Source organism: Arthrobacter sp. YD4 (assembly GCF_030410515.1).
Lineage (GTDB): Bacteria > Actinomycetota > Actinomycetes > Actinomycetales > Micrococcaceae > Arthrobacter.
The window spans coordinates 169,044-226,714 of sequence record NZ_JAUHHD010000005.1 but is presented as its reverse complement, the minus strand read 5'-3'; the positions used below and the strand labels follow the sequence as shown (position 1 = coordinate 226,714).

Sequence of the window (57,671 nt, the reverse complement as noted above, 5' to 3'; positions counted from 1 at the left end):
TGCCGTCGGCCGGTTGAATTACCCGTCGCGCGTGCTCGATGGTGCCGTGACGCCGGCGTCGACTTCTTTCGACGTCCTGCAGGATGCCGGCACCGTGTTCGTTGACGACGCTAACGGGGCGACGTTGAACCAGGTCTCGGCGGCGCAGATGCGCCTTGGCGGGGACCGGAAGCTGCCAGGCTCCGCGGAGGTCAGCTTCGGCTCGAGGGTCATCGCCGTGACCGACCCGGCGAAGGGGTCGGTCTGGGCGCTCTCGCCGTCTTCGCTGAACAGTTTTGATCCGGAGAACGTGGAACCGGTGCTTCAGGGCGGCCAGGGCGTGGTCTCCGTGGTCGGCTCCGACGACCGGATCTACAGCGTCGACCCGAAGTCCGGGAAGGTCACCGTCACGGGTGTCGACACGGCCGGGAAGCCCACGGCTGACTCGCAGTCCGCCACCTGGGACGGGCTGAAGGGTGCCGGCACGGTGCAGCTGACCGTGGTGGGGGACCAGCCCGTGGTGCTCGACGCCGGCCGGTCCAAGCTGTTCCTGCCCGGCGGCCGGGAACTGGCGCTGGCGGATGCGAAGGATGCCAAGTTGCAGCAGCCCGGTCCGGGCTCGGACGCGGTGGCCGTGGCCACGCCGAAGGCGTTGCTGGAGGTGCCGCTGGACGGTTCGACGGCGCGGACAGTGACGTTCGGCGGCCAGGGCGTGCCGGCGGCACCGGTGCAGCTGGGCGGTTGCGTGCACGCGGCCTGGTCCGGGGCAAACAAGTACGTCCGCGACTGCGTGAACAACGCCGACGACAAGACCTCCGACGTGCCCAAGGCCTCGGCGTCGCCGAGCTATGTTTTCCGGGTCAACCGGGACCTGGTGGTGCTCAACGACGTGAACTCCGGCAACGTCTGGCTGGTCAACCAGAACATGCAGCTGGTGAACAACTGGGACGACGTCATCCCGCCGAAGAACCAGTCCAACGACCAGGACCAGGAATCCGCGGACAACAACACCATCAACATCCTCCCGGACCGCACCAAGCCCAACCGGCCGCCGGAGACCAAGCCGGACACCGTGGGCGTGCGGCCCGGCCGCACCACCGTGCTCTCGGTCCTGGACAACGACTCCGACCCCGACGGCGACGTCCTCACCGCCTCCGTGGCCGGCGACGGCCCGAGATCCGGCAGCCTGGAGAGCATCTACGGCGGCACGGCCTTCCAGATCACCGTCCCGCCGGACGCGAAGCCCGGCACCGAGACCTTCGGCTACAACGCGGCGGACGGCCGCGGCCTCTCCGCCGCCGGCACCGTCACGCTCAGCGTGGTCGGCCCCGACGAGAACAAGCCCCCGCTATTCAAGCGCGGCGAGCCCACCACCATGCTGGTGGAGCAGGGCAAGTCCGTCAGCCAGAACATCCTCACCGACTGGATGGACCCCGACGGCGATGACCTGGTGCTGCTGGACGCGAAGGCGGACAACGAGCAGGACCAGGTCAAGGTCCGCCGCGACGGCCTCCTCAGCTACCAGGATTCCGGCGCCGCGCCTGGCAAGAAGACCGTCACCGTCAGCGTCTGGGACGGCCGCGCCACCACCACCGGCAAGGTGATCGTCAACGTCCAGCCGCCCGGCGCCCTGCAGCCGGTGGTCAACGCGGACCACGTCACCGCCGTCGTCGGCCAGGACCTGGTGATCGCGCCGCTGAAGAACGACGTCGACCCCAACGGCGGCGCCCTGCGCCTGGCCCAGGTGGAGGCCGCCGGCCCCGCCCAGCTGGGCCCCGTGACCGACGGCGGAACCTTCACCTTCCGCAGCGACACCGCCGGTCCCGTTTACCTCACCTACATCGCCAGCAACGGCCCGCAAAGTACCCAGGGCCTGATCCGGGTGGACGTCGAGTCCGGCAAGGACACGGGTAACCCGGTGGCCGTGCACGACGTCGCGCTCATGCCCACGGGCGGCAGCGTCCTGGTGGACCCGCTGGCCAACGACTCGGACCCGGCCGGCGGGGTCCTGGTGCTGCAGTCCGTGCAGGTGCCGGAGAACTCCACCGCCTCGGTCAGCGTGATCGACCACAGCGTCCTGCGCGTCACCGACATCGTCGGCACGCGGGAACCGTTCACCTTCCGCTACACCATGTCCAACGGCAGCAAGTCCGCCACCGGCAGCGTCTCCGTGGTCCCGGTGCCCGCCCCTGCCGTGCTCGAGGCCCCGCAGCCGAAGCCGGACGAGGTCAACGTGCGCGTCAACGACGTCGTCACGATTCCGGTGCTGGCCAACGACACCCACCCGCAGGGCCAGAAACTCACGGTGGACCCGGTGCTACCGCAGCCTGTCCCCGAGGCCGACGGCAAGAGCTTCGTCTCCGAGAACACCCTGCGCTTCATCGCCGGACCTGTTCCGAAGACCGTCCGCGCCATCTACAACGCCGTGGACCCGCAGGGGCAGAAGAGCGCCGCCGCGGTCACCATTCACATCCTGCCGCTGGAGGGGGCGCAGAACTCGCGCCCGCAGCCGAAGAACCTGACCGCCCGCGTGGTGGCCGCCGGCACCGTCCGGATCCCGGTGGAACTGGACGGCATCGACCCGGACGGCGACTCGGTCCAGTTGACCGGGATCGACAGCTCCCCGTCGATGGGCACGGCCACCGTGGGAAGCAATTTCATCGACTTCACCGCCGCCGGCGACGGCGCGGGCACCGACACCTTCCGCTATAAGGTGGTGGACCGGCAGGGTGCCTCGAACACCGGCACGGTCACCGTCGGCATCGCCCCGCGCGGGGACGTCAACCAGAAGCCCACCCCGGTGGATGACGAGGTCAAGGTCCGGCCCGGCCGGCAGATCGCCGTCGATGCCCTGGGCAACGACACCGATCCCGACGGCGACCCGATCAAGATCCTCGCGAACGAGATTGAGGCCCCGCAGGAGCTGCAGGCCACCGTCAGCAAGCAGAGCGGCCGGATCATCCTGCTGGCGCCGGGGGAGGAGGGCACCACCAACGTCCGCTACACCGTGGCGGACGACCGCGGAGCCACCGCCCAGGCTTCGATCGCCGTGAAGGTCATGAAGGACGTGCCGCTGCAGGCACCGATTGCCCGCGACGACCGGGTCACCTCCGCCCAGACGCTGGGCAAGACCGCGGTCGACGTGCCCGTGCTCAAAAACGACGAGGACCCCGACGGCGTCGGCGAGAACCTCAAGATCTCCACCGAGTCGCCCACAGCGCGGCCCGGCACCGACGGCAATGTGATCGTCGAGCTGACCGAAGGGCCGCAGCTGATTCCGTACACCGTGGAAGACGTGGACGGCCAGAAGTCCACCGCCATCATCTGGGTGCCGGGCATTGGCCAGCAGGTTCCCACGCTGGCCAAGAACGACGTCATTGAGGTGGTCGCCGGCCAGTCCGTCACGGTCGACCTCAAGGAGTGGGTCAAGGTCCGCGACGGCCGCTCGCCGCGGCTGACCCAGACGGACCGGATCAAGCTGATCGGCGCGGACGGCTCCGACCCGGTCGCGGGCGACGGCACCGCGCTGAAGTACACCGCCGGCCAGGACTACGTTGGCCCCGGATCACTGAGCTTTGAGGTCACCGACGGCTCCGGCCCGGACGACCCGGCCGGCCTGAAGTCCACCCTGAGCATCCGCACCAAGGTGCTCCCGGACCCCAACCGGAACAACCCGCCGGTGCTGCTGGGCAGCCAGGTGGACGTGCCCAAGGGCGACACCGCCAGCACCGACCTGGCCAAGCTCACCACCGACCCGGACGACGGTGACGTGGACGCCATGAAGTACGAACTCGCCGGCAACGCGCCCGCCGGGTTCGACGCCTCGATCGACGGCAAGACGCTCAAGGTCACGGTCAAGGACGGCACCGCCTCCGGCGCAACCGGCGCGGTCCAGGTGAAGGCCAAGGACCGCCGCGGCCTGGAATCGACGGCCACTTACCAGCTGACCGCGACGTCCTCCAACCGGCCCAAGCCGGTGGCCAACGACGACGTCGAGGAAAACGCCGCCGTCGGCAAGCCGGTGACGGTCAACGTGCTGGCCAACGACGCGAACCCGTTCCCGGAGACGCCGCTGAAGATCCTCGCCGCCACCGCGGAGACCGGCTCCGGCAACGTCTCCGTGGCCGGGGACAGCGTGCAGGTCACCCCGTCCGCGTCCGGCACCATGGTGGTGTCCTACACAGTAGGTGACAAGACCAACGACTCTGCCCGTTACTCGACGGCCCGGATCCGGCTCACAGTCAAGGACAAACCGCTGGCCCCCGGCACCCCGCAGGCCCAAAGCGTGGGGGACCGGACGGCGCTGCTGACCTGGACCCCGCCGGCCGACCGCGGCTCTCCGATCACCAAGTACACGGTGACAGGGGAGGGCGGCTTCCGCCAGGACTGCCCGGCCAATTCGTGCACCCTGAACGGGCTGACCAACAACACCAAGTACCATTTCACCGTCACGGCCACGAACGCCATCAACACCTCCGACCCGTCCCCGGCCTCCGCCGAGGTGCGACCGGACGTCAAGCCGGACACCCCGGCCGCGCCGACCCTGAAGTTCGGTGACAAGCAGCTGGCCGTGGCATGGACGGCGCCCGCCTCCAAGGGCTCGGCGATCAAGTCCTACGACCTGGAGATTTCGCCGGCCCCCGCGGGCCAGAATGCCCAGATCCAGAACCTGACCACCACCAGCTACGTCTGGAAAGGCCTGAAGAACGGCGTGGCCTATACGGTGCGGTTGCTGGCCCGGAACGACGCCAAGGATCCCTCGGAATGGAGCGCGTACTCGGCGGCGGAGACCCCCGCCGGAGTCCCCGTCACTCCGGTGGCGCCAAGCGCAAGCCAGGCCGGTTCGGTCGGTTCGCAGAGCCAGCTGAAAGTCACTTGGGCGGCGCCGAACAACAACGGTGACGCGATCTCGGCCTACACCCTCACGACCCTCCGGGGCGGTACGGCGGTGAATTCCCAGCAAGTCGCCGGCACCTCGCAGAACGTCACGGTGGACAATTCGGAGGCAAATTACACCTTCACGGTGGCGGCCACCAACAAGGCCGGCACCTCGGGCACCAGCCCGGGCTCGGCCCCGGTCCGCGCGGCCGGCAAGCCCGGCATGGTCAGCGGCGGCAGCGTGGCCGCGACCGGCAGCAGTGGGGACCTGAAGGTCACCTTCACCCCGCTGACGCAGGCTCAGCGCAATGGCTCCACCGCCTCGGAGATCGCCTACCGTTGGAGCACCGCCTACGGGTCCGGGCCGATCAACGCGCCCGGCGGCACCATCGGCGGCCAGCCGAACGGCAAGAACGTCACGGTGAACATCATTGCGGTGTCCACCAAGAACAACGTCTCCGGCGACGCCCAGGCCATCGGCTCGGCCGTTCCCTACGGGCCGCCGGGCGCGCCCAATGTCAACGGTGGAACATCGCAACCTGGCGACGGGCTGGTGCACTGGACCTGGAGCCAGCCCACCGATAACGGCCGCCCGATCGTCCGCTACGAGGTCAGCTACGACGGCGGCGGCTGGACCGGCATGGGGCTGAACCGCAGCTACGACCACAACGCCGGCGGCTGGAGCCAGCGGCACACGCTCGCTGTCCGGGCCTGCAACGACACCAGCTGCGGCGGCTCAGGCAGCGCCCCCTCCACCTCCGGAGCGGACCCCGCGCCCCCGCTTACAGAGGTCAGGGTCAAGGCTGCCGACAATAACAGTTGTCCTGGAAAGCCAGGCGTACCGGACCGCTTTTACCGGGATGCCAGCGGACCGCAGTGCGGAGGAAATGACGCCAACTGGGTTTCGACGTCTGACGGCTGGATCCCGACGCCATGCTGGAGCGACATCTATAACCACAACGAGAAGTGGTACAAGATGGATGGCGGCCCGCATCCTGGCTGGTACGTCAAATGGACGACGGTCGACGTCCGTGGCCCTGGCGTCGGTCAATGTTGAAGCTAACGAAACAGCCCGGCCGCCGCCGGGAAACCCTCCCGGCGGCCCGACCCATGAACCACCCGATCCAGAAGAGGACCACGCCATGACCATGACCACCGAACAGGCCGAGTGGTTTGCCGGAACCTTTGACAAGCTCGTCGCCAACGTCGGCCAGGCCGTCCTCGGCAAGGAACACGTCATCCGGCTGACCTTCACGGCCATGCTGGCCGAGGGGCACGTGCTCTTCGAGGACGCCCCCGGCACCGGCAAGACCTCCCTGGCCCGGGCCCTCGCCGCCACCGTTCAGGGCTCGAACAGCCGCATCCAGTTCACCCCGGACCTGCTGCCCTCCGACGTCACCGGCGTGACCATCTACGACCAGAAGACGCAGAAGTTCGAGTTCCACAAGGGCCCGATCTTCAGCAACATCGTCCTGGCCGACGAAATCAACCGCGCCTCGCCGAAGACCCAGTCGGCACTGCTGGAGGTTATGGAGGAGTCCCGCGTGACCGTGGATGGCACCACCTACGAGGCCGGCCGGCCGTTCATGGTGATGGCCACCCAGAACCCGATCGAGCAGGCCGGCACCTACCGGCTGCCGGAGGCGCAGCTGGACCGCTTCCTGATCAAGACCTCCATCGGCTACCCGGACCACGCCTCCACGGTGCAGCTGCTCGGCGGCGCCAACCTCAAGGACCGGTCCAAGGAGATCACCGCCGTGATCACCACCCAGGCCGTCGCGGACATGGCCGATCTGGCCGCCACCACGCACGTGGACACCGCGGTGCTCGAATACATTTCCCGGCTCTGCGAGGAGACCCGCAACGCGGCGGAGACCCGCCTGGGCGTCTCCGTCCGCGGCGCCCTCGCGATGGTCCGCGCCGCCAAGGTCTGGGCCGCCGCCCAGGGCCGCAACTTCGTCCTGCCCGACGACGTCAAGGACCTCGCCGCCGTCGTCTGGACCCACCGCCTGGTCATGGACCCGGAAGCGGAATTCTCCGGCGCCACCGCCGACGCCGTGCTCACCCGGGTGCTGGCCGACGTCGCCGCCCCGCAGCAGCGCGCCGCCGTCTAACGTCCCGCTTCACTCCGCACGTCCCGCACGAACGAAGGCCACCCCTATGTCCACCGGCACTCCGCTGACCCGGCTTGCTGACCGTCTGAAGCAGCCCTTTTCCCGGGCTGCCGTGCCCGCGCGGCTGCACCCCTCCGCCGTCTGGGCCGAGGCCCGCGGCACCGCCGCCATGGCGCTGGCCCCCGCCGCACGGCTGGTCCGCGACCGTTTCCGGCGGCACGTCCAGCCGGTCCTGGCCGTGGTCAGTGTCCTCGGCTGGGCCGTGCTGGCCGGCTCCGTGCTGCTCTGGATCCTGGGCCAGGCCTACGGCTGGCAGGAGGCGCAGGCGGCGGCGATCGCCGCGTTCGTGCTCTTCGTGCTGGCCGTCGGCTTCATCCTGGGCCGGTCCTCCTACGGCGTCCTGCTGGACCTCGCCCGGATGCGGGTGGCGGTGGGGGACAGCGCCGTCGGCAGCATCGCGGTGTCCAACACCTCGGCGCGGCCGCTGCTGCCCGCCGCCCTGGAACTGCCGGTGGGGTCCGCGACGGCGGTGTTCCACCTGCCGCGGATGAAGCCGGCGCAGGTTCACGAGGACCTCTTCACCATCCCCACCGCCCGCCGCGCCGTGATCGTGGTGGGCCCGGTCCGGTCCGTGCGCGCCGACCCGCTGCACCTGCTGCGCCGCCAGGTGCTCTGGACCGAACCGCGCGACCTGTTCGTGCACCCCCGCACCGTGGCCCTCGCCGGGTCCGCCGCGGGCTTTATCCGCGACCTCGAGGGCATGCCCACCACCGAACTCTCCAGCGCCGACGTGTCCTTCCACGCGCTGCGCGACTATGTGCCGGGGGATGACCGCCGGCATATCCACTGGAAGACTACGGCCCGGACCGGCAAGCTCATGGTCCGGCAGTTCGAGGAGACCCGACGCGCCCACCTGGCGATCTCGCTCTCGACCAACACGGACGAATACGGCTCCGAGGAGGAGTTCGAACTCGCCATCTCCGCCGCCGCATCCATCGGCCTGCAGGCCATCCGGGAACAGCGCAACCTCGACGTCCTCACCCAGCAGGGCCCGCTGCGCTGCGAGACCGGCCGCAACATGCTCGATGACATGACCCGGATCGTGGGCGCGTCGCAGCGGAAGACCGCCGTCGACCTCGCCCGGACGCTCGCCGATACCGTCCCGAACGCCTCGGTGGTGTTCTTCATCGTCGGCAGCAACGTCACCCCCACGCAGCTGCGCTCCGCGGCCGCGTCCGTGCCGCCGGGCGTCCGCAGCCTCGCCGTCCGGGTCCAGGCCGGCGCCGCCCCCTCCCGCGCCAACATCGCGGACCTGACCGTCCTCACCCTCGGCGACCTCGCCGAGCTCGCCATCGTGCTCCGAAAGGCGGCCGCATGAGTGCCACCCCGCTGCGCCGCGACCGCACCCCCGCAAGCCGCAAGCCCGCCACCCGTTCCGCCGCCACAATGTCGGGTTTCGGCGACGGGCAGCCGGCCTGGCACTACCTGCTCGACGCCGGCGTCCTCACCGTGCTGCTGGGCCTGGGCGTCCTGGGCTTCAGCCTCAGCTTCGGCGGCGACCCGTACTACCTCGTGGCCGGCCTCGGCGGCGTCCTGCTGGGCCTCGGCGTCGCCTCCGCCTCCGTGCACCTGCGCCTCGGCGGCCTCGCCACCGCCGCCCTGGCCCTCGCCGCCTACCTGGTCTTCGGCACGGCGCTGGCCGTCCCGGGCGCGGCCCTGGCCGCCGTGCTGCCCAGCCTGGAATCGCTCCGGACCCTGCTGATCGGCATCGTCTTCGCCTGGAAGGACATGCTCACCGTGGGCGTGCCGGTGGGGACCGCGGGTGGCACCCTGATCGTGCCGTTCCTTAGCTCGCTGCTCACCGCCCTAACCGCCGGGCTGTTGATCTGGCGGCTGAAGAACCCGTACTGGCCGCTGTTGCCGGTCCTGGTGCTGTTCATCACCGGGATCGCCTTCAGCACCAACGCCGCGTTCCTGACCGTGGAGCGCGGCACCGCCCTGACCGTGATCGCGATCGCCTGGGCCACCTTCCGCCGGGACGCCCTGCGCCGCAACAGCACCCGCACCGTCTCGGTGAACCGGCCGGACGCGGACCCGGCCGCGGCCCGTGCCGCCCGGCTTCGGCGCCTCGGCACCGCCGCCGGCGTGATCGCCGTCGCCATCGGCACCACCGCCGTGACCTCCCCGCTGCTCACCGGCGGGGACGATCGTCGGGTGCTGCGCAACGCCGTCGTCCCGCCGTTCGACCCGAAGGACTACGTCACGCCGCTGGCGAGCTTCAGGAACTTCGTCAAGGACAAAAAGGACGACAACCTCTTCCTGGTCAAGGGCCTGCCCAAGGACGGCCGGGTCCGCCTGGCCGCGCTTGATTCCTTCAACGGCACCAACTACTCCATGGATCCCAACGGCTCCGGCAGCTTCAGCAAGGTAGGCGACGCCAAGTCGCTGAACACCCTCGCGGACTCGTCCGGCGTCGTGCCTACCCGGGACTACACCCTCGACGTGACCATCGAGGACTACCAGGGCTACTTCCTCCCCGGCGGACGGAAGACCACCGGTATCAGCTTCACCAGCGACGGCTCCGGCGCCGCGTCCGGCCTGTACTTCAACTCGGGAACGGACACCGCCGTCACCACCCGCGGCCTGGCCAAGGGCGACTCCTACAGCGTCCAGGTGGCCGACCCGGTGATGCTCGAACACGGGCAGTTGACGCAGTACGACTTCGCCAAGGACTCCCTGCCGGACCCCGAGGAAGTCCCGCCCGTGGTGGGCTCCCAGGCGAACGACCTGGCCGCGGACGCGCCCACCGCGATCGATCGGGTGCGGCAGATCGAGGCCCACTTCCAGAAGAAGGGCGCCTTCAGCAACGGCCTGATCGACGACGGCCAGCTGCCCAGCGTCTCCGGCCACAGCTCCAACCGCATCCGCGCCCTGCTGACCGCCAAGCAGATGCTCGGCGACGACGAGCAGTACTCCGTGGCGATGTCCCTGATGCTGCGGCACCTGGGCATCCCATCCCGCGTGGTGATGGGCTTCTACCCGGACCCCAAGGGCCCGGAAAACGGCGCCGGCCAGGTGCAGATCACCGGCAAGGACGTCCACGCCTGGGTGGAGGTGGCCTTCGACCGCGTCGGCTGGGTGGCCTTCGACCCCACCCCGCCCAAGGACAACGTCCCGATCCCACCTGACCCGGAGAACAAGTCCAAGCCCAAGCCGCAGGTGCTGCAGCCGCCGCCCCCGCCGCAGGAGCCGGCCGAGCTGCCGCCGGACTCCTCCCCGGACGCCCTGGACGCGGATGAGAAGAAGAACAACCCCTGGCTGTTCTGGGGACCGCTGCTCTCCGCGATCGGCGTCGCCCTCATCCCGGTGGCCGTGATGGCGCTGCCGCTGCTGCTGATCGCCTTGCTGAAGTCCCGGCGCCGGAAGGCCCGCTTCACCACCGGCAACCCCTCCCAGCGTGTGGGCGGCGGCTGGAGCGAGGTGCTGAGCCTGGCCACCGACCTCGGTGCCGGCGTGGACGGCCGCGCCACCCGGCGGGAAACCTCCGTGGTGCTCGGCGAGGCGTTCCCCGCCAGCAAGGGCACGACGACGCTGCTGGCCCACCGCGCCGACGCCGCCATCTTCGGCGCGGGCGAACCCAGTGAGGACCAAGTGCGCCAGTACTGGGAGATCGTGGACGGGTCGCTCAAGGAAATGACCGGGACGATGGGCTTCTGGCGGCGCCAGCAGGCGAGGTTCTCGCCCCGCTCGCTGCTGGCCGAGGGCCGCGCCGCGCTTACGCTGCGCAGCCTCAGGCCGGTGCTGCCCGACAGGAAACGGCCCGGCCGGAAGCCAGCTAGTACAGTGGAGCCCGGTCCGCCCCAGGAACCATAGTGACGCTTCAGGAAGACCCGCACCGAGCCATGACCGACGCCAGCCGCTGCCCGCGCTGCCAGCAGCCGATCCGCCCGGGCGCCACATTTTGCCCCGCCTGCGGGACGCCGCTGGCCAACCGCGCCGCCCACGCCGTCCCCGCCGCCCCGCGGAGTGTCCCCGGACCCGGTACTATCCCGGTAGCGCCAAACAGTCCGGGCGGCGCGACATCACGGGACGCCCGGCCGGCCGGCGCGGACGTCCACGGACCAGGGGGAGGTACCGCGTTGCCGAACAAGCTTGAGCTGGTTCCAGCGACCGCGCAGCGGCGTCTGGGGGCCGCGGTGCTGGACTGGACGGGCCCGGTGGCGGTCCTGGCGATCCTCTTCGCCGTCGGGTTCTCGCAGGTCACCCGCACCCGCAGCAACGGAACCATCATCTACAACACCTCCTCGCTGGTGCTCTTCGGCGGCATCGGCCTCGGCATCGCCGCGGTGTACGTGATCGTCCAGGCGGTGCTCGAGTCCCGTTCCGGCGTCACCCTGGGCAACCGCGTGCTGGGCCTCCGGACCGCCGACGCCGACGGGTACGCCCCCGGCGGCGGCGCAGTGTTCCTGCGCGGGCTGATCACCGGAGCCGGCGTGCTGCTGGCCGCCGTGGCCGCGGTCCTGGTGGTGGTCTTCCAATGGTTCGGCGCCGCGCAGTGGATCCTCGGGGCCGCCGTCGTGATTGCCGCCGTATGGGCCGTCCTGGTGGTCATCTCCAACCGGTGGGACAAGAACAACGGGCTGCGCGGCTGGCACGACGCCGCCGCCAAGACACTGGTGTTCGACGTCGCCGCCGGACGCAACCCCATCGCCACCGGCGGGATCCAGGGCCCCTACAGCTTCGCCCCGCTCGACCTGCCGCCGGTCCAGCAGGTCGCCTCGCCCGTCGCGGGTGCCGCCCGGCTGGATGCCCGGCCCGCGGTGGCTGCACCTGCACCCGCCCCGGCCCCGGCGGCTGAACCCGGTGCCGCGGCGCCCGCGCCCGCCGTCGTCCCCGCTTCCGCCGGGTTCGCCCCGATCGAGGCCGTCCGCAGCACGCCGGCGAACAACCGCGCCTTCGGCGTCCACCCCGACGACGATCATGACCGCACCCAGGTCCGCGGCGACTCCTCCGCGCCGATCACCCTCGCCATGCTGCGGATCCGGATCGACGACGGCCGGGAAATCGAGCTCGACCGCGCCTCGCTGATCGGGCGCAACCCCGCCGGCCACCCCGGCGAGGATGCCGTGCAGCTGATCCCCGTGGCCGACCCGGGCCGCTCCATCTCCAAGACCCACCTGCACCTGCAGGCCGGCGACGGCGGTATCTGGGTGACCGACCGGAACTCCACCAACGGCAGCGCCGTCACCACCCCGGACGGCATCCGCACCGCGCTGGCCCCCGGAGAGCCCACCCACGTACGCCCCGGCTCCACCGTGCACTTCGGTGACCGCTCCTTCTACCTAGGACAGGCATGACAACACAGCCGTCTCCCGTTCCCCCCGCCGCAGCCACCGCGGGTGCCGCACGCAGCGCGGCCGGCAGCGCCCCCAGCGGTGTTCCCAGCGATGCGCCCAGCCTGCGGCTTAACTGCGGCTACGGCACGGACCGGGGCCTCCGCCGTGAGATGAACGAGGACTCCTACATCGCCGCGGACCCGGTCTTCGCCGTCGCCGACGGCATGGGCGGACACGAGGCCGGCGAGATCGCCAGCGGCATCTGCGTCCGAACCCTCGCCGGAATCCCGCAGCTGGCCACCGGGGAACGCGACGCCACCGCGGCGGGACTCCAGCAGTACCTGGTCCAGGCGGACGCGGACATCCGCGAGGCCACCGGCTCGCGGGCCGGCACCACCCTCACCGGCGTCGTGGTGGTGGAGCAGCGCGGTGTGCCGTACTGGCTGGTCATGAACATCGGCGACTCCCGAACCTACCGGCTCAGCCAGGGCAAGCTCAGCCAGGTCAGCGTGGACCACTCCGAGGTCCAGGAACTCGTCGACGCCGGCGAGATCACCAAGGCCGAGGCCGCCGTGCACCCCCGCCGCCACGTGGTCACCCGGGCGCTGGGCACCGGCGACGAGACCGAGGCGGACTACTGGCTGCTGCCCGTGGAGGAGGGCGACCGGATGCTGGTCTGCTCCGACGGGCTGAACGGCGAGCTCGACGACGAGCAGATCGCCGGCATCCTTGCCGGCGAGCCGGACCCGCAGGCAGCGGTGGACCAGCTCATCCAGGCGGCGCTGCGCAGCGGCGGCCGCGACAACGTCACCTGCATCGTGGTGGACGCCAGCAACGTGGCCGGCGACGGCGGCGCCCACACCGCCCCGCGCACGCCCGGCGAGGCCGAGGACGAGAACACGCTCCCGCGGCCGGAACTGGTCGACACCGACGTTCTCCCGGCCAGCATTCCTGAAACGCAGGACATCACCGCCGACTCCGCCGCGACCGAGGTCCTGGACGTGGCACCCGACGGCGCAGTGGCCGACACCACTGACCGGGACAGCAATGGCAAGCGCTGACGCCGCGGCAGCTGACGCTGCTGAGGAACGGGCACGGCTGAGCTACCTGCCGGGGGACTGGCTGGGGATCATCCGCGGCGGCACTATCGTGCTGCTGCCGCCGGATACCGGCCGGTCCCTGGTGGAGCCGCTGTGGGCGCTGCTCGGCCGGTCCCCGGAAATCCACGAGGTGCTCGACGCCGTCACCGCAGCCTCGGGCGGGTCGCTGTTCCGGCTGCCGTGGTTCGGCGTGGTGGGCCTGGCGGCGCCCCTGCGGGTGTTCCTCCGCGGCGAGATCGAGCTGACCGTCCGGCTCGACGGCGGCACCACCACCGAACTCAGCGGCCGCGACGTGACCACCTGGACCGAGCGCCGGCTGCCCGCCGCTGAGGGTTTCGAGGCCGTACTGCCCGCGGCCACGGGTGACTCGGCTGCGGCTGCGGCTGCGGCCGCGACTGCGACTGCGGCCGCGGACCGGCTGCCGCTGGCCGAGGGCGTCGTGATGCTCCGGGGGCTCGTCTGCACGCTCGACGGCGGGACGCCCGGGACGATGCAGACCCCGGCAGCGGTGGCACCTGCGGCTGCGGCGCCCCGCGACGAAGTGCTGCTCGCCGCCGCGGCGGCGGTTGTCGAGGCCGAGCTGGCCGATGAGGCCGCAGACGTTACCGACGACCGGATTGAGGCTGAATCCGGCGACGCCGGCAGCTCTGCCGACACCGTGCTGGAACTGCCGGAGGATCTGGCACCCGCGGAGTCTGAAGCGGCCGATGCCGCAGCCGCCGCTTCTGAACCTGCCGATGCCGCAGCCGCCGGCCAGGATGTGCCCGAGGCGCCAGAACCCGCCGAGGCCGAACCCACCAGCAGCTACGACCACCTCTGGGAACGGACGGTGCTGCGGACCATCGAGGACGCCGCCGTCCGCGAGGACCCGGATGCCGACGGTGAACCCGCGACGGCCGCGGCCGAACCCGCCGCGGAACCGGAGCCCGCCCCCGAACCGGAGCCGGTTTTCGCCCCGGAACCGGAGCCCGCGCCCGCCCCGGCCCCCGCGCCGCCCGCCGTGCCCGGGGGCCTGATCGATTCGGTGCCCTGGGCCACCGGCGGCGACCGCGCGGCCGCCGCCCCCGCGCCGGCTCCTGCTACTGCACCCACGCCGCGGGCCCAGCAGGGTCCGCCGTCGTTGATTCACGCCTTCGCCCGGCCGGACACGGCCCCGGAAAGCCCCGCGTCGGCGTCGCTGGCTCAGCCCGCCGCCGGCGATACCGACCACGACGGCCAGACCATCATGAAGAGCGCGCTGCCCGGCAGGGGAGCGGCCCCGCTGCAGTCGCCCCCGGAGCCGGCTCCCGGCACGGGCCCCATGGTCCTGGCCCGGGTCTGCCCCCAGGGCCACGCCAACCCGCCCACCAGCGCCGCCTGCGCCTACTGCGGCCAGGCCCTGCCCGGCGACGGCGTGCAGGTCCGGCGGCCGCGCCTCGGCCGGGTCCGGCTCTCCACCGGCGAACTGATCGACTTGGACCAGTCCCTGATCATCGGCCGCCAGCCCTCGGTCTCCCGGGTCCAGGGCGCGGTCATGCCCCGCCTGATCCAGGTGGCCAGCCCCGGCGGCGATATTTCCCGCTCGCACGTGGAGGTCCGGTTGGAGGGCTGGCACGTGATGCTCTGCGACCTCAAGGCCACCAATGGCACCGTGCTCCTGCGTGAGGGCCAGGCCCCGCGCCGGCTCGCCCAGGGCGAGATGGCGATCGTGTTCGACGGCGACATCGCCGAACTCGGTGACGGCATCCAGCTGCGCTTCGAGGAGCTGCTGTGAACGCCAAACGCCCCGCCGCGCCGCCGCCCACCATCCCCGGCTTCAGCTACGTCAGCCTGCTGGGCTCCGGCGGCTTCTCCGACGTCTACCTCTACGAACAAGACCGTCCGCGCCGCAAGGTGGCGGTCAAGGTGCTGCTCTCGGACCTGAAGACCGAGGGCGCCCGCCGCCGGTTCGAGTCCGAGGCCAACCTGATGGCCCAGCTCTCCTCGCACCCCTACATCGTGACGATCTTCGAGGCCGAGATCACCGACGCCGGCCACTCGTACCTGGCCATGGAGTACTGCTCCCGGCCAAGCCTGGACGTCCGCTACCGGCGCCAGCGCTTCAGCGTGGACGAGGTCTTGGCCGTCGGCATCCAGGTGGCCTCCGCCGTCGAGACCGCGCACCGGGCCGGGATCGCCCACCGGGACATCAAGCCCGCGAACATCCTGGTCACCGACTACAACCGGCCCGCGCTGACGGACTTCGGCATCTCCGGCACCCTCGCCGGGGACCAGGACGAGGACGCCGGCATGTCCATCCCGTGGTCCCCGCCGGAACAGTTCAGCGACCGCCAGGTCGACGGCGTCCTGGTGGACGTCTGGGCGCTCGGCGCCACCCTCTACACCCTGCTGGCCGGCCGGTCCCCGTTCGTCCTACCGGGCGCGGATAACTCCCAGCGCGAGCTGATTTCCCGGATCACCAGCATGCCCGTGCCCAAGCTGGGCCGCGCCGACGTGCCCGAGTCCCTGGAACTGGCCCTGGCAACCGCGATGGCCAAGGCCCCGGCGTCGCGGTACTCCTCGGCGCATGCCTTCGCCCTGGCGCTGCAGCGCATCCAGGCCGAACTGAATCTCTCGGTGACCCCCTTCGAGGTCCTCGAGGAACCCCGCGCCGACGAACCGCACCCGGACGACAGCTTCGAGGAGACCCGGGTCCGCAGCATCGCGGCGATCGACCCGGACGCCACCGGGCACGGCCCCACGTTCCCCACCCGGTTCGGCGGGGTAACAGCACCGAACACCGCCACAACGGCTCCCACGACGGCGCCACAGCAGGCCCCGCAGGGTGGGTCCGGCAGCGACACCGTCCGCCGCCCCGCCGGAGCGCCCGCCGCGCCGCAGGGGGCCGACACCGTCCGGAAGCCGGGTACGGTGCCCTCCTTCACGCCGGCCGCCCCCGCGGAGGACGACGACGTCGCGGCCACCGTCAGCCGTTCCAGCCGGCAGGCCTCGGGGGACACTGACGCGGCGGCAGCCGACGCCGTCGGAGACAGCGCCGCCGCCCCCGACCACAGCCGGCGCAACCTGGTGCTCGCCGTCGTCGCCGGCGCCGTCCTGGTGGTGGCCGCCGTCGTCGGCGTCGTGGCCGGAACCACCCGCCCGGCGCCCGCCGCCAAACCCGCCGAACAGGTCAGCCGGCCGCCCGCCGACGCCCTGGACAACGGCACGGTCCCGGACGTGGAGAACCTCACCGGAGCCGTGGACGCGGCCGGGAAGGTCACCTTCACCTGGAAGAACCCGCAGCCCAAGCCGGGGGACAAGTACAAATGGCGGACCTACTCCCTCCAAGGCACGGGGGAGTTCCAGGCGGCCGCCGAACCCAAGGTGCAGGTGGAACCGAATCCCTCGGGGGAGACCTGCATCCAGGTGATGATGGTCCGCGCCGACGGTGCCTCCTCACCGATGGAACAGCCCTCCATCGGCTGCGCCAAGAAACCGTGACTACCACCCGAGAAGGAGAAGCATCATGGGGGACCTAGCGATCGATTTCTGCGGCGAATGGCACGAACCATCCGACGAGGACATCTTCAGCATCGGCCGCGAGGGCGACCTGGAAGTCGATGACAACCCGTACCTGCACCGGCAGTTCCTGCAGATCGCCCGCTACGACGGCATCTGGTGGCTCAGCAACGTCGGCAGCATGCTCTGCGCCACCATCGCCGACGCCTCCGGCGGCATGCAGGCCTGGCTGGCCCCCGGCGCCCGGATCCCGCTGGTCTTCAGCCACACCAACGTCATCTTCACCGCCGGCCCCACCACGTACGAGTTCGCCGTGCACCTGCGCACCCCGTCCTTCCGGCAGGAATCCCGCGGCGAGGACAGCGGCGGCGACACCACCATCGGGCCAGTGGTCTTCACCGACTCGCAAAAGGCCCTGATCGTCGCCCTCGCCGAGCCCATGCTCCGCCGCGAAGGCACCGGCTTCAGCGCCATACCCTCCTCCGCCGAGGCGGCGAAGACCCTGGGCTGGACCCTGACCCGTTTCAACAGAAAGCTGGATAACGTGTGCGACAAACTTGACCGGGTGGGAGTCGCCGGACTGCGCGGCGGCGGCGGGAAGCTCGCCACCAACCGCCGGGCCCGGCTCGTCGAGCACGCCGTCACCTCGCACCTGGTCACCCCCGCGGACCTGGGGCTGCTGGAGACCCAGCGCGGGAGTGGGGACGCATGAGGATCCGGCTGACCCTGCGGCGCGACCCCGCCGAGGCCAAGGACCTGGCCGTCACCGTCGACGGCCTCGCCACCGTGGCGGACATCGCCACCGAACTCTGGGCCGCCGACCCGGCCCGCCGCGGCACCCCCGCGCCGGCGAACCTCTCGCTCCGGATCGAGGAGGCCTTCGCCGCCGGCGGCTCCACCGGCACTGTCCTGAACCGGGAAGACGGCCTGCTCGAATCCGGCCTCCGGCCGGGCTCGATCATCTCCCTCACCCAGGTCAGCGAGCAGTTCGCCGTCCCCGGGGCGAACCGGGGCCCCGCCGCGGCGACCCTGCGGATCCTCTCCGGGCCCGACGTCGGCCGCGAATTCCCGCTGCCCTCGGGCACCAGCTACGTGGGCCGGGACCGCGACGTCGACATCCGGCTGACCGACCCGCTGACGTCCAAGCGGCACGCCCGGATCACCGTGGGCGAGAGCATCGAGATCGTGGACACCAATTCCGCCAACGGCCTGCTGATGGACGGGCTGCCGGTTACCCGTGCCACCCTGACCTCCTCGGACACCGTGACCCTGGGCGACACCACGGTCTCGGTGGTCTCGCTCGGCGGCAGCCAGGGCGCCGCCCCGAGCTCCCCGCTGATCGACTTCAACCGCTCGCCCCGCGTGGTGCCCCGGTTCGAACCGCGCAAGCGCACCGTGCCGTCCGGGCCCACCCGCCAGGAACGCCAGCCCTTCCCGTACATCATGCTGATCGCCCCGCTGATGATGGGCGCCGTGGTCTTCGCGGTCACGCAGAACATGATGTCCGTGATCTTCATGCTGATGATGCCGCTGTTCGTCGTGGGCCACTACATGGACCAGAGGATGCAGTCCCGGCGCGAACGCAAGGAACAGCTCAAGTCCTTCCGCGCCGCCATGGCCGCGTTCCAGGCCGACATCACCGGGCTGCAAAAGGTGGAACGGGCCGTCCGGCTGCAGGAGGCCCCCTCCGTCAGCGACACCGTGGACTCGATCTACAAGCTGGGCCCGCTGCTGTGGACCCACCGCCCCGAACACACCGGCTTCCTGGGCCTGCGCTTCGGCCTGGGCACCGCCCCGTCCCGGATCCAGTTCGAGGAACCGCAGAACAACGAGACCGACCCCGAATTCATGGCTGAGATCCAGGACTGCCTGCACCGGTTCGCCGAGGTTGAGGGCGTGCCGATCGTCTCGCAGCTGCGCACCGCCGGCTCCTTCGGCCTGGCCGGCGCCCGCGGCCTGGTGGACGACGTCGCCCGCGGCATGGTGCTGCAGCTGGTGGGCCTGCACTCGCCGGCGGAGGTCGTCCTCACCGCGATCACCTCCGCCCAGTCCCGGGACCGCTGGGACTGGCTGCAATGGCTCCCGCACGCCGGCTCCGGCCACAGCCCGCTCGCCGGGGACCACCTGGCCGCCGGTCCGGCCGGCGGCACCGCCCTGCTGTCCCGCCTCGAGGACCTGATCGACCAGCGCGAGGCCGCCTCCCGCGAGCCCGCCCCGGCGCTGCGCCCCGGTTTCACCGACCGGCCCGGCGACACCGCCGCGGAGGTCCCCGCCCCGCAGCTGCCCACCGTGCTGCTGGTGGTCGAGGACGACGCCCCGGTGGACCGCGGCCGGCTCACCCGCGTCCTGGAGCGCGGCCCCGACGCCGGCGTCCACGTGATCTGGGTGGCCGCCTCGGTGGAACAGCTCCCCGCCGCCTGCCGGGACTTCATGGCCGTCGACGGCGAACACGGCACCACCACCGGCCAGGTCCGCCTGGGCCGGCACACCTTCCCGGTCTCCTGCGAGAGCCTCGACGCCGGCCTCGCCGCGCAGCTGGCCCGCATGCTGGCCCCCGTCGTCGACGTCGGCAAGCCGCTCGAGGACGACTCCGACCTGCCCCGCGCCGTCTCCTACGCCACCCTGATCGGCAAGGACCTCCTGGACAACCCGCAGGCCGTCGCTGACCGCTGGAGCGAGAACAACTCCGTGCACGCCTCCGCCTCGCCCAACCGCAAGGACAACGGCTCGCTCCGCGCCCTAGTGGGCTCCAAGGGCATCGAACCGCTCTACTTGGACCTGAAGAACGAGGGCCCGCACGCGCTGGTGGGCGGCACCACCGGCGCCGGCAAGTCCGAGTTCCTGCAGTCCTGGGTGATGGGCATGGCCGCCGCCTACAGCCCGGACCGGGTCAGCTTCCTGTTCGTGGACTACAAGGGCGGCGCCGCGTTCGCCGACTGCCTGCAGCTGCCGCACACCGTGGGCCTGGTCACCGACTTGTCCCCGCACCTGGTCCGCCGGGCCCTGACCTCGCTCCGGGCCGAGCTGCACCACCGCGAGAAGCTGCTGAACCGCAAGAAGGCCAAGGACCTGCTGGAACTCCAGCGCCGGGCCGACCCGGAGGCGCCGCCCTACCTGATCATCATCGTGGACGAATTCGCCGCCCTCGCCACCGAGGTGCCCGAGTTCGTCGACGGGGTCGTGGACGTCGCCGCCCGCGGCCGTTCCCTGGGGCTGCACCTGATCCTCGCCACCCAGCGCCCCGCCGGCGTGATCAAGGAGAGCCTGCGCGCCAACACCAACCTGCGTGTGGCGCTTCGGATGGCGGATGAGGACGACGCCGTCGACATCCTCGGCGTCCCCACCGCCGCCTACTTCGACCCGTCCATCCCGGGCCGCGGCGCCGTCAAGACCGGTCCCGGCCGGATCCAGGGCTTCCAGACCGGCTACGCCGGCGGCTGGACCACGGAGAAGCCGCAGCGGCCCCGGATCGACGTCGTGGAAATGGCGTTCGGCTCCGGCCCGGCCTGGGCCGCCCCGGCCGAGGCGGACCCGGCGGCCGAGCAGCCGGCCGGCCCGAACGACATCGCCCGGATGACGCAGAACATCCTGCGCGCCGCGGACGTGCTCGCCATCGAGCCTCCCCGCAAGCCGTGGTTGGACGAGCTGGCCACCACCTACGACTTCTCCCTGCTGCCGAACCCGCGGACGGACGTGCGGCTGCTCCTGGGCGTGGCGGACGACCCCGCGCACCAGGACCAGCCCACCGTGTTCTACGAACCGGACCGGGACGGGAACATGGCCATCTACGGCACCGGCGGCTCCGGCAAGTCCGCAGCGCTGCGCGGCATCGCGATCGCCGCGGCCGTCACCCCGCGCGGCGGCCCGGTGAACGTCTACGGCATCGACTGCGGCTCGGCCGGACTGCGGATGCTCGACGAACTGCCGCACGTGGGCGAGGTGATCGACGGCGACGACGTCGAACGCGTCGGCCGCCTGCTGCGCTGGCTCCGCGACCTCGCCGACGACCGGGCCGCCCGCTTCGCCGAGGTCCGCGCCAGCACGATCGTCGAATACCGCCGGCTCTCCGGGATGGCGGACGAGAAGCGCATCTTCATCCTGGTGGACGGCATCTCCGCCTTCCGGGAGACCTTCGAATACAGCAAGCTCTCCGGCCTCTGGGACATTTTCCTGCAGCTGGCCACCGACGGCCGGCCGCTGGGCATCCACCTGGTGGTCACCGGCGACCGGCCCAACGCCGTCCCGGCCTCCTTGCTGGCCTCCATCCAGCGCCGGCTGGTGCTGCGGCTGTCCTCCGAGGAGGACTACCTCTCCATGGACGTCCCGCGCGACGTCCTGGGCGCCGGCAGCCCGCCCGGCCGCGGCCTCCTCGGCGGCCTCGAGGTGCAGCTGGCCGTCCTGGGCGGCAACTCCAACCTCGCCGTCCAGGCCCGCGAGGTGCACAAACTGCGGGAGGCGATGCTGCGGCAGGGCGTCGAACGCGCCCCGCAGATCGAGCGCCTGCCCGACTCGGTGGATCTGGACCTGCTGCCCGCCGGCAGCCCGGACCTGCCCGTGATCGGCGTCGACGACGAGACGCTGCAGCCGGCCGAAATCCTGGCCAAGGGCCCGCTGCTCTTGGCCGGCCCTCCGGGTTCCGGCCGCACCGTGGCCCTGGTGACCCTGGCCCATGCCCTGCGCCGCTCCAACCCGGGCGTGGAGCTGATCTACCTGGGCTCCCGGCGCTCAGCCGCGGCGTCGTTGAAGCTCTGGGACCGCTCCGTGGTGGGCGCCGACGACGTCGACGAGGTGATCGACGAACTGGTCGACTACAGCACCGGCACCCCCGGCAAGCTGGCGATCTTCATCGAGGGCCTCACCGAGTTCACCGACACCCTGGCCGAATCCGGCCTGGCCCGGCTGGTGACCGCCTCGATCAAGGCCGAGCAGTGGGTGGTGGGCGAATCTGAGACCTCCACCTGGTCCTCCGCCTGGTCCCTGGCCCAGCCGTTCAAGTCCGGGCGCCGCGGGCTGCTGCTGAACCCCGGGGACATCGAGGGTGACAGCCTGCTCAACACCTCCCTGGGCCGGGTCAGCGGAGACTTCATCCCGGGCCGCGGCTACATCGTGGGCCGGGGCAAGGTCCGCAAGCTCCAGGTCGCCCTGCCGCCGGAAAACCGGGCCTAGGAGCCGACCCCTGCCGCCGGGGACGCAGTGGCGTCCCCGGCGGTAGGGTGTGGGCATGACCCGGGTAAGGAATCGGGCGGTGGCCGCGCGGAGGGTGGCCCCCGGCGGCGACACGGCACTGGATAACGCCCTCTTCGTCTTCAGCGGTGTGGCCGCCCTGTGGCTCGCAAGCATCCTGTTTGAGGCGAGCCTGGACTGGAGCCGGGCCTGGTTCGCCGTCGTCTTCTGGGCCGCGCTCGCGTACCTGGTGCTGCCCCGGCTGCACCGGATCCTCACCCGCATCTACCTGCCCGACTACTTCATCGGCCGGGCCCGGACCAGCGACGGCCTGCTGGGGGACCCGGTGAACGTGGCGCTGCTCGGCTCCCCGGCACAGGTCCACACAGCCATGCGCCGGGCCGGCTGGACCCTGGCCGACCCGGTTGACCTGGCCAGCAGCCGGCGCATCATCACCGCCACCCTCACCCGCCGCAGCTACGACGAGGCGCCGGTCAGCCCGCTGTTCCTCTTTGGCCGGCAGCAGGACTTCGCCTACCAGCAGGAGGTGGACGGCAACCCGGGCAAGCGGCACCACATCCGGTTTTGGCGCTGCCCGCCGGGCTGGGTGCTACCCGGCGGCGCAGCCGTGGACTGGGTGGCCGCCGGCACCTACGACCGCTCCGTGGGCCTGTCCCTCTTCACGCTGCAGGTCACCCACAAGATCGAGGAGGACATCGACCGGGAACGGGACTTCGTCCTGGCCAGCCTGCGCGCCGCCGACCCCGCCGTCGGGGTGCGGATCCTGCGTGACTTCTCCTCCGGCTACCACTCCCGCAACGGCGGGGGAGACACCATCTCCACCGACGGGCACCTTCCCGTCGTCGACCTCACCGGGGTCAGGGCCGACGCCGGGGCGGTGCCGCCGCCCGCCGTGACGGCCGTCCGGCCGCCCGCGCCCACCCTCTTCGGCGTCGGGCTCGCGGCCCTCCGCGGCCTCGCAGCCCTGGCTCTCGCGGCCCTGATGGCCGTCTCGGACCCGGGCTCGCTGCCGCTGGCGGACCGCGCCGGGGAACAGCTGCCGGTGGTCGTCGCGGTGATCGCCGTGTTCGGCCTGGCCGAGCTCGCGCTGGGCTGGTTCGTGCTCCGCGGCGGCAACCGCGCCCGCGTGGCCACCATGCTGCTGAGCGCCCTGGCCATCATCGCCCAGGCCGTCGACGTGCTCACCGGGGGACCCGCCGTGACCTTCCAGACCAACCTGGTGGGCCTGTCCCTGGACATCCTGCTGATCATCGCCCTCACCAGCCGGCGCTCCCTCAGCTACGCCCGCAAGGCCGATGGGCAGGGGTCCCCATCGACGCTGGCGGAGGCGGCAGGGTAGGTTCTTGGCATAGGAACTTCCGGATCAGCCGGGGGCCGCTGGGGACGCCGAGAGGTTCGGGTCCGACGATCTAAGGAGATTTTTCGCATGGCTATTTGGGGTGCAGATGTTGATCAGCTGAAGGCGCTGGGGTCCAAGCTGCAGGCCGGGTCGCAGGAAATCGATAACCAGAAGTCGATGCTGACCAAGGTCCTCGCGGGCACGCAGTGGATGGGTCCGGACGCGGAGAAGTTCCGCAGCGAGTGGAACGGCGAGCACGTCGCGGCCCTGACCCGGGTGTCCCAGGCGCTGCAGCAGGCCGGCCAGCAAGCGGTCCGCAACGCCACCGAACAGCAGAGCGCCTCCGCCCGCTAAGAGCTCCCGCGGGCACGGCCCGCGCAGGAAGTACCGTCAGGCCCGGACGCACCCGCGTCCGGGCCTGACGCATCCCTCGGCCGGACCGCTCTTCCGGAACCGGACAACTTTCCGTGCCGACACAATGTCGGTGTTCTAAGGCAGGATAGGTCTGTGAGCACAGCGAAGACCGCAGCAGACAGCGAATCCACGGCCACCGCCCCCAGCAGCGACGGCGGCGCCGTCCCGTCCGAGGCCATCCGCGAGGAGTACGAGCAGCTGGTCGAGGAGGTCCGCAAGCACCGCTTCGCGTACTACCAGGAGGACGCCCCGGTCATCTCCGACGCCGAATTCGACGAACTCTACCGGCGGCTGGAGACGCTCGAGGCAACCCACCCCGAGCTGGTCGCCAACGACTCACCCACCCAGGAGGTGGGCGGCGAGGTCTCCGCCGCGTTCACCGCCGTCGAGCACCTCACCCGCATGTACAGCCTCGAGGACGTCTTCTCGGTCGAGGAGGTGGAAGCCTGGATCGCCAAGGCCGAGGCCGGCATCGCCAAAATCGGCAGCGGCGGCACCCCGCCGCAGTGGCTTACCGAACTGAAAATCGACGGCCTGGCCGTGAACCTGCTCTACCGCGACGGCGTCCTGGTCCGTGCCGCCACCCGCGGCGACGGCACCACCGGTGAGGACATCACCCACAACGTCCTGACCATCAAGGAGATCCCGCAGCGGCTTACCGGCACGGACTTCCCCGCGGAGATGGAGATCCGCGGCGAGGTGTTCATCCCGTCCAAGGATTTCGCCGCCTTCAACGAGGCCCTGATCAACGAGGGCAAGGCCCCGCTGGCCAACCCGCGCAACGCCGCCGCCGGGTCGCTGCGGCAAAAGGACCCGGCCGAGACCGCCAAACGGCCGCTGAAAATGTACGTCCACGGCATCGGCGCCCGCGAGGGCCTGCAGACCCGGAGCCAGTCGGACACCTACCGCCAGCTCGCCGACTGGGGCCTGCCCACCAGCCCCTACTTCGAGGTGCTGCCCGGCCTGGCCGAGGTGCTGGACTTCATCAAACGCTACGGGGACAAGCGGCACAGCCTCAGCCACGAGATCGACGGCATCGTCGTCAAGGTCGACGACCTGGCCACCCAGCGGGCCCTCGGCTACACCAGCCGCGTGCCCCGCTGGGCGGTGGCGTACAAGTACCCGCCCGAAGAGGTCAACACCAAGCTGCTGGACATCGCCGTCAACGTCGGCCGCACCGGCCGGGTCACCCCGTTCGGCATCATGGAGCCGGTCAAGGTCGCCGGCTCCACCGTCAGCATGGCCACCCTGCACAACCAGGACGTCGTCAAGGCCAAGGGCGTCAAGATCGGTGACATCGTCATTCTGCGCAAAGCGGGCGATGTGATCCCGGAGATCGTCGGCCCGGTCCTGGCACTCCGGGACCAGCAGGACCCGCCGGTCCGGGACTTCGTCATGCCCACCGAATGCCCGTCCTGCGGCACCCCGCTGGCCCCCGGCAAGGAGGGCGACGTGGACATCCGCTGCCCCAACGCCAGGTCCTGCCCCTCGCAGCTGCGTGAACGTGTCTTCCACGTGGCCAGCCGCGGCGCCTTCGACATCGAGGCGCTCGGCTGGGAGGCCGCCGTCGCCCTCACCCAGCCCACCGAGCCCGAGACCCCGCCGCTGACCAGTGAGGCGGCCCTGTTCCGCCTCACCCCCGAGGACCTCGCGGACGTCCGGATCCGGCGCGAGAAGCGCAGCAAGGGCGTGGGCACCGGCGAGTACGAGCTGGTCCCGTACTTCTACACCAAGGGCACGGCCAAGAACCCGTCCAAGCCCACCGCCAGCACGGTCAAGCTCTTCGCCGAGCTGGAGAAGGCCAAATCCCAGCCGCTCTGGCGCGTGCTGGTGGCCCTCTCCATCCGGCACGTGGGGCCCCGCGCCTCCCGGGCGCTGGCCACCGCCTTCGGCAGCATGGACGCGATCCGGCAGGCCTCCGAGGAGGAGCTGGCCGGGGTGGACGGCGTGGGCCCGGTGATCGCCGTGGCGCTGAAGGAATGGTTCGCCGAGGACTGGCACCGCGAGATCGTGGACAGCTGGGCTGCCGACGGCGTGCGGATGGAGGATGAGGTTGACGACTCCACCCCGCGCACCCTGGAAGGCCTGACCGTGGTGGTCACCGGCAGCCTGGAGGGCTTCAGCCGGGACGAGGCGAAGGAGGCCATCCTGATCCGCGGAGGCAAGGCCGCCGGCTCGGTCTCGAAGAACACCGACTACGTGGTGGCCGGGGAGAACGCGGGCACCAAGCTGGACAAGGCCGAGCAGCTGGGCCTGCCGGTGCTGGACGAGGACGGCTTCCGGGCACTGCTGGCCGAGGGGCCGGCAGGCGTGGGCGGCGGGAACGCGGCCGATACCGATGCCGGGACTGCCGCCGACGCCGGGGCCGACGCCGAATGAGCGGGACGGACGCGGCCTTCCCCGCCCCGGAGGCGTTCCTCGCGCTGGCCCGGGAGGCGGCCGCCGCCGGCGCCGCCGTCCTGGCCGGGCGCAGCTCAGCGGACCTGGGCGTCAGCAACAAGGGCGACGCGGGGGACTGGGTCACCGACTTCGACCTCGCCGCCGAGGCCGCGGTCCGGGGCGTCATCACCGGCGCCCGGCCCACGGACACCATCACCGGCGAGGAGGGCGGCACCGTGCTGCCCGCCGACTCCAGCGGCTACCGCTGGTCCGTCGACCCGCTGGACGGCACCACGAACTTCATCCGCAACATCGTCTACTACGCCACCTCGGTGGCGGTCGCCGGGCCCGACGGCGCCTGGCTGGCCGGCGTCGTCCATGCCCCGGCACTGGGCCGGGTCTACTACGCCTCCCGCGGCCAGGGCGCCTGGCTCGAGGAGAACGGCCGCCGGACCGCGCTCAACGGACCCGCCCAGGGCAGGACCGGCCAGATCCTGGCCACCGGTTTCAGCTACGACCCGGCGGTCCGCGCCGAGCAGGCCGCGGGGCTGGCGCAGCTGATGGGCGGCTTCGCCGACGTTCGCCGGCTGGGCTCCGCCGCGCTGGACCTCTGCCTGGTGGCCGACGGCACCCACGACGCCTACGGCGAACGCGGCCTGAACGAACACGACTTCGCCGCCGGCGCCCTGATCGCCGAGGAGGCCGGTTGCTGGGTCCGCCGGCCGCGGCTGACCAGCGTGCTGAACGGCGGGCCCTCGGACGAGGAACGCCTGGGCGCCTGGACCTGCGCCGGGCCGCTGGAGCTCTCCGGCGCCTTCCCGCTCTGATACCTCAGTCACGGAAAGGGGCGTTTGGCCGGCCGGCCCGCACGGCTGCCCGTACCATTGATAGGTGCCTTCGCAGATCCTGATCCGGCCCGCCGTCCCGGCCGACTTCGACGCCGTCGCCCGCATCACCACCGACGCCTACCTCGCCGCCGGGTACTTCGACGACGCCGACCACCCTTACATGCGCCAGATCCGGAAGGTCGCCGAGCGCAACGACAACGCGGTCATTTGGGTGGCCGAACGCGCCGGCGAGGTCATCGGTTCCGTCACCCTGGCCGTCGCGGGGGAGCCGTACGCGGACATCGCCCTGCCCGACGAACTGGAATTCCGGATGCTCGTGGTGGACCCGGCCGTGCAGCGCAGCGGCGCCGGCAAGGCCATGGTCGAAGCCATCATCAACCACGCCCGGACCCTGCCCGGCGTCACCGGTGTGGCCCTCACCACCGGCCTGACCTGGGAAAGCGCCCACGGCCTGTACCAAAAGACCGGCTTCCAGCGGGTCCCGGAACGGGACTGGTTCGTCCCGGACACCCAGATCAAGCTGCTGGTCTACCGCCTCGACCTCTAGCGGCGGCCCTCTAGTACCGGTTCTCTGGCGCGCGCCCTCGGGTAGGGTGGCCAGCATGGCACCCCGCATCCCCGAGACCATCGACCGGAAGCTGCTCGGCATCTACCTCTCGGACCATCTCACTGGCTCGACGGCGGGCCTGGGCCGGGTGGAGCGGATGGCCAAGGACTTCACTGACACCCCGTTCCGGGTCGAGCTGGCCCGGCTGGTGGAGGAGCTCACCCGCGAGCGGGAGCTGCTCCGGAACCTCATCCACGAGCTCCGCGTACCCCAGCGCCCGCACCGGCAGGCGGCGGCCTGGCTGGCCGAACACGCCGGCCGGCTGAAACTCAACGGCCGGCTCGTGAGCCGCTCCCCGCTGACCCTGGTGCTCGAGTCCGAACTCATGCGCGCTGCCGTTCTGGGCAAGATCGGCGGCTGGCAGACCATCCTGGAACACGCCGCCGAGCTCGGCCTCGACCCGGCCACGTATGAGCGGCTGATCGAAGACGGCCACGCCCAAATAGAAATTCTCGGCCGGATCCACGAACACGCCCGCAGGAACGCCTTCCGCGCCGGCGGCAGCATCAGCGGCTGACGGCCACCCCGTACCGGTGCTCCGGGCGGCCCGTGCTGCCGTAGCGGAGCTGGATCTCGACGGCGCCGTCGTCCGCCAACGAGGACAGGTAGCGCTGCGCCGTGGCCCGGGAGACACCCACCCGGGTGGCCACCTCCGCCGCCGAATACTGCTCGCCGGGCTCCAGGGATTCCAGCACGGCGGCCTCCGTGGCGGACCGCGGCCGGGCCGAGGCGGTGACGTCCCCGGGCATGAGGGACCGCTTGGCCCGCTCCACGGTTTCCTGCGTCACGGCGCCCGGCTGGGTGAGGATCCGGCGGTACCGGGCGTAGGAGCGCAGCTGCTGCGAGAGTGACTCGGACGTGAACGGCTTAAGCAGGTAGCCCAGCGCCCCGCGCCGGAACGCCACCCGCAGGGAGGCGGTGTCCGCGGCGGCGGTCAGCATGATGGTGTCCACATCCAGCTGGTGCAGCAGGTCCAGGCCGGAGGCGTCCGGGAGATACACATCCAGCAGCACCAGGTCCGGGCGGAGGCTGTGGATGGCCTGCAGCGCCTGGGCCGCGGAACCGGCCGGCGGCAGGGCCAGGAAGCCGGCCACGGAGTCCACGTAGGCGGCGTGCAGTTTCGCGACGTGGAAGTCGTCGTCGACGATCAGGACGCGGAAGTCCTCAGGCATTGTCCCCTCCTTCGGGGTTCGGGGTCATGGCGGTGGTGCCGGGCAGGGTGGCGAGGAAGACGGCGCCCGGACCGCCCGGGCTGCCGCGGTCCAGCACGGTGACGTCCCCGCCGCGGCGGCGGGCCAGCTGCCGGGCCAGGGCGAGCCCCAGCCCCTGCCCGGCCCCGGCGCGTGCCGGGGTCCTGGCGGTGGTGAAACCCTCGGCGAAGACCCCGTCCGGGTCGGCGCCGGAGCCGTCGAAGGCAGGGAGTCCGTCGCCGGAGTCGCCCACGATGATGTGCAGGGTTCCGGCGGCGCCGTCCGCGCCGGGGGCGTCCAGCACCTCCACCTCCACCCAGCGGTCCGGGCCGGAGCTGGCGACGGCGGCGTTCACGGCGTTGTCGATCAGGTTCCCCAGTACCGTGGTGACGTCCTGCGGCTCCACCACCTGGCCGCGGACCAGGGTCTCGGGGCCGAGGCGCAGGCTGACCCCGCGCTCGTCCGCCTCCACGCCCTTGGCGCCCAGGAAGGCCTGCAGGTAGGGGTCCTGCAGCAGTTCGGCCTGGTCCACCGGGAACTTCAGCGGGCCGGTCGCCGCAAGTCTGGCCAGGTAGTCGCGGGCCTGCTGGTGCTGGCCGATGCTCATGAACCCGGCGATGGTGTGCAGCTGGTTGGCGAACTCGTGCCGCTGCGCCCGGAGTGCGGTGGAGAGGGTGCCGACGGCGTCCAGCTGCCGGGTCAGGTGCTGGAGCTCGGTGCGGTCCCGGAGCATGACCACCCAGCCCAGGTCCTCGCGCCCGTGCAGGGCCTTGCGGGCGCTGGCCACGAGGGCACGGCCCCCGGCCACCACCTCGACGGCGTCCGCCTCGGCCGCGTCCGCCCGGGTCAGGGCGTGCAGGGCACCGGGGACGGGGGCGTCCGCCCAGGCGGTCCCGGCCAGGTCCGGCTGGTCCAGCATCCGCCGGGCCGCCGCGTTGAACACGCTGATCCGGCCGTCGGCGGAGATGCCGATCACGCCGTCGTCCACGCCCTGCAGCACCGCCACTTGGTCATGGACCAGGGTACTGATTTCCTCCGGCTCCAGGCCCAGGGTCAGCCGGCGCAGCCGGTGCCGCAGCAGGAAGGAGGCCAGCACGCCGGCCAGCAGGGCGCCGGCGGCGGTGAGGAGGATCGGGGCGATGTCCCGCCCCAGGCTCTGGCCGATCGATTCGGTGGAGTAGCCCACGCTGACCTCGCCCACCACCTGGCCCGTCGGCGCCCCGGCGCCGGGGGCGTAGACGGGGACCTTGGCGCCGGCGGAGGGGCCCAGGGTACCGGTGTTACGGGTGGTGACCTCCTTGCCGGAGAGCGCCTCGGACGGGTCGGTGCTGACCCGCTCGCCCAGCCGGTCGGCGTCGGGGTGGGCTAGCCGGAGCCCGGTCTCGTCGGTGATGACAACGAACAGCGCCCCGGTCCGGGCGCGGGCGCCCTCCGCGGCGGCCATCAGTGGCCCGGTGAGCAGTTCGGCCGGCGGCGGGGTGCCGGCCTGGGCGCTGATCTGCTGCACCTCGGACCGGACTCCGGGGTCGGAGGCGACCGTGCGGGCCAGGGTCAGGGCCTGGTTCTCCGCCTCACGGCCCAGCCGGTCGTAGGTCAGCCAGGCGTGGACGGCGCCGCTGAGCAGTACCACCAGCGCCACGACGGCGAGCTGCAGCAGCAGCGTCTGGGTGCTGAAACGCAGGGGAGTGCGGCCCGTGAGGGGTCCCATGGCTGCCTCCTGGGGCGGTCCGGCGTCGTCGATCGGGTGGTGAGCAAAATGAGCACAATGCGTCCAACAAGCAGTATGCCAATCAAATGCGGCAAAGGCACCACCGTGACGCACGCCACCCTAACGTCTGTAGTGCGCATCACAGCGGAGTGGTGCGGACCACTGAAGAAGGAGCCGGCTGTGCTGGTAATACTCGGATTCGCCATGATCGCGGTGTTCATGGTGCTGATCATGACGAAGAAGCTGACGCCGGTGCTGGCGCTGATCATCGTCCCCACCGTTTTTGGACTCTTTGCCGGCGCGGGCCTGGGCATCGGCCCCATGGTGCTCGACTCGATGAAGTCGATGACCTCCACGGCCGCGCTGCTGATGTTCGCCATCATCTACTTCGGCCTGATGATCGACGTCGGGCTCTTCGACCCGCTGGTGCGGCTCATTCTGCGCAAGCTTGGCAACGACCCCGCCAAGGTGGTGCTGGGCACCGCGGTCCTCGCCGCGGCCGTCTCGCTCGATGGCGACGGTTCCACCACCTTCATCCTCACCACCGCGGCGATGCTGCCGGTGTACCTGCGGCTGAAGATGAGCCCGGTGGTCCTCACCTGCGTGGCCGGCCTGGCCAACGGCACCATGAACATCCTGCCCTGGGGCGGTCCCACCGCCCGCGCCGCCACCGCGCTGAAGCTCGACGTGAACGACGTGTTCGTCCCGATGATCCCCTCGCTGGTGGTCGGCCTGGCCGTGGTCATGGTCTTCGCCTGGCTGCTGGGCCTGCAGGAACGCAACCGCCTCCGCGCCACCGCCCCGGAGATCTGGGCCGAGGGCGTTGAGTTCGGCGGAACGGCCGACGGCGGCACGGGCACCGGTTCCGGCACCTCCAGCACCTCGGGCCGCCGCGCCGGCACCCCGGCCGGCGGCGCCCCCGCGGGTGGCTCCGGCGTCGCAGTCCTGGAACGCACCGAAAACCTCGTGGACGATCGCGACTCCGCCATGGCGGACACCGCCCTGGATCCGAACCGCGCGACCCTGCGGCCAAAGCTGTTCTGGTTCAACCTGGCCCTGACCGTGGCCGTCATGGTGACCCTCGTGGCCAACATCATGCCCCTGCCTTTCGTGTTCATGGTCGGCTCTGCCGTGGCCCTGCTGGTCAACTTCCCGAAGATCAAGGAGCAGAGCGCGCAGCTGATCGCCCACGCACCCTCGATCGTCGCCGTCGTCAGCATGGTCATGGCCGCCGCCGTCCTCACCGGCGTCCTCAACGGCACCGGCATGGTCAAGGCCATGTCCGAGTGGCTGGTGCAGATCATCCCGTCCGACATGGGTCCGCTCATGGCCGTCATCACCGGCATCCTGAGCATCCCGATGACGTTCTTCATGAGCAATGACGCCTTCTACTTCGGCGTCCTACCGGTCCTGAGCGAAACCGCCGCCCACTACGGCGTCGGCGCGGCGGACATGGCCCGCGCCTCCATCACCGGCCAGCCCTTCCACCTGCAGAGCCCGTTGGTCCCGGCCATCCTCCTGCTGGTCTCCCTGGCCAAGGTGGACCTGGGCGACCACCACAAGAAGGTCCTCTGGCGCACCGCCGTCATCTCCCTGGTCATGCTCGGAGTAGGCATGGCCACCGGAGCCATCGGCGTCGGCTGACAACGACGGAGAAAAACAAAAGGAGGAAGGGGCGGAAGTTTTCCGCCCCTTCCTCCTTTGCGTTGTCCGGGCCCCGAGCCCCGGACAGGGGCCGTGAGGTGAGGTAGGCACATCGGCGACGGGACGGACATCCGTCAGCGTGCGTCTAAGCGAGGGCCCCCGCCGTCAGGGTTCCCTGCCCGAGGGGCCACGCCGGCGCGGGACCCGGCCTGAGCTTGCGAAGGCTGGGAGCCGGTGGGGACTTGCGAGGGGAGGGGGACGGTTGGGGTGGACGAGCGAGCACGCGGAGGATCGTCCGGCCCGCCGCCGAAAGGCGGCAGGCCGTCCCATGGCGGCCACGCCGGGCGGTAAGCGTAGTTCAACCCACGTAGACTGGGACGGAAAATAATCCGAACCTTGCAGGGGAGATCCATGGCTGCGATCAACCGCGACGACGTCGCGCATCTCGCGCGTCTCGCGCACATCGAGATGAGTGCTGAAGAGCTGGACAGGATGGCCGGCGAGCTCGCCGTCATCGTCGAATCGGTCAAGTCCGTCAGTGAAGCCGCCGGGGACGACGTCCCCGCCACGTCCCACCCGATCCCGCTGACCAACGTGTTCCGCGAGGACGTCGTCGGCCACACGTTCACGGCCGAGCAGTCGCTCTCCGGCGCCCCCGACGCGTACGAGGGCCGCTTCAAGGTCCCGGCCATCCTGGATGAGGACTAAGACATGACTGACACCAACGAACTGATCCGCCTCTCCGCCGCCGCGCTCGCCGAGAAGCTGGCCGCCCGCGAGGTCACCGCCGTCGAGGTCACCCAGGCCTACCTGGACCGCATCGCCGCCGTCGACGGCCAGGTCAACGCCTTCCTGCACGTCAACGGCGAGGAAGCCCTCGCCGTCGCCGCCGACGTGGACGCCATCCGCGCCGCCGGCGGCGCCGAAGCCGAGGCCCTGCACGTCCTGGCCGGCGTCCCGATCGCCGTCAAGGACCTGATCGTCACCGTCGGCCAGCCCACCACGGCCGGCTCGAAGATCCTCGAGGGCTGGCACAGCCCCTACGACGCCACCGTGGTCGAGCGCCTGCGCGCGGCCAGGATGCCGATCCTGGGCAAGACCAACCTGGACGAATTCGCCATGGGCTCCTCCACCGAGCACTCCGCCTACGGCCCCACCCGCAACCCGTGGGACCTGGACCGCATCCCCGGCGGGTCCGGCGGCGGGTCCGCCGCGGCGGTGGCCGCGTTCGAGGCCCCGCTGGCCCTCGGCACGGACACCGGCGGCTCCATCCGCCAGCCCGGCGCCGTCACCGGCACCGTCGGCGTCAAGCCCACCTACGGCGGCGTCTCCCGCTACGGCGCGATCGCCATGGCCTCCTCGCTGGACCAGATCGGCCCGGTCTCCCGCACCGTGCTGGACTCCGCGCTGCTGCACCAGGTGATCGGCGGCCACGACCCGCGCGACTCCACCTCGTTGCCGGACCCGCTGGAGGACCTGGTGGCCGCCGCCCGCACCGGCAACGTCGAGGGCATGAAGATCGGCATCATCAAGGAACTCCACGGCGAGGGCTACCAGGCCGGCGTCGAGAACCGCTTCAACGAGGCACTCGAGCTGCTCAAGGGCGCCGGCGCCGAGATCGTCGAGGTCTCCTGCCCGAACTTCAAGTACGCCCTGGGCGCCTACTACCTGATCATGCCCTCGGAGGCCTCCTCCAACCTGGCAAAGTTCGACGGCGTCCGGTTCGGCCTGCGCGTGCTGCCCGAAGAGGGTCCGCTGACCATCGAACGCGTCATGGGCGCCACCCGCGCGGCCGGCTTCGGCGACGAGGTCAAGCGCCGCATCATCCTGGGCACCTACGCCCTGAGCGCCGGCTACTACGACGCCTACTACGGCTCGGCCCAGAAGGTGCGCACCCTGATCCAGCGCGACTTCGACGCCGCGTTCGCCCAGGCCGACGTCCTGATCTCCCCGACGGCGCCCACCACGGCGTTCAAGCTCGGCGAGAAGCTGGACGACCCGCTGGCGATGTACCTCAACGACGTCGCCACCATCCCAGCGAACATGGCCGGCGTCCCCGGCCTGTCCCTGCCCGGCGGCCTGGCGGACGAGGACGGCCTGCCCGTCGGCGTCCAGCTGCTGGCCCCGGCCCGGCAGGACGCCCGCCTCTACCGCGTCGGCGCCGTGCTCGAGTCGCTGCTCGAGGAACAGTGGGGCGGACCCCTGCTGGCGAAGGCCCCTTCACTCACTGATTCTTCTACGGCTGCGTCTTCTGCGGCTGCCGCCGCCCTGAGCCACGGAGGTTCACACTAATGACTGACGCAACCCTAAGCTTCGAAGAGGCGATGGAGAAGTACGACCCCGTCCTCGGCTTCGAGGTCCACGTCGAGCTGAACACCAAGACCAAGATGTTTTCCTCCGCGCCGAACGTCTTCGGCGACGAGCCGAACACCAACGTCAATGAGGTGGACCTGGGCCTCCCGGGCGTCCTGCCGGTGGTGAACAAGACCGCGATCGAGTCCTCGATCAAGATCGGCCTGGCGCTGAACTGCACGATCGCCGAGTCCTGCCGTTTCGCCCGGAAGAACTACTTCTACCCGGACACCCCGAAGAACTTCCAGACCTCGCAGTACGACGAACCCATCGCCTACGACGGGTACTTGGACATCGAGCTCTCCGATGGCACCGTCTTCCGGGTCGAGATCGAACGCGCCCACATGGAAGAAGACGCCGGCAAGCTCACCCACATGGGCGGCGCCGCCGGACGCATCCAGGGCGCGGACTACTCGCTGGTGGACTACAACCGCTCCGGCGTGCCGCTGGTGGAGATCGTCACCAAGCCGATCGAGGGCGCCGGCAGCCGCGCCCCCGAACTGGCCAAGGCCTACGTCGCCGCGATCCGCGAGATCGTCAAGAACCTCGGCGTCTCGGACGCGAAGATGGAACGCGGAAACGTCCGCTGCGACGCTAACGTCTCGCTCCGCCCGCACGGCCGCGAACGCTTCGGCATCCGCTCCGAGACCAAGAACGTGAACTCGCTGCGCGCCGTCGAACACGCCGTCCGCTACGAGATCCAGCGGCACGCCGCCGTCCTGGATGCGGGTGAACCGGTCATCCAGGAGACCCGGCACTGGCACGAGGACACCCGCTCCACCACCTCGGGCCGGCCCAAGTCCGACGCGGACGACTACCGGTACTTCCCGGAACCGGACCTGGTGCCGGTCGTCGCCTCCCGTGAATGGGTCGAGGAGCTCCGGGCCACCCTGCCCGAGCCGCCGGCCGCCCGCCGCAAGCGCCTACAGGCCGACTGGGGCTACTCCGACCTGGAGTTCCGCGACGTCGTCAACGCCGGCGTCATGGACGAGATCGAGGAAACCATCGCAGCCGGCGCCACCCCCACGGTGGCCCGCAAATGGTGGATGGGCGAGATCGTCGGCCGCGCCAAGAACGCCGACGTCGACCCCGGCCAGCTGGGCGTCAACCCGGCCACCATCGTGGAACTGAATACCATGGTGGAGGCCGGCAAGATCAACAACAAGATGGCCTCCGAGGTCCTCGACGGCGTCCTCGCCGGCGAGGGCACCCCGGCGGAAATCGTCGAGAAGCGCGGCCTCGCCGTGGTCTCCGACGATGGCCCGCTGCTCGAAGCCATCGACGCTGCCCTCGCCGCGCAGCCGGACGTCGCGGACAAGATCCGCGGCGGCAAGGTCCAGGCGATCGGCGCGATCGTCGGCGGCGTCATGAAGGCCACCCGCGGCCAGGCCGACGCCGGCCGTGTCCGGGAGCTGATCCTGGAGCGCCTCGGCGTCGAAGGCTAGAGCCTAAGCCCCCACCAGATCGGTCATGATCGTCTGCAGCGCCTCGCAGACCATCATGACCGATCGGCGTTTAAGGTTCTCCGGCCGCGCCAGCAGGTCGATCCGGCGCCGGGTGCTGATCCCCTCCAGCGGCTTGAGCACGATCGAGGGGTTCAGCACCGGCCGGGCGGTGTGCCGGGGGAGCAGCCCGATCACGCTCCCCGCGGCCACCAGCGCCGCCACCGTGGAGTAGTCGTTGATCCGGTGCACGATATTCAGCTCCCGGCTGGCCACGGCGGCGACGGCGGAGAGCACGTCCGCGGGGGAGTAGCCGGCGTGGCTGGTCACCCAGGGCTCGCCGACGACGTCGTCCGCGCTCACCGCCCGCTGCCCGGCCAGCCGGTGGCCCGCCGGCAACGCCACGTCCAGCGGTTCGTGCGCCAGCGGAATCACCGCCACCCGCTCCTCGGGCCAGCGCGGGCTGTGGTCCATCCGGTGGGCCAGGACCAGGTCGTAGCGGGCGGTCAGGGCCGGGAAGTCCTGCTGTGCGACGTCTTCGTCGGAGAGCCGCACCTCCGGCCGGCCCGGCCCCGCCAGCAGCCGGGCCAGCGGCGCGAACAACGCCTGCCCCGCGCTGTGGAACCCGCTGAGGGTCACCGGCGCGGCGGGGGAGCCGTGGTATTCGCCGATCGCGGCGCGGGCCTCGGCCATGGCGCTGACGACGGCGGCTCCGGCGTCGGCGAGCACCTGCCCGGCCTCGGTGAGCACCAGGTTCCGGCCCTCCTTGCGGGTCAGCGGCACCTCCACCGAGCGCTGCAGCGCCGCCAGCTGCTGGGACACCGCCGAGGGGGTGACCAGCAGGGTTTCGGCGACTGCCTTGACGCTGCCCAGGGCGCCGAGTTCGCGGAGCATTTCGAGCTGGTGGATTTCCATGCCCACCATCCTACGGCTAAGAAGAATCTAAATCGTCGATTGAGAAATTTTCGGTTGTGCTAATGCATTCGGGCGGCTGTAATGGGGTGAGTTGACCCACACTTCGCCACCCCCCCGGCGGCACCAGCACAGTAAGGCAGGCCCATGAAGGCTCTCTACAAGTCCGGCGCGCACGCCGGATTCGACCTCGTCGACCGGCCGGAACCGGAGACCGGGGCCGGGGACGTCAAGATCCGGGTGATGACCACCGGCATCTGCGGCACGGACCTGCACATCCAGTCCTGGGACGCCTGGGCGCAGGGCATGATCAACGCCCCGCTGATCGCCGGCCACGAGTTCTACGGCGAGGTGGTGGAGGTCGGCGAGGACGTCCTGGACGTCAAGGTCGGCGACCGCGTCTCCGGCGAGGGCCACATCGTCTGCGGGATCTGCCGCAACTGCCGCGCCGGCCGCAAGCAGATGTGCATCAACACCGTCAGCGTCGGCGTCCAGCGCGACGGCGCCTTCGCCGAATACGTCGTGATCCCCGAGACCAACGTCTGGGTCCACCACGACCCGTCCGTCACCCCGGAACTTGGCGCCATCTTCGACCCGTTCGGCAACGCCGTCCACACCGCCCTGAGCTTCCCGCTGGTCGGCGAGGACGTCCTGATCACCGGCGCCGGACCCATCGGCCTGATGGCGATCGCCGTCGCCCGCCACGCCGGCGCCCGCAAGATTGCCATCACCGACGTCTCCGCCCCGCGCCTGGCCCTGGCCCGCACGCTCGGCGTCGACCTCGCGATCGACGTCTCCACCACCCGGGTCAAGGACGCCCAGCGCGAACTGGGCATGCGCGAGGGCTTCGACGTCGGCATGGAAATGTCCGGCCACCCCACCGCCCTGCCGGAAATGATCGAGAACATGAACCACGGCGGCCGGATCGCCATGCTCGGCCTTCCCAGCCAGTCCATCGACATCGACTGGGGCAAGGTGGTCACCCACATGCTCACCATGAAGGGCATCTACGGCCGCGAGATGTTCGAGACCTGGTACGCCATGAGCGCCATGCTCTCCTCCAACCCGGTGCTGCACGCGAACATCTCCGCCGTCGTCACCGACTCTCTCCCCGCGGCCGACTGGGAGAAGGGCTTCGAGATCGCCCGCGCCGGCGTCGGCGGCAAGGTCGTCCTCGACTGGACCGGCTTCTAGGCCGCGGCCCTTTCCGGTACCGTACAACCACCCACCCAGCCCAGGAGCGCACCGACCATGTATTCAGCCATCAAGGACCAGCTTCAGCACGAACTCGATGAGATCCGCAGCGCCGGCCTGTTCAAGACCGAGCGGCACATCGACTCGCCGCAGGCCAACCACATCACGGCCGGCCAGCTCGGCCAGCCCGGCACGGACGTGCTGAACTTCTGCGCCAACAACTACCTGGGCCTGGCCGACCACGCGGAGATTATCGCCGCCGCCAAGGACGCCATGGACTCCCGCGGCTTCGGCATGGCCAGCGTCCGCTTCATCTGCGGCACGCAGGACCTGCACCTGGCCCTGGAGGAACGGGTCTCGGCGTTCCTCGGCACCGAGGACACCATCCTCTTCTCATCCTGCTTCGACGCCAACGGCGGGGTCTTCGAGTCCCTCTTCGGCCCGGAGGACGCGGTCATCTCCGACGCCCTGAACCACGCCTCCATCATTGACGGGATCCGGCTCTGCAAGGCCCGCCGCTTCCGCTACGCCAACCGGGACATGGCGGACCTCGAGGCGCGCCTGATCGAGGCCTCCAGCGGGGATAACCCGGCCCGCCGCAAGATCATCGTCACCGACGGCGTCTTCTCGATGGACGGCTACCTCGCCCCGCTCGAGGCGATCTGCGACTTGGCTGACAAGTACGACGCCATGGTCATGGTGGACGACTCGCACGCCGTCGGCTTCATGGGTCCCACCGGCGCCGGCACCCCCGAACACGCGGGTGTCTCGGACCGGGTGGACATCTACACCGGCACCTTCGGCAAGGCCCTGGGCGGTGCCTCCGGCGGCTACGTCTCCGGCCGCCGCGAGGTCGTTGCCATGCTCCGGCAGAAGGCCCGCCCGTACTTGTTCTCGAACTCCCTGGCCCCAGCGATCGTCGCCGCCACCCTGAAGGCCCTGGACCTGGTGGAGAACTCCGCGGAGCTGCGCGGAAAGCTCTTTGCCAACGCCGGGCTGTTCCGCCGCCGGATGGCCGAGGAGGGCTTCGAGCTGCTCGACGGCGAACACGCGATCGTCCCGGTGATGTTCGGCGACGCCGTGATGGCCGCCAAGGTGGCCGACGCCATGCTCGGCCACGGCGTCTTCGTCACCGCCTTCAGCTACCCCGTTGTCCCCAAGGGCGCCGCCCGGATCCGCGTCCAGCTCTCCGCCGCGCACAGCGCCGACGACGTCGAACGCTGCGTCCAGGCGTTCGTGGCCAGCCGCGCGGAGGTCGCGGCCGCGTAGCAACCCGGTCCGCAAGACCTGCTGACGGATGTCCCCGCCGGGTGCGAGGATGGGTCACATGTCAGCTCATTACGATGTTGTGATTGCCGGCGGCGGCATTGCCGGACTGTCCCTGGCCTCGGCGCTGGCCGGCAAGTGCAGCGTGGCGCTGGTCGAGGCCGAGCAGACGCTGGGCTACCACACCTCGGCGCGCTCGGCCCGGCAGCTCATCCCCAGTTACGGCCCGCCCGTGGTCCGGGACCTGACGCTGCGCACGCTGGAACTAATCGGCACGCACGAGGGCACCCGCCCCGAGCCCGTCCTCTCGCCCCGGCGGTTCATGCTGATCGGCGACGAGGACGCGGTCCGCGAGCAGGCCAGCGGCTTCATGCACCTGATCGGCCACGACGAGGCGCTCAAGCTCTGCCCGGCGCTGAAACCGGAGAGCTTCACCGCCGCCGGGCTGGACTCCGGCTCCTTCGCCTGCAACGCCTCCCTGCTACTGGAGGACCACCGGGAGCGGGCCGTCGCCGGCGGCGTGGACATCATCACCGGCGCCCGCATCCACTCCGCGCAGCGCACCGGCTCGGGCTGGGAACTCGGCGCCGGGCAGGAGGCGCTCTCCACCGCCGTCGTGGTCAACGCCGCGGGGGCCTGGGCGGACGAGCTCGCCGTCCTTGCCGGCGTCGAGAAGCTCGGCCTGCAGCCCTTCCGCCGCACCGCGGCGATCGTCGACGTCGAGAATCCGCTTCCGCCCGGCTGCCCGATGGTGGCCGCCACGGACAGCTTCTACTTCCGCCCGGAAGGCCGGCACCAGGTGCTGATCTCGCCCTCGGAGAAGGTCCCCAGCGGACCCGAGGACGCCCGACCATACCCCGGCGACGTCGAGGCCCTGATCGCCCGCTTGAACGAGGTGACCACCCTCGGCATCAACGCCGTCAGCCGGGCGTGGACCGGGCTGCGCACCGAGGCCTCCGACGGCATCCCGGTGGTGGGGTTCGACGCCGAGGCGCCGGGCTTCTTCTGGCTCGCCGGCCAGGGCGGCTATGGCTTCCAGACCTCCTCCGGGATCGCCGAACTCGCCGCCGAACTGATCCTCGCCGGGCAGGCGGGCGGGTCGCCGTTCCCGGCCGACAGTCCGGCATCCCGGACAGCGGAGGCGCTGGCGGCGACGCGGATGTCCATCCGGGCCTGAAGAATGGACCCATGAGCACCCTGATCACGAATATCGGCGAATTGATGACGCAGGACCTTGAGCACCGGGTCCTGCACGACGCCGCCGTCGTCATCGAGGGCGAACGCATCGCCTGGCTGGGCCCCGCCGGGGACGCCCCGGCCGCGGACGACGCCATCGACGCCGCGGGGCGCGCGCTGCTGCCCGGCTGGGTGGACTCGCACACGCACTTGGTCTTCGCCGGCGACCGCACCGCGGAGTTCGAGGCGCGGATGGCGGGGGAGGAGTACAGCGCCGGCGGCATCGCCGTGACCATGGGCGCGACCCGGGCGACCGGCGACTTCGACCTTACCCGCCTGGCCCTCGGCCGGGTGGCGGAGGCAGTCTCGCAGGGCACCACGTACCTGGAGACCAAGACCGGCTACGGGCTTGACGTGGACAACGAGGCCCGCAGCGCCCGGATCGCCTCCACGGTCGCCGACGAGGTCACCTACCTCGGCGCCCACCTGGTCCCGGCTGGCATGGACGCCGAGGAGTACACGGACCTGGTCTGCGGTCCGATGCTTGCAGCGGTCCGGCCCTACGTGCGCTGGGCCGACGTCTTCTGCGAACGCGGCGCCTTCACCGAGGAGCAGTCCCGCCGCGTGCTGGCGGCCTGCCGGGAGGCTGGCCTGGGCCTGCGGCTGCACGGCAACCAGCTCGGCGAGGGCCCGGGCGTGCGGCTGGCGGTGGAGTTCGGGGCCGCCAGCGTGGACCACGTGAATTACCTGTCCCGGGAGGACGTGCGCGACCTCGCGGACAGCTGGTCCGGCTGGGAAGCCGCGGCCGGCGCCGGGGAGCGCGGCACGGTGGCCACCTGCCTGCCGGCCTGCGACCTCTCCACCCGGCAGCCGCTGGCCCCCGGCCGCGAACTGCTGGACGCCGGCGTCCAGCTGGCCCTCGCCTCCAACGCCAACCCCGGCACCTCCTACACCAGCTCCATGGCCTTCTGCGTCACCACCGCGGTGCTGCAGATGCGGCTCAGCGTGCACGAGGCGGTCCGCGCCGCGACCTACGGCGGGGCGCTGGCGCTGGGCCGGGAGTCGGGGAACGACGTCGACGGCGAACGCGCTGTGGGGTCGATCGCCGTCGGCCACCGCGCGGACCTGCACCTGCTCAACGCCCCCTCGGCCACCCACCTGGCCTACCGGCCGGGCATGCCGCTGACCCACGCCGTCTGGCGCGCCGGGGTCCGCGCCCGCTAAACCTTCTAGAAGACCATGGGCGGGGCGTGCAGCACGGTCTCGTCCACGCGCCGCTCCACCCACTGGCTGAACGGCTTGTCGAGTTCGTACTTCCCGTCCCCGGTGCGGTGCAGGGTGCGCAGCTCGGCGTTGTCCGGGTTGTTCAACGACTCGAAGTACTCCACGGACCAGTGGAACCAGCGCATGCAGAACAGCCGCATGGTCAGCCCGTGCGTAACGAACAGGGCGTTGGGCGCGTAGTCCGGTTTGGACCAGTGCCGGTACAGGGTCTCCATGAACGAGGAGATCCGGTCGTAGACATCGGACCCGGACTCGCCCTCGCGGAACCGGTAGAAGAAGTGCCCGTAAGCGGTCCGGAGCTCCTTCTGGTCCTCGATGTCCCCCGCGATCTGGAAGTTCGCCCAGTCCTGCTCCCTCAGCCGGGGCTCCTCGATGACCCGCTCGGTCAGGTTGCCCAGATCCAGCGCATCGAGGGTCTGGTAGGCGCGCAGGTAGGGCGAGACGTAGACGCAGACCTGCTGCCCGTCCAGCTGGCGGCGGAGTTCGACGCCGGCGGCCCGGGCCTGCTCGACGCCCAGATCGGTCAGCGGGATGCGGTAATCGGGCACCCGGTTGTAGATGGAGGTATCGGCATTGGCAGCGGACTGGCCGTGCCGGATCATCAGGATTTTCCCGGGCGCGCTCACAGCCCCAGCTTAGGCGCGTCCGGCCAACTCCCGGCAACGGCAGGCAAGATAGGACCATGCTGGTTACCTCCCGCCGCCGTGTGCGGTTCGAAGTATGGATTGTGCTGGGACTCTCGCTGGGGCAGTCGGCGGTGTACTCGGTGGTGCAGCTGCTGGACAAGCTCTCGCAGGCGCCGCTGGCCCAGGGGACCTCAACGCTGAACCGCTCCCAGAGCAGCCGCGAGTACTTCGACCTGACCTACCAGCTGCTGGACATCGCCTTCGCGCTCGTCCCCGTGCTGCTGGTGCTCTACTTCCTCACCGGTCCCCGCGAGCCGGGGACCCCCGGCGGCTCGGCATTCCGGAAGCTCGGGTTCGATTTCGCACGCCCCGGAAAGGACCTGTTGCAGGGTGTGGGCCTGTTCCTGCTGATCGGCATCCCGTCGCTGGGCCTCTATGCCGCCGGCCGGGCCCTGGGCATCACGACGGCGATCATCCCGAGCGCGCTGGGCACCTACTGGTGGACCGTGCCCGTCCTGGTCCTCTCCGCCATCCGGCACGGGATCGTCGAGGAGGTGATCGTGGTGGGATACCTGCTGGACCGGTTCGGTAAACTCGGCTGGCGGCTGCCGGCGGCCATCGCCGCGAGCTCAATCCTGCGCGGCAGCTACCACCTGTACCAGGGGTTCGGGCCGTTCATCGGCAACGCCATCATGGGCGTCATCTTCGCCCTGGTCTACACCCGGACCCGGCGGGTGATGCCGCTGGTGATCGCGCACGCGCTGCTGGACATCGTGGCGTTCGTGGGCTTCAGCCTGTTCGGCAAGGCGGTCGGCCTGGGCTGAGGTGTCCTGGCGATTCCTGCGGTGCCGTGACCTGCCGTGCCGTGACCCGCACGACGAGGCGGGGAGCGGCTTAAAGAGTTTCGGCCCCCGGCGGCGGGTGGCGTCATTGACACCCGCGGCCGGCGGCCGAAGTTGTGGCGGGCCGGGGCCCTAGATGGTGACGGCTCCGGAAGCGGTCTCAAAGGTGACCGAGAGGATGCCCGGCGTGCCGTGCGGGGCCTGCCAGTTCACGGCCACGTCCTCCAGCGGCTTCTCCACCGGTTCGCCCAGCCACTCGGTGACCCGCTGCGCGGAGCCCGCGATGGTCAGCTCGGACATCTTCACCGAGCTCTCGTAGGCGTTGGACGGGTGCAGGGCCGGGTCGCCCTCCCACTTGAGCATGTAGGGCACCTGCGGATCCGCGATCAGGCCCAGGATGCCGATCTGCTTCCAGACCAGTTCACGGCCATCGGGGAACTTGCGGTTGCCGTTGACCGCGGCGCGGCCCAGGCGTTCCTCGAAGGGTGCCAGGTCGTCGACCTCAACGCACCAGCCCATCCAGCCGCCGCCGGCGGCGGAGCGGGCGCGGACCGCCTGGCCGAACGGTGCCTTGTCCGACGCCGGGTGGTCCAGGACCTCCACGACCTCCAGGTACTTGTGCCCGGCGAGCGGGATGATCATGTTGCGGGTGCCAAAACGGGGGTGCACGCCGCCCTTGACGGCCTCGACCCCGAGGGCCGTGGCGATACGGTCGGTGGTGGCCGCGAGGCCATCCTTTTCACAGGCGTAAGAGACGTGATCCATGCGCATGCCCTCATCTTGGCACTTTGTGATGGACCTCTCAGCTTAGGCTGTCCTAACCTCACAGGGACCATCCGGCGGGCCCCCGTGCCGCCCAGCGCGGCCGCGGAAATCCGCCGGAGAAGCCGTCCCGGGGACCGGTTTCTTCATCTTTGTCACAAAGCTATCCGGACCGGTTTCCGGCTTCCTACACTGGGAGCAGGTCATGAGTGCCAGCGCCAAGCCCCGGCTCGCTGGCCGGCAACCCTCCTTGCGCGGTGGGGTGCCCCGGGTGAAGACCTGGCCCTCCGGCGACCGCCGGCGGGGCAAGCGCGGCGCCAGGGCCGTGACGATATTCCGGGACCTGCCAGCGGCGCAGGACCCGGGAGGCGGTGCCGTCCTGAGCCCAGTCACAGGAGACACCATGTCCAACGCCTGGTCCTTTGAAACCCGTCAGATCCACGCCGGCCAGCAGCCGGACGCCGCCACCGGCGCCCGCTCGCTGCCGATCTACCAGACGACGTCGTTCGTCTTCCCGAGCGCCGAGAGCGCCGCGAACCGGTTCGCCCTGGCCGAGCTCGCCCCCATCTACACCCGAATCGGCAACCCCACCCAGGACGCGGTCGAACAGCGCATCGCCAGCCTGGAGGGCGGCCTCGGCGCGCTGCTGCTCAGTTCCGGGCAGGCGGCGGAAACCTTCGCCATCCTCAACATCGCCGAGGCCGGGGACCACGTGGTGGCCAGCCCCAGCCTCTACGGCGGCACCTACAACCTGCTGGCCCACACTCTGAAGAAGTTCGGCATCTCCGTGACCTTCGTGGCGGACCCGGACAACCTGGACCAGTGGCGCGAGGCGGTGCAGCCGAACACCAAGCTCTTCTTTGGCGAGGTGGTCTCCAACCCGCGCCAGGACGTGCTGGACATCGAGGGCATCTCGGAGGTGGCCCACCAGGCAGGGGTGCCGCTGATCGTGGACAACACCCTCGCAACCCCGTACCTGATCCGGCCGCTGGAGTGGGGCGCGGACATCGTGGTGCACTCGGCCACGAAGTACCTGGGCGGCCACGGCTCGGCGATCGCCGGTGTGATCGTGGACTCCGGAAAGTTCGACTTCGGCGCGGACCCGGAGCGGTACCCCGGCTTCAACACCCCCGACCCCAGCTACAACGGCCTGGTCTACGCCCGGGACCTGGGCGCGGACGGCGCACTGGGGGCCAACCTCTCCTACATCCTCAAGGCCCGGGTCCAGCTGCTGCGCGACCTCGGCTCCGCCGTCGCGCCCTTCAACGCCTTCCTGATCGCCCAGGGCATCGAGACGCTGAGCCTGCGGGTGGAGCGGCACGTCGCCAACGCCACCCGGGTGGCCGAATGGCTGGAGGGCCGGGAGGACGTCGAATCGGTCGCCTACGCGGGGCTGCCCTCGAGCCCCTGGTACGAGCGCGGCCGGAAATACGGTCCGCGCGGCACGGGCGCCGTCGTCTCCTTCGTCATCGCCGGGGGAGTGGAGGCCGGCAAACGCTTCGTCGACGCCCTGGAGCTGCACTCGCACGTGGCGAACATCGGCGACGTGCGCTCGCTGGTGATCCACCCGGCGTCGACCACGCACAGCCAGCTCAGCCCGGAGCAGCAGGCGGTGGCGGGCGTCCACCCGGGCCTGGTCCGGCTCTCGGTGGGCCTGGAGCACATCGACGACATCCTGGCGGACCTCGACGCCGGCTTCCGCGCCGCGAAGGCCGGCTAGGCCCGGGACCCCTGCCGGATTTCCCCACCTTTGCGGGCCCGACGGCGGCCGGCGCGGCGTGTCCGCGGCGACCCGCCGGCCTTGGCCTTCAAAGGTGGGGAAACGGGGCGGCGGGTCGGGCGGCTGTCACATGGAAGTCACAATCTTCGCCAGGACGCCGCCCTCTTTCGTACACTCGGTGCAGGTCATGAGTGCCAGCGACAGCCCCGGCTTGCTGGCCGGCAACCCTCCTTTTGCGGCGGGGTGCCCCGGGTGAAGACCTGGCCTGCCGGTCAACTGACGGCAGGCAAGCGCGAAGTGAGGTCTTTTAACATGACGATTGCCGTCACCCGAACGGGTGTACCCGCCACCAGTCCCGCAGCAGGAAACGCCGCCGCCCCCGAAGGCACCGTGCGGTACCTGTCCGTCGGCGCCCTGGAACTCGAATCCGGCGCCGTCCTGCCGGAGGTGGTGCTCGCCTACGAGACCTGGGGCACCCTGAACGCGGACGCCTCCAACGCCGTCCTGATCGAGCACGCCCTGACCGGGGACACCCACGTCACCCGCGGCGCCGGCGGGGAGCCCGGCTGGTGGGAACAGCTCGCCGGCCCCGGCGCGCCCGTGGACACGGACCGGTACTTCGTGGTGTCCATCAACATCCTCGGCGGCTGCTACGGCTCCACCGGCCCGTCCACGCCGGCGCCCGATGGCCGGCCCTGGGGATCCCGCTTCCCCCTCGTCACCCTGCGCGACAGCACCGCCGCCGAGGCCCGGCTGGCCGACGCGCTGGGCATCCACCGATGGCACGCCGTGCTCGGCGGCTCCCTCGGCGGCGCCCGGGCCCTGGAGTGGGCCGTCAGCTACCCGGAACGCGTGCGCCGCTGCGCCGTGATCGCCGTCGGCGCCTACAGCACCGCCGAACAGATCGCCTTCGCCCAGGCCCAGACCCTCGCGATCCGGCAGGACCCGCGCTTCAATGGCGGCGACTACTACGGCGGCCCCGAGCCGCATGACGGCCTGGCGTTGGCCCGGCGGATCGCCCACATTACCTACCGCTCCGCCGCCGAACTGGAGGGCCGCTTCGGCCGGACCGGCCAGGACGGCGAGGAACCGCTCGCGCCCGGGCCGCTGTCCGGCCGCGGCCGCTACCAGGTGGAGAGCTACCTGGACCACCAGGGCAACAAACTGGTGCAGCGCTTCGACGCCAACAGCTACATCGCCATCACCGAGGCGCTGATGAGCCACGACGTCGCCCGTGGCCGCGGAAGCCTTCGCCAGGCGCTCGCCGGTGCCACCGCCGAGTTCTTCATCGCCGCCGTGGACTCGGACCGGCTGTACTTTCCCGAACAGTCCCGGGAGCTCGCGGCGGCCCTGCCGGGGGAGGTGCCCATGCACGTCATCTCGGCCCCGATCGGCCACGACGGGTTCCTGACCGAGATCGGCCAGCTCGGCGGCGTCCTCCGGGAGGCGTTCTTCGCCTGAGCATCAAGGCTTCTTCGCCGGCTCTTGCCGGGGACGGGTGTGCAATTTTGCAGATGGGCTCTGCGCGATTGGTCGTTGAGGCTGCGGCGGTGACACTCCATACTCGTGGAGAATGACCGCGTGTGGTCCAACTCACACGGAGTCAGCCCAGTAAGCCGCAGGGTGTCGATGGCGACACCGAAGGAGTTCTTATGAGCACGGAAAACGCCGCCGCGAGGCGTGCAGAGGAAACCGACGTCAAGGCGTCCGGCCTCAAGAAAGTCGTCGCCGCCTCCATGGCCGGCACGGTGGTGGAGTGGTACGAATTCTTCCTCTACGCCTCCGCCGCAACCCTGGTCTTCGGCAAGGCCTTCTTCCCCAATTCCCAGACCGAACTGGACGGCATCCTGGCCGCCTTCCTGACCTACGCGGTCGGCTTCGTCGCCCGCCCCATCGGCGGCATCGTCTTCGGCCACTTCGGTGACAAGTTCGGGCGCAAGCAGCTGCTGCAGCTGAGCATCATCCTGGTGGGTGTCTCCACCTTCCTGATGGGCTGCCTGCCCACCTTCGCCCAGATCGGCTACTGGGCTCCGGCCCTGCTGGTCTTCCTGCGCTTCGCCCAGGGCTTCGCCGTCGGCGGTGAGTGGGGCGGCGCCGTCCTGCTGGTGGCCGAGCACAGCCCCAGCAAGTCCCGCGGCTTCTGGGCCAGCTGGCCGCAGTCTGCCGTGCCGCTGGGCAACCTCTTCGCCACCGCGGTGCTGTTCATCCTCTCCTCCACCCTGTCCTCCGCCGACTTCCTCGGCTGGGGCTGGCGCGTGGCGTTCTGGCTTTCCGCCGTGATCGTCCTGATCGGCTACTACATCCGCACCAAGGTCAACGACGCCCCGATCTTCCTCGAGGCCCGCAAGGAGGTCGAGGCCGGCCACAAGGGCTACGGCGTCGCCGAGGTCTTCCGCCGCTACCCCCGCGGCGTCTTCACCGCCATGGGCCTGCGCTTCGCGGAGAACATCCTCTACTACCTCGTGGTCACCTTCTCCATCACCTACCTGAAGACCGTGGTCCACGCCGACACCACCCGCATCCTCATGCTGCTGCTGGTCGCCCACGCCATTCACTTCTCTGTGGTTCCGATGGTGGGCCGGCTGTCCGATCGCCTGGGCCGCCGCCCGGTCTACATGGCCGGCGCCGTCCTCGGTGCCACCTGGGGCTTCTTCGCCTTCCCGATGATGGACACCGGCAACGACTTCATCATCCTTGCCTCGGTCATCATCGGCCTGCTGTTCCACGCCCTGATGTACGCCGGCCAGCCGGCCATCATGGCCGAGATGTTCCCGACCCGGATGCGCTACTCCGGCGTCTCCCTCGGCTACCAGGTGACCTCGATCGTGGCCGGTTCGCTCGCCCCGATCATCGCAGTGGCGTTGCTGGGCGAGTACAAGTCCTCCGTCCCGGTTGCCATCTACCTGGCGATCGCCTGCGCGATCACCGCCGTCGCGGTGCTCTTCCTGAAGGAAACCCGCGGCATCTCCCTGCACGACGTCGACGCCGCCGACGCCCAGGGCACGGCCGACCTCCTTGCCGCAGGCAAAAAATAGCAGGCAAGAAGTAACGAACGACCAGCTTCACCGGCAGCCCCCGTCCCCGCACCGCGGGACGGGGGCTGCCGCGTTCCGGTTTACCCGGCCAGCACGTCCTGCCGCTCGGCGATCTCGGCCCGGAGGGCGGCCAGCACGGCCTGCACCGGCGCCGAGCGGAGCGACTCGGCCCGCGCGGCGGCCCAGATGGGGAGCTGGCGCTGGAAGTCGGCCGGCAGGACCGGGACGAACCCCTCCTTGCCCACCACCAGGAAGTTGGGCAGCAGCCCGATCCCGGCCGCCCGCCGGACCGCCTCCAGCTGGGCGAAGATGCTGGTGGCCTGGAAGCTGGACCGGGGCATCGGCAGCTGCGTGGACCGGTGGCCGAGCTCGGCCACCTGCAGGGCGGACTCCACGTAGGAGACGAAGCCGTGCCGGCGCACGTCGTCGAGGGTCTCCGGCGTCCCGTGCTCCCGGACATACTGCGGGCTGGCGTACAGCCGCAGGAAGTAGTTGGCCAGGAAGATGGTCTGGGCGCTGCTGACCTCCAGGTTGCCCACCACCACCTCCAGGTCCACGCCCGAGCGGTTTTGGCTGACCTTGCGGGTGGCGCTGAGCACCTCCACGTTCAGCTGCGGATGCTCGCGCTGCAGCCGGACCAGCGCCGGCGTGACGAACTCGGCGCCGAAACCGTCGGGGGTGCTGATCCGGACCAGCCCGGCCAGCACGTCGTCCCGCCGGGCAATCCGGCCGCTGAGCGCGCCCAGGGTACCCTCGATCGCCTCCGCCGCCGCCACCGCCTGGCCGCCGAGTTCGGTCAGTTCCCAGCCCTGCGGAGTGCGCTCGAGGGTCCGGCCGCCCAGCTGCTTGTCCAGCGCCAGGATCCGGCGCGAGATGGTGGTGTGCGTGGTGCCCAGGGTCTCCGCGACGGCATTGAAGCGGCCCAGCCGCGCCACGGTCAGCAGGATCAGCAGGTCATCGGGGCTGGGCAGGCGGTTCACGGTCCGGGCCTCTCGGTGCTTCGGAAGCTATGTGCATGGCTGCACATGGCATCTTCACTTTTTTGTCTTGATTGCACTGTAACAGGGTGTGATGCTGGACACAGTGCCCCGCCGAAGCGCGGGGAGTTCCGCACGGAACCGTCAGCCACACCAAGCAAAGGAGCTTTAGCCATGGCAGTTGTCGCCTGGATCGGACTGGGAAACATGGGCGGATTCATGTCCGTCAACCTCGCCAAGGCCGGACACGAGGTCCGCGGATTCGACCTCAACCCGGACGCCGTCGCGGCCGCCGAGGCCGGGGGAGTGACCCCCGCCGGCAGCATCGCCGAGGCCGTCACGGGCGCCGACGTCGTCTTCACCATGCTGCCCAAGGGCGAGCACGCCCGCGCCGTCTACCTCGGCGAGGACGGCGTCCTGGCCCACGCGGACACCACAACCCTGCTGGTGGATTCCTCCACGATTGACATCGCCTCGGCGCAGGCCCTGCACGACGCCGCAGCCGAGGCCGGGTTCCGCTTCGTCGACGCCCCGGTTTCCGGCGGGATCAGCGGCGCCAAGGCCGCCACCCTGACCTTCATGATCGGCGGCAAGCCCGATGCCGTCGCCGACGCCACCGAGTTCATCCGCCCGATGGCCGCGAACATCATCCCCACCGGCGGGGCCACCACCGGCCAGGCCGCCAAGATCTGCAACAACCTGATGCTCTTCATCAACCTCGCCTCCACCGCCGAGGGCGCCGTCCTGGCCGACCGGTTGGGCCTGGACAAGCAGGTCTTCTGGGACATCGCCTCCGTCTCCTCCGGCGACAGCTGGGCGCTGCGCACCTGGTACCCGGTGGCCGGCGTCGTCCCCACCGCCGCCTCGAACAACGACTTCGCCCCCACCTTCACCGCGGAACTGGCCAATAAGGACATCGGCCTGGCCATCAGCGCCGCCCAGGACACCGGCACCCCGCTGGAGATCGGCCAGCACGTCCAGCAGCTCTTCCAGCGTCTGATCGACGGCGGCCAGTCCGGCACGGACTGCTCCGCGATCGTCAAGCTGGTCGACGGCTCCTTCGAAGCCGCCAAGTAGCGCCGGACCTCCGAGAAAGAGAACCCCCATGGAACGCATTCCCCACGTCATCAACGGCGAACTGGTCTCCGACGCCGAGCGCTACGGCCCCGTCTTCAACCCGGCCACCGGCGAACAGGAGAAGGAAGTCGCCCTCGCCTCCGCCGCCCGGGTCGAGGAAGCCATCGCGGCCGCCCGCGCCGCGCTGCCCGGCTGGCGCGCCACCAGCCTGGCCCGCCGCACCGCCATCTTCTTCCGGGTCCGCGAGCTGCTGATGCAGCGCCGGCCGGAGCTGGCCGCGTTGCTGACCAGCGAGCACGGCAAGGTCCTCTCCGACGCGGAGGGCGAGATCACCCGCGGCCTCGAGAACATCGAGTTCGCCACCGGGCTCTCCCATGCCCTCAAGGGCGAACGCTCCGAGCAGGTCTCCGGCGGCGTCGACGTCCACTCCGTCCGCCAACCCGTCGGCGTCGTCGCCTGCATCACCCCGTTCAACTTCCCCGCCATGGTGCCGCTGTGGATGATCGGCAGCGCCCTGGCCTGCGGCAACACCGTGCTGCTCAAGCCCAGCGAGAAGGACCCGTCCTCCGCAGTCTTCATCGCGCAGGTCTTCGCCGAGGCGGGGCTGCCCGCCGGCGTCCTGAATGTGGTGCACGGCGATAAGGAGGCCGTGGACGTGCTGCTGGAACACCCGCACGTGAAGGCCGTCAGCTTCGTCGGGTCGACGCCGATCGCCCAGTCCATCTACAAGCGCGCCGCCGACCACGGCAAGCGCGTCCAGGCCCTCGGCGGCGCCAAGAACCACATGGTGGTCCTCCCGGACGCGGACCTGGACATGGCCGCCGACGCCGCGGTTTCCGCCGCCTACGGCTCGGCCGGTGAGCGCTGCATGGCCGTCAGCGTGCTGGTGGCCGTCGGCAACACTGCCGACGACCTGGTCGGCGCGATCAAGACCCGGGTGGCCACCCTGAAGATCGGTCCCGGCACCGACCCGGCCTCGCAGATGGGGCCGCTGATCACCGCCGAGCACCGCGACAAGGTCGCATCGTACGTGGCGGGCGCCGCGGACGAGGGCGCCTCCGTGGTGGTGGACGGCCGCGAGCAGGAGTTCGACTCCAACGGCTTCTTCATCGGCGTCAGCCTGATCGACCACGTCAAGCCCGGCATGAAGGTCTACGACGACGAGATCTTTGGCCCCGTGCTCTCCGTCGTCCGGGTCGAGACCTACGCCGACGCGGTGCAGTTGGTCAACGACAACGAGTTCGGCAACGGTGTGGCGATCTTCACCCGCGACGGCGGTGCGGCGCGCCAGTTCGAGTTCGACGTCGAGGCCGGCATGGTGGGCGTCAACGTCCCGATCCCGGTGCCGGTGGGCACCTTCTCCTTTGGCGGCTGGAAGAACTCGCTCTTCGGCGACACCCACATGTACGGCCCGGAAAGCATCCGTTTCTACACCCGCGGCAAGGTGGTCACCACCCGCTGGCCGGACCCCTCCACCTCGGTGATCGACCTGGGCTTCCCGCAGGTCGACTAGGGCGGCGGACCCGTCGCGGTCAGCCCTTCATGATCTCCGCGCGCCGGGCCATGTAGTCCTCCATCGCAAGCTCGCCGTTGCTGTACATCTGGTCCAGCTCGGCGAGCTTGCGGGCGCGGTAGCCCTGCGCGTTCGACGACGGCGGCAGGACCGGGGGCACATCCTGCGGCTGCGGGGCGGGCCGGGGCGGGTTGTTCCGGTACTGTTCGCTGTCCTCGTAGGGGACCGGCGGCTGCGGCGCGGGGGACTGGTTGGCGGGGTACGGGCTGCCCGGGTACTGGGTACCCGGGGCAGGATTGCCTGGGTAGGGCTGGCCGGCGGGGTACTGGTTTCCGGGGTACTGCTGGCCGGCGGGCGGCTGCGGGGGATTGAGCTGGCCGAAGCCGCCGTAGTAGTCCCGCTGGGTGAAGCCGTCCCGCGGCTGGTTGCTCTGGCCGGGTCCCGGGCCGGTGCCGGGGAAACCTCCGAAGCCGCCCGGCGTGCCCTGGTACGGGCCCTGGTCCCGGTTCTTGTTCTGCACCGAGCGCCGGTAATAGCGCATCGCAGCAGGAATCACGAGGGACAGGATGATGATCCAGAAGAAAATACTCACGGTACCGGGCCTCTCAGAAGATGATCTCCCAGCTTAACGCCCGGCACCCGCGGCCCGTGCCGGACTCAGAACCGCAGGGCGTCGGCGGCGTCCGCGGTGCCGGCCGAACCCCCGGCGGCACCGGTCCCGGTGCCCTTGGGGCCCTCACCGGAGCCCAGCGGCACGCCGGGACCGAACACCGGCCCGGCCAGCGGGCGCTTGGCGGTTATGCCGTCGCCGGAGGAGCGGTGCCGCAGCCGGCGCACCACCCACGGCACGAAGTGCTCCCGGGCCCAGATCAGGTCCCCGGTGCGCGCCTCGCGCCACGTCTGCGGCGGCAGCGGCTTGGGGGAGAGCGGTTCCAGGGTGTGCTGGACGTTCAGGGAATCGAGCACCATCGCGGCGATCGTGTGGTGGCCCAGCGGGGAGAAGTGCAGCCGGTCCGCGTCCCACATCTGCGGGTCGCTCAGCTGCCGGAGGGACCACATGTCCGCGATCACCGCGTCGTGCCGGGCCGCCACCGTGCGGAGGTTCTCGTTGTAGATCGCCACCTTGCTCCGGATCCGGCCCAGCACCGAGGACCCCGTGTCGGGGCCGTTGAACAACACCACCGTGGCACCGTTCAGGCTCAGGATCTGCACCACCGAGTCCAGTCGCTCGGCCAGCACGTCGGGGTCGCCGCCGGGGCGGATCAGGTCGTTGCCGCCGGCGGAGAGGGTGACCAGGTCCGGCTTCAGCGACAGGCAGTTAGCGAGCTGCTGGTCCACGATCTGCTGCAGCAACCGGCCGCGCACGGCCAGGTTGGCGTAGGCGAAGTCGTCGTGCCCGCGGCTGAGCTCCTCGGCCACTCGGTCCGCCCAGCCGCGGTGGCCGCCGGGGCTTGCGGGTTCCGGGTCCCCGATGCCCTCGGTGAAGGAATCGCCCATCGCCACGTAGCGGGTCCAGGGGTGGTTGACCGTGCGGTCCGGATCGTTCTCCGTTGCTTTTGTTTCGCTCACCGTTCCATCCTGCCCCCTGCCCCGCAAATCGCGCCACCGTCGCATGTTACTGATTGGTAACTGCAAGAATGGAGCCATGACTGACGCCGCCGGCTACCCGGCAACCTTTCCCGAACCCGTCGTCCTCTGGTCCCGGCCCGAATCCGAGCGGGCCGGGCGGCCCCTGCTGGTGCTGCTGCACGGCTACGGCGCCAACGAACAGGACCTGATGAGCCTCGCGGACATGCTGCCGCAGGAGTTCGTCGTGGCCGCGCTGCGGGCACCGCTGCCCACCGGCCCCGGCTTCACGTGGTTCCCGCTGACGGCGTCCATCGAGTACTCCCTCGACGCGGTCAAGGAAGCCGCCGCCTACGCCGAGCACTGGATCGACTCGGTCCGCGGGGAACACCCGTCGGTGACGCTGCTGGGCTTCTCGATGGGGATGGCCCTGGCCACCACGTTGCTGCGCCGCCGCCCCGGGGCCTACGCCGCCGTCGTCGGCCTCTCCGGCTTCGCCGTGGACGCCGCCGGTGACCCCACCTTCCACGATGCCGACCTGGATGGCACGGTTCCGATGTTCTGGGGGCGGGACCAGCAGGACCCGGTGATCACCCCGGACAAGATCGAATTCACCATGGGCTGGGTGCGCAGGCACGTCAAGCTCACCAAGGTGCTCTACACGGGCATGTGGCACGGCATCAACCAGCAGGAGGTGGGCCATGTGGGGGAGTTCCTCACCCACGAGGTGCTCACCGCCTAGGGGCCTGCCGTGACGCCGCGCTAGGCTCCCGCGGGGGTGCTGATCCGGACCGACTCGCCGTTGACCGTGACCACGTCGCCGTGGTGCAACTGCCGGCCGCGGCGCTCCTCGATCTCCCCGTTGACCTTCACGAGCCCGTTCTTGATCAGCTCCGCCGCTTCCACCCCGTCCTCGACCAGGCTGGCCAGCTTCAACAGCTGCCCCAGCCGGATCATCTCGTCGCGGATCGGGACCTCATCAATTTCCGGGTTGCTCATACAAGCAATAATGCCTGACCAAAGGTGCCACCAATGACCCACACACCCCGGCTGCCGCTGCCGCTCGGACTCCTCGCCGCCGTCACCGCCGGCCTCCTGGTCCCCGTCCAGGCCCGCGTCAACGGCGCCCTCGGCACGGCGCTCGCCGACGGCCTCGCCGCCGCTGTGGTGAGCTTCACCACCGGCCTGATCCTGATGATCGCCATCTCCCTGGCGCTGCCCAGGGGCAGGGCAGGGCTGGCGGAGGTGCTGCCGGCCCTGCGGGAACGCCGCTTCCCCCGCTACTACGTGCTGGCTGGTGCCATCGGCGGACTCTTCGTCTTCGCCCAGTCCTTCACCGTGGGCCTGCTCGGCGTGGCGCTGTTCACCGTCGCCGCCGTCACCGGCCAGACCCTCAGCGGCCTGTTGGTGGACCGGATGGGCATCGGCCCGGCGGGCAAGCGGCCCATCACCGGCATCCGGGTCCTCGGCAGCGTCCTCACCGTCGCCGCCGTCGCCTGGGCCGTCTCACCCCGGTTCTCCGGGGGCTCCGGCGCCCCCGACCCGCTGCAGCTCATCCTCCCGGTGCTGCTGCCCGTGCTGGCCGGTTTCCTGATGAGTTTCCAGCAGGCGATGAACGGCACCGCCACCGTCCACTACGGCACCCCCATCACCGCCACCCTGGTGAACTTCATCGCCGGCAGCGTGCTGCTGTGGCTGGCCTGGGGTATCAAACTGGCCATCGCCGGGGCCGGCAACGGCCTGCCCGGACAGTGGTGGTACTACCTCGGCGGCCCGATGGGCTGCATCTTCATCGCCGTCGCCGCGTTCCTGGTCCGCAGCCTGGGCGTGCTGGTCACCGGCCTCGGCATGATCGCCGGGCAGCTCCTCGGCTCGCTCGGCCTGGACCTCGCGCTGCCGGCCCCCGGCACCGTCGTCGCCCTCCCCACCGTGCTGGGCACCCTGCTCACCCTCGCCGCGATCGTCCTGGCCAGCCTGCCCTGGTCCCGGAACGCGCTGAAACGGTAGGGGCCACACGGGTAGGCTAGGAGCTTGAATCACCCCGTTCGTACCACCCCGCCCGGCAACCAGCCGGTGACCCGGGGCCAACAGCGCGGACCGCACCCAGCGGCCCTGTAGAAAATGGAGTTCCCATGGCAGCAAAATCCGTACTCGACCAGATCATCTCCCTCGCCAAGCGACGGGGATTCGTCTTCCAGGCCGGCGAAATCTACGGAGGCTCACGCTCTGCCTGGGACTACGGTCCCCTCGGTGCCGAGCTGAAGGAAAACATCAAGCGGCAGTGGTGGCAGTCGGTCGTCCGCGGCCGCGAGGACGTCGTTGGCCTGGACTCCTCCGTCATCCTGCCCCGCCAGGTCTGGGAAGCCTCCGGCCACGTCGAGGTCTTCTCCGACCCGCTGGTCGAATGCCTCTCCTGCCACAAGCGCTACCGCGCCGACCACCTCGAGGAAGAGTACGAGGAGAAGAAGGGCCGCCCGGCCGAGAACGGCCTCAAGGACATCGTCTGCGCCAACTGCGGCACCCGCGGCCAGTGGACCGAGCCGCAGGAATTCTCCGGCCTGCTCAAGACCTACCTGGGCCCGGTCGCCAGCGAAGAGGGCCTGCACTACCTGCGCCCCGAAACCGCCCAGGGCATCTTCGTGAACTTCAACAACGTGCTCACCACCTCCCGGAAGAAGCCGCCGTTCGGCATCGGCCAGATCGGCAAGTCCTTCCGCAACGAGATCACGCCGGGCAACTTCATCTTCCGCACCCGCGAGTTTGAGCAGATGGAAATGGAATTCTTCGTCGAGCCCGGCACCGACGAGCAGTGGCACGAATACTGGATGAAGGAGCGCATGGCCTGGTACACCGGCCTGGGCATCCGCGAGGAAAACCTGCGCTTCTTCGAACACCCCAAGGAAAAGCTCAGCCACTACTCCAAGGGCACCACGGACATCGAGTACCGCTTCGGCTTCTCCGGCTCCGAGTGGGGCGAGCTCGAAGGCATCGCCAACCGCACCGACTTCGACCTCTCCACCCACTCGAAGGCCTCCGGCCAGGACCTGAGCTACTTCAACCAGGCGACCAACGAGCGCTACACCCCGTACGTGATCGAGCCCGCCGCTGGCCTGACCCGGTCCTTCATGGCGTTCATGATCGACGCGTACGTCGAGGACGAGGCCCCCAACGCCAAGGGCGGCGTCGACATCCGCACCGTGCTCAAGCTGGACCCGCGCCTCGCCCCGGTCAAGGCCGCCGTCCTGCCGCTGAGCCGGAACGAGGACCTCTCGCCCAAGGCCAAGGACCTCGCCGCGCAGCTGCGCAAGAACTGGAACATCGACTTCGACGACGCCGGCGCGATCGGCCGCCGCTACCGCCGCCAGGACGAAATCGGCACCCCGTTCTGCATCACCGTGGACTTCGACACCCTCGAGGACCAGGCCGTCACCATCCGTGAGCGCGACACCATGAGCCAGGAGCGCGTCTCCCTGGACAAGGTGGAGGGCTACCTCGCCGCGCGGCTGATCGGCGCCTGAGCATGGCGATCGAGTACCGCCCCTGGCGCGACGGCGACGACCTGGCGCTGCTGGAAATCTGGGGCGGCCCGGAAACGGACCAGGCCCGGCAGTTCCGCGCCGCCCTGGCGCCCTCCAGCAACACCCCCTGGCGCCGCTGCATTGTGGCCGAGGACGTCGTGGACGGCGTGGCCATCCCGGTCGCGGCCGGCGTCGTCCACGAAGCCACGCTG

The 57,671-nt window shown here is 70.5% G+C and carries 43 protein-coding genes and 2 riboswitches (2 of these 45 cut by a window edge); of the genes, 34 read left to right on the top strand and 9 right to left on the bottom strand.

Annotated features, from left to right (window positions below; all coding sequences use genetic code 11):
• From QWJ39_RS13985 to QWJ39_RS13910, 16 genes are all read left to right on the top strand, one after another.
• On the top strand, positions 1–5,914 hold the 3' portion of the coding sequence (locus QWJ39_RS13985; protein WP_290258581.1) for an Ig-like domain-containing protein. 89 nt of this gene lie to the left of the window's left edge; the window shows 5,914 of its 6,003 coding nt (coding positions 90–6,003); its start codon lies off the left edge, out of view; it ends in the stop codon at positions 5,912–5,914.
• Positions 5,915–5,999: 85 nt separating this feature from the next.
• Positions 6,000–6,971 (top strand): MoxR family ATPase, encoded by a 972-nt coding sequence (locus tag QWJ39_RS13980; RefSeq protein WP_290258457.1) that lies wholly within the window; start codon positions 6,000–6,002, stop codon positions 6,969–6,971.
• A 46-nt stretch (positions 6,972–7,017) separates the two neighbouring features.
• Positions 7,018–8,349: a DUF58 domain-containing protein gene (locus tag QWJ39_RS13975; RefSeq protein WP_290258456.1), complete on the top strand. Its 1,332-nt coding sequence runs from the start codon at positions 7,018–7,020 to the stop codon at positions 8,347–8,349.
• A complete protein-coding gene (locus QWJ39_RS13970) occupies positions 8,346–10,844 on the top strand; it encodes a transglutaminase-like domain-containing protein (RefSeq protein WP_290258455.1) in 2,499 nt (832 codons plus the stop codon). The genes QWJ39_RS13975 and QWJ39_RS13970 overlap by 4 nt, the downstream gene beginning before the upstream one ends.
• Complete coding sequence (locus QWJ39_RS13965; RefSeq protein ID WP_290258454.1) at positions 10,844–12,328, top strand: RDD family protein; 1,485 nt, start codon at positions 10,844–10,846, stop codon at positions 12,326–12,328. The genes QWJ39_RS13970 and QWJ39_RS13965 overlap by 1 nt, the downstream gene beginning before the upstream one ends.
• Positions 12,325–13,368 carry a protein phosphatase 2C domain-containing protein gene (locus QWJ39_RS13960; protein ID WP_290258453.1) on the top strand — a complete coding sequence of 348 codons (1,044 nt, stop codon included), beginning with the start codon at positions 12,325–12,327 and terminating at the stop codon, positions 13,366–13,368. Before QWJ39_RS13965 ends, QWJ39_RS13960 begins: the two co-directional genes overlap by 4 nt.
• Positions 13,355–15,160, top strand: coding sequence for an FHA domain-containing protein (locus tag QWJ39_RS13955; RefSeq protein WP_290258452.1), 1,806 nt, complete (start codon positions 13,355–13,357; stop codon positions 15,158–15,160). The genes QWJ39_RS13960 and QWJ39_RS13955 overlap by 14 nt, the downstream gene beginning before the upstream one ends.
• Entirely contained in the window at positions 15,157–16,866 is a 1,710-nt protein-coding gene (locus tag QWJ39_RS13950) for a serine/threonine-protein kinase (protein WP_290258451.1), read from the top strand. Before QWJ39_RS13955 ends, QWJ39_RS13950 begins: the two co-directional genes overlap by 4 nt.
• 25 nt (positions 16,867–16,891) lie before the next feature.
• Positions 16,892–17,596, top strand: a complete 705-nt coding sequence (locus tag QWJ39_RS13945) for a hypothetical protein (protein ID WP_290258450.1) — start codon at positions 16,892–16,894, stop codon at positions 17,594–17,596.
• Positions 17,593–22,050: an FtsK/SpoIIIE domain-containing protein gene (locus tag QWJ39_RS13940; protein WP_290258449.1), complete on the top strand. Its 4,458-nt coding sequence runs from the start codon at positions 17,593–17,595 to the stop codon at positions 22,048–22,050. Before QWJ39_RS13945 ends, QWJ39_RS13940 begins: the two co-directional genes overlap by 4 nt.
• A gap of 79 nt (positions 22,051–22,129) precedes the next feature.
• On the top strand, positions 22,130–23,407 hold the full coding sequence (locus QWJ39_RS13935) for an LssY C-terminal domain-containing protein (protein WP_290258448.1): 1,278 nt from the start codon (positions 22,130–22,132) through the stop codon (positions 23,405–23,407).
• A gap of 87 nt (positions 23,408–23,494) precedes the next feature.
• Entirely contained in the window at positions 23,495–23,761 is a 267-nt protein-coding gene (locus QWJ39_RS13930; RefSeq protein ID WP_290257160.1) for a hypothetical protein, read from the top strand.
• Between the two features lie 153 nt (positions 23,762–23,914).
• On the top strand, positions 23,915–26,200 hold the full coding sequence (gene ligA / locus QWJ39_RS13925; RefSeq protein WP_290258447.1) for an NAD-dependent DNA ligase LigA: 2,286 nt from the start codon (positions 23,915–23,917) through the stop codon (positions 26,198–26,200).
• Positions 26,197–27,027 carry an inositol monophosphatase family protein gene (locus QWJ39_RS13920; protein WP_290258446.1) on the top strand — a complete coding sequence of 277 codons (831 nt, stop codon included), beginning with the start codon at positions 26,197–26,199 and terminating at the stop codon, positions 27,025–27,027. Before ligA ends, QWJ39_RS13920 begins: the two co-directional genes overlap by 4 nt.
• Before the next feature lie 64 nt (positions 27,028–27,091).
• Positions 27,092–27,595, top strand: coding sequence for a GNAT family N-acetyltransferase (locus tag QWJ39_RS13915; protein WP_290258445.1), 504 nt, complete (start codon positions 27,092–27,094; stop codon positions 27,593–27,595).
• 55 nt (positions 27,596–27,650) lie between these two features.
• Positions 27,651–28,172 (top strand): hypothetical protein, encoded by a 522-nt coding sequence (locus tag QWJ39_RS13910; protein WP_290258444.1) that lies wholly within the window; start codon positions 27,651–27,653, stop codon positions 28,170–28,172.
• Here the strand turns inward: QWJ39_RS13910 and QWJ39_RS13905 are convergent.
• Positions 28,162–28,827, bottom strand: coding sequence for a response regulator (locus QWJ39_RS13905; RefSeq protein WP_290258443.1), 666 nt, complete (start codon positions 28,825–28,827; stop codon positions 28,162–28,164). The genes QWJ39_RS13910 and QWJ39_RS13905 overlap by 11 nt on opposite strands.
• Positions 28,820–30,553: an ATP-binding protein gene (locus tag QWJ39_RS13900; RefSeq protein ID WP_290258442.1), complete on the bottom strand. Its 1,734-nt coding sequence runs from the start codon at positions 30,551–30,553 to the stop codon at positions 28,820–28,822. Before QWJ39_RS13900 ends, QWJ39_RS13905 begins: the two co-directional genes overlap by 8 nt.
• A 48-nt stretch (positions 30,554–30,601) precedes the next feature.
• On the opposite strand from QWJ39_RS13900, the gene QWJ39_RS13895 reads away from it, so the two are divergent.
• The 4 genes from QWJ39_RS13895 (at position 30,602) to gatB (ending at position 35,994) form a co-directional block, all read left to right on the top strand.
• A complete protein-coding gene (locus QWJ39_RS13895; RefSeq protein WP_356903509.1) occupies positions 30,602–32,197 on the top strand; it encodes a CitMHS family transporter in 1,596 nt (531 codons plus the stop codon).
• A 411-nt stretch (positions 32,198–32,608) separates the two neighbouring features.
• Positions 32,609–32,905, top strand: coding sequence for an Asp-tRNA(Asn)/Glu-tRNA(Gln) amidotransferase subunit GatC (gene gatC / locus QWJ39_RS13890; RefSeq protein WP_011691167.1), 297 nt, complete (start codon positions 32,609–32,611; stop codon positions 32,903–32,905).
• Positions 32,906–32,908: 3 nt separating this feature from the next.
• Positions 32,909–34,489: an Asp-tRNA(Asn)/Glu-tRNA(Gln) amidotransferase subunit GatA gene (gatA, locus tag QWJ39_RS13885; protein ID WP_290258440.1), complete on the top strand. Its 1,581-nt coding sequence runs from the start codon at positions 32,909–32,911 to the stop codon at positions 34,487–34,489.
• On the top strand, positions 34,489–35,994 hold the full coding sequence (gene gatB / locus QWJ39_RS13880) for an Asp-tRNA(Asn)/Glu-tRNA(Gln) amidotransferase subunit GatB (protein ID WP_290258439.1): 1,506 nt from the start codon (positions 34,489–34,491) through the stop codon (positions 35,992–35,994). The genes gatA and gatB overlap by 1 nt, the downstream gene beginning before the upstream one ends.
• A gap of 3 nt (positions 35,995–35,997) precedes the next feature.
• Here gatB and QWJ39_RS13875 read toward each other — a convergent pair whose 3' ends face one another.
• On the bottom strand, positions 35,998–36,906 hold the full coding sequence (locus QWJ39_RS13875; RefSeq protein ID WP_290258438.1) for a LysR family transcriptional regulator: 909 nt from the start codon (positions 36,904–36,906) through the stop codon (positions 35,998–36,000).
• Between the two features lie 144 nt (positions 36,907–37,050).
• Here QWJ39_RS13875 and tdh point away from each other — a divergent pair, with 144 nt between their 5' ends.
• From tdh to hutI, 4 genes are read left to right on the top strand one after another with little or no spacing between them, the layout of a single operon-like run.
• The gene (gene tdh / locus QWJ39_RS13870) at positions 37,051–38,097 is read left to right on the top strand and encodes an L-threonine 3-dehydrogenase (protein ID WP_290258437.1); all 1,047 of its coding nucleotides are present in this window, start codon (positions 37,051–37,053) and stop codon (positions 38,095–38,097) included.
• A 57-nt stretch (positions 38,098–38,154) separates the two neighbouring features.
• Positions 38,155–39,366: a glycine C-acetyltransferase gene (locus QWJ39_RS13865; protein WP_290258436.1), complete on the top strand. Its 1,212-nt coding sequence runs from the start codon at positions 38,155–38,157 to the stop codon at positions 39,364–39,366.
• A 58-nt stretch (positions 39,367–39,424) separates the two neighbouring features.
• On the top strand, positions 39,425–40,540 hold the full coding sequence (locus QWJ39_RS13860; RefSeq protein WP_290258435.1) for an FAD-dependent oxidoreductase: 1,116 nt from the start codon (positions 39,425–39,427) through the stop codon (positions 40,538–40,540).
• A gap of 11 nt (positions 40,541–40,551) precedes the next feature.
• Complete coding sequence (hutI, locus tag QWJ39_RS13855) at positions 40,552–41,763, top strand: imidazolonepropionase (RefSeq protein WP_290258434.1); 1,212 nt, start codon at positions 40,552–40,554, stop codon at positions 41,761–41,763.
• 5 nt (positions 41,764–41,768) lie between these two features.
• Here hutI and QWJ39_RS13850 read toward each other — a convergent pair whose 3' ends face one another.
• The gene (locus QWJ39_RS13850; RefSeq protein WP_290258580.1) at positions 41,769–42,425 is read right to left on the bottom strand and encodes a histidine phosphatase family protein; all 657 of its coding nucleotides are present in this window, start codon (positions 42,423–42,425) and stop codon (positions 41,769–41,771) included.
• 80 nt (positions 42,426–42,505) lie between these two features.
• Here QWJ39_RS13850 and QWJ39_RS13845 point away from each other — a divergent pair, with 80 nt between their 5' ends.
• Positions 42,506–43,273, top strand: coding sequence for a type II CAAX endopeptidase family protein (locus tag QWJ39_RS13845; RefSeq protein WP_290258433.1), 768 nt, complete (start codon positions 42,506–42,508; stop codon positions 43,271–43,273).
• 150 nt (positions 43,274–43,423) lie between these two features.
• Here the strand turns inward: QWJ39_RS13845 and QWJ39_RS13840 are convergent, their stop codons facing one another.
• Positions 43,424–44,062, bottom strand: a complete 639-nt coding sequence (locus QWJ39_RS13840; protein WP_290258432.1) for a VOC family protein — start codon at positions 44,060–44,062, stop codon at positions 43,424–43,426.
• Positions 44,063–44,254: 192 nt separating this feature from the next.
• Positions 44,255–44,371: riboswitch (SAM riboswitch) on the top strand.
• An 85-nt stretch (positions 44,372–44,456) separates the two neighbouring features.
• On the opposite strand from QWJ39_RS13840, the gene QWJ39_RS13835 reads away from it, so the two are divergent.
• From QWJ39_RS13835 to QWJ39_RS13825, 3 genes are all read left to right on the top strand, one after another.
• Positions 44,457–45,773 (top strand): bifunctional o-acetylhomoserine/o-acetylserine sulfhydrylase, encoded by a 1,317-nt coding sequence (locus tag QWJ39_RS13835; RefSeq protein ID WP_290258430.1) that lies wholly within the window; start codon positions 44,457–44,459, stop codon positions 45,771–45,773.
• 183 nt (positions 45,774–45,956) lie between these two features.
• Positions 45,957–46,072, top strand: a riboswitch (SAM riboswitch).
• Between the two features lie 13 nt (positions 46,073–46,085).
• The gene (locus tag QWJ39_RS13830) at positions 46,086–47,234 is read left to right on the top strand and encodes a homoserine O-acetyltransferase (protein ID WP_290258429.1); all 1,149 of its coding nucleotides are present in this window, start codon (positions 46,086–46,088) and stop codon (positions 47,232–47,234) included.
• A 191-nt stretch (positions 47,235–47,425) separates the two neighbouring features.
• Positions 47,426–48,808, top strand: a complete 1,383-nt coding sequence (locus QWJ39_RS13825; protein WP_290258428.1) for an MFS transporter — start codon at positions 47,426–47,428, stop codon at positions 48,806–48,808.
• A gap of 80 nt (positions 48,809–48,888) precedes the next feature.
• Here the strand turns inward: QWJ39_RS13825 and QWJ39_RS13820 are convergent, their stop codons facing one another.
• Entirely contained in the window at positions 48,889–49,788 is a 900-nt protein-coding gene (locus QWJ39_RS13820) for a LysR family transcriptional regulator (protein WP_290258427.1), read from the bottom strand.
• Between the two features lie 171 nt (positions 49,789–49,959).
• Between QWJ39_RS13820 and mmsB the strand changes: the two genes are divergently transcribed.
• Both mmsB and QWJ39_RS13810 read left to right on the top strand, forming a co-directional pair.
• Positions 49,960–50,862 (top strand): 3-hydroxyisobutyrate dehydrogenase, encoded by a 903-nt coding sequence (gene mmsB / locus QWJ39_RS13815; protein WP_290258426.1) that lies wholly within the window; start codon positions 49,960–49,962, stop codon positions 50,860–50,862.
• A 28-nt stretch (positions 50,863–50,890) separates the two neighbouring features.
• Entirely contained in the window at positions 50,891–52,375 is a 1,485-nt protein-coding gene (locus QWJ39_RS13810) for a CoA-acylating methylmalonate-semialdehyde dehydrogenase (RefSeq protein ID WP_290258425.1), read from the top strand.
• Between the two features lie 19 nt (positions 52,376–52,394).
• Here the strand turns inward: QWJ39_RS13810 and QWJ39_RS13805 are convergent, their stop codons facing one another.
• Complete coding sequence (locus QWJ39_RS13805; protein WP_290258424.1) at positions 52,395–52,967, bottom strand: hypothetical protein; 573 nt, start codon at positions 52,965–52,967, stop codon at positions 52,395–52,397.
• 65 nt (positions 52,968–53,032) lie between these two features.
• Entirely contained in the window at positions 53,033–53,872 is an 840-nt protein-coding gene (locus tag QWJ39_RS13800; protein WP_290258579.1) for an SGNH/GDSL hydrolase family protein, read from the bottom strand.
• Between the two features lie 148 nt (positions 53,873–54,020).
• On the opposite strand from QWJ39_RS13800, the gene QWJ39_RS13795 reads away from it, so the two are divergent.
• Positions 54,021–54,683, top strand: coding sequence for a phospholipase (locus QWJ39_RS13795; RefSeq protein ID WP_290258423.1), 663 nt, complete (start codon positions 54,021–54,023; stop codon positions 54,681–54,683).
• 20 nt (positions 54,684–54,703) lie between these two features.
• On the opposite strand, the gene QWJ39_RS13790 is transcribed toward QWJ39_RS13795, so the two are convergent.
• On the bottom strand, positions 54,704–54,940 hold the full coding sequence (locus QWJ39_RS13790; protein ID WP_290258422.1) for an RNA-binding S4 domain-containing protein: 237 nt from the start codon (positions 54,938–54,940) through the stop codon (positions 54,704–54,706).
• A 33-nt stretch (positions 54,941–54,973) separates the two neighbouring features.
• Here QWJ39_RS13790 and QWJ39_RS13785 point away from each other — a divergent pair, with 33 nt between their 5' ends.
• From QWJ39_RS13785 to QWJ39_RS13775, 3 genes are all read left to right on the top strand, one after another.
• The gene (locus tag QWJ39_RS13785) at positions 54,974–55,948 is read left to right on the top strand and encodes a DMT family transporter (protein WP_290258421.1); all 975 of its coding nucleotides are present in this window, start codon (positions 54,974–54,976) and stop codon (positions 55,946–55,948) included.
• Between the two features lie 125 nt (positions 55,949–56,073).
• Positions 56,074–57,459, top strand: coding sequence for a glycine--tRNA ligase (locus tag QWJ39_RS13780; RefSeq protein WP_290258420.1), 1,386 nt, complete (start codon positions 56,074–56,076; stop codon positions 57,457–57,459).
• Between the two features lie 2 nt (positions 57,460–57,461).
• A protein-coding gene (locus QWJ39_RS13775; protein ID WP_290258419.1) for a GNAT family N-acetyltransferase crosses the window boundary here: on the top strand, positions 57,462–57,671 show its 5' end (the start). Its footprint extends 807 nt past the window's final position; 210 of the gene's 1,017 nt are visible here — the first part of the coding sequence; the start codon lies at positions 57,462–57,464; the stop codon falls past the right edge of the window.

Bases quoted from the DNA above. Each gene is read 5' to 3' on its own strand.
- QWJ39_RS13980 (WP_290258457.1), top strand. From the start codon at position 6,000: ATGACCATGACCACCGAACAGGCCGAGTGGTTTGCCGGAACCTTTGAC.
- QWJ39_RS13975 (WP_290258456.1), top strand. From the start codon at position 7,018: ATGTCCACCGGCACTCCGCTGACCCGGCTTGCTGACCGTCTGAAGCAG.
- QWJ39_RS13970 (WP_290258455.1), top strand. From the start codon at position 8,346: ATGAGTGCCACCCCGCTGCGCCGCGACCGCACCCCCGCAAGCCGCAAG.
- QWJ39_RS13960 (WP_290258453.1), top strand. From the start codon at position 12,325: ATGACAACACAGCCGTCTCCCGTTCCCCCCGCCGCAGCCACCGCGGGT.
- QWJ39_RS13955 (WP_290258452.1), top strand. From the start codon at position 13,355: ATGGCAAGCGCTGACGCCGCGGCAGCTGACGCTGCTGAGGAACGGGCA.
- QWJ39_RS13945 (WP_290258450.1), top strand. From the start codon at position 16,892: ATGGGGGACCTAGCGATCGATTTCTGCGGCGAATGGCACGAACCATCC.
- QWJ39_RS13940 (WP_290258449.1), top strand. From the start codon at position 17,593: ATGAGGATCCGGCTGACCCTGCGGCGCGACCCCGCCGAGGCCAAGGAC.
- QWJ39_RS13930 (WP_290257160.1), top strand. From the start codon at position 23,495: ATGGCTATTTGGGGTGCAGATGTTGATCAGCTGAAGGCGCTGGGGTCC.
- QWJ39_RS13920 (WP_290258446.1), top strand. From the start codon at position 26,197: ATGAGCGGGACGGACGCGGCCTTCCCCGCCCCGGAGGCGTTCCTCGCG.
- QWJ39_RS13910 (WP_290258444.1), top strand. From the start codon at position 27,651: ATGGCACCCCGCATCCCCGAGACCATCGACCGGAAGCTGCTCGGCATC.
- QWJ39_RS13905 (WP_290258443.1), bottom strand. From the start codon at position 28,827: ATGCCTGAGGACTTCCGCGTCCTGATCGTCGACGACGACTTCCACGTC.
- QWJ39_RS13900 (WP_290258442.1), bottom strand. From the start codon at position 30,553: ATGGGACCCCTCACGGGCCGCACTCCCCTGCGTTTCAGCACCCAGACG.
- QWJ39_RS13895 (WP_356903509.1), top strand. From the start codon at position 30,602: ATGAGCACAATGCGTCCAACAAGCAGTATGCCAATCAAATGCGGCAAA.
- gatC (WP_011691167.1), top strand. From the start codon at position 32,609: ATGGCTGCGATCAACCGCGACGACGTCGCGCATCTCGCGCGTCTCGCG.
- gatA (WP_290258440.1), top strand. From the start codon at position 32,909: ATGACTGACACCAACGAACTGATCCGCCTCTCCGCCGCCGCGCTCGCC.
- gatB (WP_290258439.1), top strand. From the start codon at position 34,489: ATGACTGACGCAACCCTAAGCTTCGAAGAGGCGATGGAGAAGTACGAC.
- QWJ39_RS13875 (WP_290258438.1), bottom strand. From the start codon at position 36,906: ATGGAAATCCACCAGCTCGAAATGCTCCGCGAACTCGGCGCCCTGGGC.
- tdh (WP_290258437.1), top strand. From the start codon at position 37,051: ATGAAGGCTCTCTACAAGTCCGGCGCGCACGCCGGATTCGACCTCGTC.
- QWJ39_RS13865 (WP_290258436.1), top strand. From the start codon at position 38,155: ATGTATTCAGCCATCAAGGACCAGCTTCAGCACGAACTCGATGAGATC.
- QWJ39_RS13860 (WP_290258435.1), top strand. From the start codon at position 39,425: ATGTCAGCTCATTACGATGTTGTGATTGCCGGCGGCGGCATTGCCGGA.
- hutI (WP_290258434.1), top strand. From the start codon at position 40,552: ATGAGCACCCTGATCACGAATATCGGCGAATTGATGACGCAGGACCTT.
- QWJ39_RS13850 (WP_290258580.1), bottom strand. From the start codon at position 42,425: ATGATCCGGCACGGCCAGTCCGCTGCCAATGCCGATACCTCCATCTAC.
- QWJ39_RS13845 (WP_290258433.1), top strand. From the start codon at position 42,506: ATGCTGGTTACCTCCCGCCGCCGTGTGCGGTTCGAAGTATGGATTGTG.
- QWJ39_RS13840 (WP_290258432.1), bottom strand. From the start codon at position 44,062: ATGCGCATGGATCACGTCTCTTACGCCTGTGAAAAGGATGGCCTCGCG.
- QWJ39_RS13835 (WP_290258430.1), top strand. From the start codon at position 44,457: ATGTCCAACGCCTGGTCCTTTGAAACCCGTCAGATCCACGCCGGCCAG.
- QWJ39_RS13830 (WP_290258429.1), top strand. From the start codon at position 46,086: ATGACGATTGCCGTCACCCGAACGGGTGTACCCGCCACCAGTCCCGCA.
- QWJ39_RS13825 (WP_290258428.1), top strand. From the start codon at position 47,426: ATGAGCACGGAAAACGCCGCCGCGAGGCGTGCAGAGGAAACCGACGTC.
- mmsB (WP_290258426.1), top strand. From the start codon at position 49,960: ATGGCAGTTGTCGCCTGGATCGGACTGGGAAACATGGGCGGATTCATG.
- QWJ39_RS13810 (WP_290258425.1), top strand. From the start codon at position 50,891: ATGGAACGCATTCCCCACGTCATCAACGGCGAACTGGTCTCCGACGCC.
- QWJ39_RS13800 (WP_290258579.1), bottom strand. From the start codon at position 53,872: ATGGGCGATTCCTTCACCGAGGGCATCGGGGACCCGGAACCCGCAAGC.
- QWJ39_RS13795 (WP_290258423.1), top strand. From the start codon at position 54,021: ATGACTGACGCCGCCGGCTACCCGGCAACCTTTCCCGAACCCGTCGTC.
- QWJ39_RS13790 (WP_290258422.1), bottom strand. From the start codon at position 54,940: ATGAGCAACCCGGAAATTGATGAGGTCCCGATCCGCGACGAGATGATC.
- QWJ39_RS13785 (WP_290258421.1), top strand. From the start codon at position 54,974: ATGACCCACACACCCCGGCTGCCGCTGCCGCTCGGACTCCTCGCCGCC.
- QWJ39_RS13780 (WP_290258420.1), top strand. From the start codon at position 56,074: ATGGCAGCAAAATCCGTACTCGACCAGATCATCTCCCTCGCCAAGCGA.